The organism is Natrialba hulunbeirensis JCM 10989 (assembly GCF_000337575.1).
GTDB classification, from domain to species: domain Archaea; phylum Halobacteriota; class Halobacteria; order Halobacteriales; family Natrialbaceae; genus Natrialba; species Natrialba hulunbeirensis.
The window spans coordinates 46,874-102,050 of record NZ_AOIM01000033.1 but is presented as its reverse complement, the minus strand read 5'-3'; the positions used below and the strand labels follow the sequence as shown (position 1 = coordinate 102,050).

General features: G+C 62.9%; 62 protein-coding genes and 1 tRNA gene (1 of these 63 only partly in view). 42 read left to right on the top strand and 21 right to left on the bottom strand.

The window, feature by feature from the left end:
* Positions 1-552 carry the 5' portion of an ATP-binding protein gene (locus C483_RS10425; RefSeq protein ID WP_006653321.1) on the bottom strand. It extends 1,869 nt beyond the left edge of the window, so the window shows 552 of its 2,421 coding nt (coding positions 1-552); its start codon is at positions 550-552; the stop codon falls past the left edge of the window.
* Positions 553-815: 263 nt separating this feature from the next.
* Between C483_RS10425 and C483_RS20875 the strand changes: the two genes are divergently transcribed.
* From C483_RS20875 to hjc, 7 genes are all read left to right on the top strand, one after another.
* Positions 816-2,018 carry an eCIS core domain-containing protein gene (locus C483_RS20875; RefSeq protein WP_006653320.1) on the top strand — a complete coding sequence of 401 codons (1,203 nt, stop codon included), beginning with the start codon at positions 816-818 and terminating at the stop codon, positions 2,016-2,018.
* A 44-nt stretch (positions 2,019-2,062) separates the two neighbouring features.
* Complete coding sequence (locus tag C483_RS10415) at positions 2,063-2,983, top strand: hypothetical protein (RefSeq protein ID WP_006653319.1); 921 nt, start codon at positions 2,063-2,065, stop codon at positions 2,981-2,983.
* A 28-nt stretch (positions 2,984-3,011) separates the two neighbouring features.
* Entirely contained in the window at positions 3,012-3,392 is a 381-nt protein-coding gene (locus tag C483_RS21250; protein WP_006653318.1) for an eCIS core domain-containing protein, read from the top strand.
* 217 nt (positions 3,393-3,609) lie between these two features.
* Complete coding sequence (locus C483_RS10405; RefSeq protein WP_006653317.1) at positions 3,610-4,461, top strand: hypothetical protein; 852 nt, start codon at positions 3,610-3,612, stop codon at positions 4,459-4,461.
* Between the two features lie 167 nt (positions 4,462-4,628).
* A complete protein-coding gene (locus C483_RS10400) occupies positions 4,629-5,162 on the top strand; it encodes a DoxX family protein (protein ID WP_006653316.1) in 534 nt (177 codons plus the stop codon).
* A gap of 133 nt (positions 5,163-5,295) precedes the next feature.
* Positions 5,296-6,120 carry a CPBP family intramembrane glutamic endopeptidase gene (locus tag C483_RS10395; RefSeq protein WP_006653315.1) on the top strand — a complete coding sequence of 275 codons (825 nt, stop codon included), beginning with the start codon at positions 5,296-5,298 and terminating at the stop codon, positions 6,118-6,120.
* Positions 6,121-6,206: 86 nt separating this feature from the next.
* A complete protein-coding gene (gene hjc, locus C483_RS10390; RefSeq protein ID WP_006653314.1) occupies positions 6,207-6,731 on the top strand; it encodes a Holliday junction resolvase Hjc in 525 nt (174 codons plus the stop codon).
* 42 nt (positions 6,732-6,773) lie between these two features.
* Here hjc and C483_RS10385 read toward each other — a convergent pair whose 3' ends face one another.
* Both C483_RS10385 and C483_RS10380 read right to left on the bottom strand, forming a co-directional pair.
* Positions 6,774-8,660: an acyl-CoA dehydrogenase family protein gene (locus C483_RS10385; protein WP_006653313.1), complete on the bottom strand. Its 1,887-nt coding sequence runs from the start codon at positions 8,658-8,660 to the stop codon at positions 6,774-6,776.
* Positions 8,661-8,762: 102 nt separating this feature from the next.
* Positions 8,763-9,425: an SWIM zinc finger family protein gene (locus tag C483_RS10380; protein WP_006653312.1), complete on the bottom strand. Its 663-nt coding sequence runs from the start codon at positions 9,423-9,425 to the stop codon at positions 8,763-8,765.
* 303 nt (positions 9,426-9,728) lie between these two features.
* Here C483_RS10380 and pspAB point away from each other — a divergent pair, with 303 nt between their 5' ends.
* From pspAB to C483_RS10340, 8 genes are all read left to right on the top strand, one after another.
* The gene (pspAB, locus tag C483_RS10375; RefSeq protein WP_006653311.1) at positions 9,729-10,334 is read left to right on the top strand and encodes a PspA-associated protein PspAB; all 606 of its coding nucleotides are present in this window, start codon (positions 9,729-9,731) and stop codon (positions 10,332-10,334) included.
* 448 nt (positions 10,335-10,782) lie between these two features.
* Entirely contained in the window at positions 10,783-12,027 is a 1,245-nt protein-coding gene (locus tag C483_RS10370; protein ID WP_006653310.1) for an aminotransferase class V-fold PLP-dependent enzyme, read from the top strand.
* Between the two features lie 237 nt (positions 12,028-12,264).
* On the top strand, positions 12,265-13,428 hold the full coding sequence (locus C483_RS10365; protein WP_049912557.1) for a PGF-CTERM-anchored ABC transporter substrate-binding protein: 1,164 nt from the start codon (positions 12,265-12,267) through the stop codon (positions 13,426-13,428).
* Between the two features lie 13 nt (positions 13,429-13,441).
* Entirely contained in the window at positions 13,442-14,335 is an 894-nt protein-coding gene (locus C483_RS10360) for an ABC transporter substrate-binding protein (protein ID WP_006653308.1), read from the top strand.
* 74 nt (positions 14,336-14,409) lie between these two features.
* On the top strand, positions 14,410-15,048 hold the full coding sequence (locus C483_RS10355; protein WP_006653307.1) for an HD domain-containing protein: 639 nt from the start codon (positions 14,410-14,412) through the stop codon (positions 15,046-15,048).
* A gap of 107 nt (positions 15,049-15,155) precedes the next feature.
* Complete coding sequence (locus C483_RS10350; RefSeq protein WP_006653306.1) at positions 15,156-15,422, top strand: hypothetical protein; 267 nt, start codon at positions 15,156-15,158, stop codon at positions 15,420-15,422.
* A 149-nt stretch (positions 15,423-15,571) separates the two neighbouring features.
* Positions 15,572-16,018 carry an iron-sulfur cluster assembly scaffold protein gene (locus C483_RS10345; RefSeq protein WP_006653305.1) on the top strand — a complete coding sequence of 149 codons (447 nt, stop codon included), beginning with the start codon at positions 15,572-15,574 and terminating at the stop codon, positions 16,016-16,018.
* 183 nt (positions 16,019-16,201) lie between these two features.
* Entirely contained in the window at positions 16,202-16,390 is a 189-nt protein-coding gene (locus C483_RS10340; RefSeq protein ID WP_006653304.1) for a hypothetical protein, read from the top strand.
* An 82-nt stretch (positions 16,391-16,472) separates the two neighbouring features.
* On the opposite strand, the gene radA is transcribed toward C483_RS10340, so the two are convergent.
* The 5 genes from radA to C483_RS10315 form a co-directional block, all read right to left on the bottom strand.
* Positions 16,473-17,504: a DNA repair and recombination protein RadA gene (gene radA / locus C483_RS10335; RefSeq protein ID WP_006653303.1), complete on the bottom strand. Its 1,032-nt coding sequence runs from the start codon at positions 17,502-17,504 to the stop codon at positions 16,473-16,475.
* A gap of 211 nt (positions 17,505-17,715) precedes the next feature.
* Positions 17,716-19,026 carry an outer membrane protein assembly factor BamB family protein gene (locus C483_RS10330; protein WP_006653302.1) on the bottom strand — a complete coding sequence of 437 codons (1,311 nt, stop codon included), beginning with the start codon at positions 19,024-19,026 and terminating at the stop codon, positions 17,716-17,718.
* Between the two features lie 269 nt (positions 19,027-19,295).
* Positions 19,296-20,240 carry a hypothetical protein gene (locus C483_RS10325; RefSeq protein WP_006653301.1) on the bottom strand — a complete coding sequence of 315 codons (945 nt, stop codon included), beginning with the start codon at positions 20,238-20,240 and terminating at the stop codon, positions 19,296-19,298.
* 99 nt (positions 20,241-20,339) lie between these two features.
* Positions 20,340-20,633, bottom strand: coding sequence for a DUF424 domain-containing protein (locus C483_RS10320; protein WP_006653300.1), 294 nt, complete (start codon positions 20,631-20,633; stop codon positions 20,340-20,342).
* A gap of 21 nt (positions 20,634-20,654) precedes the next feature.
* The gene (locus C483_RS10315) at positions 20,655-21,524 is read right to left on the bottom strand and encodes a tetratricopeptide repeat protein (RefSeq protein WP_006653299.1); all 870 of its coding nucleotides are present in this window, start codon (positions 21,522-21,524) and stop codon (positions 20,655-20,657) included.
* A gap of 116 nt (positions 21,525-21,640) precedes the next feature.
* Between C483_RS10315 and thpR the strand changes: the two genes are divergently transcribed.
* From thpR to thiM, 13 genes are all read left to right on the top strand, one after another.
* Positions 21,641-22,201 (top strand): RNA 2',3'-cyclic phosphodiesterase, encoded by a 561-nt coding sequence (thpR, locus tag C483_RS10310; RefSeq protein WP_006653298.1) that lies wholly within the window; start codon positions 21,641-21,643, stop codon positions 22,199-22,201.
* 72 nt (positions 22,202-22,273) lie between these two features.
* Positions 22,274-22,612, top strand: a complete 339-nt coding sequence (locus tag C483_RS10305) for a DsrE family protein (protein WP_006653297.1) — start codon at positions 22,274-22,276, stop codon at positions 22,610-22,612.
* Between the two features lie 158 nt (positions 22,613-22,770).
* Positions 22,771-23,796: a hypothetical protein gene (locus C483_RS10300; protein ID WP_049912556.1), complete on the top strand. Its 1,026-nt coding sequence runs from the start codon at positions 22,771-22,773 to the stop codon at positions 23,794-23,796.
* A gap of 168 nt (positions 23,797-23,964) precedes the next feature.
* The gene (locus C483_RS10295; RefSeq protein ID WP_004267621.1) at positions 23,965-24,117 is read left to right on the top strand and encodes a 50S ribosomal protein L39e; all 153 of its coding nucleotides are present in this window, start codon (positions 23,965-23,967) and stop codon (positions 24,115-24,117) included.
* Positions 24,118-24,128: 11 nt separating this feature from the next.
* Positions 24,129-24,407 (top strand): 50S ribosomal protein L31e, encoded by a 279-nt coding sequence (locus C483_RS10290; RefSeq protein ID WP_006166310.1) that lies wholly within the window; start codon positions 24,129-24,131, stop codon positions 24,405-24,407.
* A gap of 2 nt (positions 24,408-24,409) precedes the next feature.
* Positions 24,410-25,075 carry a translation initiation factor IF-6 gene (locus C483_RS10285; RefSeq protein WP_006653295.1) on the top strand — a complete coding sequence of 222 codons (666 nt, stop codon included), beginning with the start codon at positions 24,410-24,412 and terminating at the stop codon, positions 25,073-25,075.
* A 225-nt stretch (positions 25,076-25,300) separates the two neighbouring features.
* Complete coding sequence (locus tag C483_RS10280) at positions 25,301-26,251, top strand: DUF6159 family protein (protein WP_006653294.1); 951 nt, start codon at positions 25,301-25,303, stop codon at positions 26,249-26,251.
* Between the two features lie 103 nt (positions 26,252-26,354).
* Positions 26,355-26,810, top strand: a complete 456-nt coding sequence (gene pfdA / locus C483_RS10275) for a prefoldin subunit alpha (protein WP_006653293.1) — start codon at positions 26,355-26,357, stop codon at positions 26,808-26,810.
* 123 nt (positions 26,811-26,933) lie between these two features.
* On the top strand, positions 26,934-28,361 hold the full coding sequence (ftsY, locus tag C483_RS10270) for a signal recognition particle-docking protein FtsY (RefSeq protein ID WP_006653292.1): 1,428 nt from the start codon (positions 26,934-26,936) through the stop codon (positions 28,359-28,361).
* A gap of 108 nt (positions 28,362-28,469) precedes the next feature.
* Positions 28,470-29,102: a hypothetical protein gene (locus C483_RS10265; protein WP_049912550.1), complete on the top strand. Its 633-nt coding sequence runs from the start codon at positions 28,470-28,472 to the stop codon at positions 29,100-29,102.
* Between the two features lie 53 nt (positions 29,103-29,155).
* Complete coding sequence (locus C483_RS10260) at positions 29,156-29,815, top strand: GNAT family N-acetyltransferase (RefSeq protein ID WP_006653290.1); 660 nt, start codon at positions 29,156-29,158, stop codon at positions 29,813-29,815.
* Positions 29,816-29,918: 103 nt separating this feature from the next.
* Positions 29,919-30,590, top strand: coding sequence for a thiamine phosphate synthase (gene thiE / locus C483_RS10255; protein ID WP_006653289.1), 672 nt, complete (start codon positions 29,919-29,921; stop codon positions 30,588-30,590).
* Positions 30,587-31,429 (top strand): hydroxyethylthiazole kinase, encoded by an 843-nt coding sequence (thiM, locus tag C483_RS10250; protein WP_006653288.1) that lies wholly within the window; start codon positions 30,587-30,589, stop codon positions 31,427-31,429. The genes thiE and thiM overlap by 4 nt, the downstream gene beginning before the upstream one ends.
* Before the next feature lie 14 nt (positions 31,430-31,443).
* Here thiM and C483_RS10245 read toward each other — a convergent pair whose 3' ends face one another.
* On the bottom strand, positions 31,444-32,151 hold the full coding sequence (locus C483_RS10245; protein ID WP_006653287.1) for a hypothetical protein: 708 nt from the start codon (positions 32,149-32,151) through the stop codon (positions 31,444-31,446).
* A 54-nt stretch (positions 32,152-32,205) separates the two neighbouring features.
* Positions 32,206-33,072 carry a sulfurtransferase gene (locus C483_RS10240; protein ID WP_006653286.1) on the bottom strand — a complete coding sequence of 289 codons (867 nt, stop codon included), beginning with the start codon at positions 33,070-33,072 and terminating at the stop codon, positions 32,206-32,208.
* Between the two features lie 282 nt (positions 33,073-33,354).
* Between C483_RS10240 and C483_RS10235 the strand changes: the two genes are divergently transcribed.
* The 3 genes from C483_RS10235 (at position 33,355) to C483_RS10225 (ending at position 35,528) form a co-directional block, all read left to right on the top strand.
* On the top strand, positions 33,355-34,149 hold the full coding sequence (locus tag C483_RS10235) for a sulfurtransferase (RefSeq protein ID WP_006653285.1): 795 nt from the start codon (positions 33,355-33,357) through the stop codon (positions 34,147-34,149).
* Between the two features lie 262 nt (positions 34,150-34,411).
* Positions 34,412-34,954: a putative phosphothreonine lyase domain-containing protein gene (locus tag C483_RS10230; protein ID WP_006653284.1), complete on the top strand. Its 543-nt coding sequence runs from the start codon at positions 34,412-34,414 to the stop codon at positions 34,952-34,954.
* Between the two features lie 130 nt (positions 34,955-35,084).
* Positions 35,085-35,528, top strand: a complete 444-nt coding sequence (locus tag C483_RS10225; protein ID WP_006653283.1) for a hypothetical protein — start codon at positions 35,085-35,087, stop codon at positions 35,526-35,528.
* Between the two features lie 35 nt (positions 35,529-35,563).
* On the opposite strand, the gene C483_RS10220 is transcribed toward C483_RS10225, so the two are convergent.
* Both C483_RS10220 and C483_RS10215 read right to left on the bottom strand, forming a co-directional pair.
* Positions 35,564-37,162, bottom strand: coding sequence for a dihydrolipoyl dehydrogenase (locus C483_RS10220; RefSeq protein ID WP_006653282.1), 1,599 nt, complete (start codon positions 37,160-37,162; stop codon positions 35,564-35,566).
* Between the two features lie 84 nt (positions 37,163-37,246).
* A complete protein-coding gene (locus tag C483_RS10215; protein ID WP_006653281.1) occupies positions 37,247-37,510 on the bottom strand; it encodes a type II toxin-antitoxin system HicB family antitoxin in 264 nt (87 codons plus the stop codon).
* Positions 37,511-37,732: 222 nt separating this feature from the next.
* On the opposite strand from C483_RS10215, the gene C483_RS10210 reads away from it, so the two are divergent.
* Both C483_RS10210 and C483_RS10205 read left to right on the top strand, forming a co-directional pair.
* Positions 37,733-39,121: a signal recognition particle protein Srp54 gene (locus C483_RS10210; protein WP_049912564.1), complete on the top strand. Its 1,389-nt coding sequence runs from the start codon at positions 37,733-37,735 to the stop codon at positions 39,119-39,121.
* Positions 39,122-39,358: 237 nt separating this feature from the next.
* The gene (locus C483_RS10205; RefSeq protein ID WP_006653279.1) at positions 39,359-40,378 is read left to right on the top strand and encodes a hypothetical protein; all 1,020 of its coding nucleotides are present in this window, start codon (positions 39,359-39,361) and stop codon (positions 40,376-40,378) included.
* Between the two features lie 24 nt (positions 40,379-40,402).
* On the opposite strand, the gene C483_RS10200 is transcribed toward C483_RS10205, so the two are convergent.
* Together C483_RS10200 and C483_RS10195 are read right to left on the bottom strand one after the other, a co-directional pair.
* Positions 40,403-40,816 (bottom strand): RNA-binding domain-containing protein, encoded by a 414-nt coding sequence (locus C483_RS10200; protein WP_006653278.1) that lies wholly within the window; start codon positions 40,814-40,816, stop codon positions 40,403-40,405.
* Between the two features lie 76 nt (positions 40,817-40,892).
* Positions 40,893-41,522 carry an AAA family ATPase gene (locus tag C483_RS10195; RefSeq protein ID WP_006653277.1) on the bottom strand — a complete coding sequence of 210 codons (630 nt, stop codon included), beginning with the start codon at positions 41,520-41,522 and terminating at the stop codon, positions 40,893-40,895.
* 496 nt (positions 41,523-42,018) lie between these two features.
* On the opposite strand from C483_RS10195, the gene C483_RS10190 reads away from it, so the two are divergent.
* The 7 genes from C483_RS10190 to C483_RS10160 all read left to right on the top strand — a co-directional run bounded on the left by C483_RS10190 (position 42,019) and on the right by C483_RS10160 (position 46,846).
* The gene (locus tag C483_RS10190; protein WP_006653276.1) at positions 42,019-42,435 is read left to right on the top strand and encodes a hypothetical protein; all 417 of its coding nucleotides are present in this window, start codon (positions 42,019-42,021) and stop codon (positions 42,433-42,435) included.
* Between the two features lie 126 nt (positions 42,436-42,561).
* Positions 42,562-42,665 (top strand) — tRNA-Arg (locus C483_RS10185).
* 313 nt (positions 42,666-42,978) lie between these two features.
* Positions 42,979-43,497 (top strand): hypothetical protein, encoded by a 519-nt coding sequence (locus tag C483_RS10180; protein WP_006653275.1) that lies wholly within the window; start codon positions 42,979-42,981, stop codon positions 43,495-43,497.
* A gap of 462 nt (positions 43,498-43,959) precedes the next feature.
* Positions 43,960-44,574: a VOC family protein gene (locus C483_RS10175; protein ID WP_006653274.1), complete on the top strand. Its 615-nt coding sequence runs from the start codon at positions 43,960-43,962 to the stop codon at positions 44,572-44,574.
* The gene (locus tag C483_RS10170) at positions 44,574-45,323 is read left to right on the top strand and encodes an alpha/beta hydrolase (RefSeq protein ID WP_006653273.1); all 750 of its coding nucleotides are present in this window, start codon (positions 44,574-44,576) and stop codon (positions 45,321-45,323) included. The genes C483_RS10175 and C483_RS10170 overlap by 1 nt, the downstream gene beginning before the upstream one ends.
* A 79-nt stretch (positions 45,324-45,402) precedes the next feature.
* On the top strand, positions 45,403-45,960 hold the full coding sequence (locus C483_RS10165) for a hypothetical protein (protein ID WP_049912549.1): 558 nt from the start codon (positions 45,403-45,405) through the stop codon (positions 45,958-45,960).
* A gap of 112 nt (positions 45,961-46,072) precedes the next feature.
* Positions 46,073-46,846: an SDR family oxidoreductase gene (locus C483_RS10160; protein WP_006653271.1), complete on the top strand. Its 774-nt coding sequence runs from the start codon at positions 46,073-46,075 to the stop codon at positions 46,844-46,846.
* A 69-nt stretch (positions 46,847-46,915) separates the two neighbouring features.
* Here C483_RS10160 and C483_RS10155 read toward each other — a convergent pair whose 3' ends face one another.
* The 4 genes from C483_RS10155 to C483_RS10140 all read right to left on the bottom strand — a co-directional run bounded on the left by C483_RS10155 (position 46,916) and on the right by C483_RS10140 (position 49,825).
* Complete coding sequence (locus C483_RS10155; RefSeq protein ID WP_006653270.1) at positions 46,916-47,338, bottom strand: universal stress protein; 423 nt, start codon at positions 47,336-47,338, stop codon at positions 46,916-46,918.
* Between the two features lie 83 nt (positions 47,339-47,421).
* Complete coding sequence (locus tag C483_RS10150) at positions 47,422-48,516, bottom strand: aminopeptidase (RefSeq protein ID WP_006653269.1); 1,095 nt, start codon at positions 48,514-48,516, stop codon at positions 47,422-47,424.
* A gap of 138 nt (positions 48,517-48,654) precedes the next feature.
* On the bottom strand, positions 48,655-48,909 hold the full coding sequence (locus C483_RS10145; RefSeq protein ID WP_006653268.1) for a hypothetical protein: 255 nt from the start codon (positions 48,907-48,909) through the stop codon (positions 48,655-48,657).
* On the bottom strand, positions 48,899-49,825 hold the full coding sequence (locus C483_RS10140; RefSeq protein WP_006653267.1) for a hypothetical protein: 927 nt from the start codon (positions 49,823-49,825) through the stop codon (positions 48,899-48,901). The genes C483_RS10145 and C483_RS10140 overlap by 11 nt, the downstream gene beginning before the upstream one ends.
* A gap of 310 nt (positions 49,826-50,135) precedes the next feature.
* Here C483_RS10140 and C483_RS10130 point away from each other — a divergent pair, with 310 nt between their 5' ends.
* Positions 50,136-51,149 carry a threonine aldolase family protein gene (locus C483_RS10130; RefSeq protein WP_049912548.1) on the top strand — a complete coding sequence of 338 codons (1,014 nt, stop codon included), beginning with the start codon at positions 50,136-50,138 and terminating at the stop codon, positions 51,147-51,149.
* Between the two features lie 80 nt (positions 51,150-51,229).
* Here C483_RS10130 and C483_RS21080 read toward each other — a convergent pair whose 3' ends face one another.
* The 3 genes from C483_RS21080 to speB form a co-directional block, all read right to left on the bottom strand.
* Positions 51,230-51,358 carry a DUF7859 family protein gene (locus C483_RS21080; protein WP_004267656.1) on the bottom strand — a complete coding sequence of 43 codons (129 nt, stop codon included), beginning with the start codon at positions 51,356-51,358 and terminating at the stop codon, positions 51,230-51,232.
* 99 nt (positions 51,359-51,457) lie between these two features.
* The gene (locus tag C483_RS10125; protein ID WP_006653264.1) at positions 51,458-52,630 is read right to left on the bottom strand and encodes a pyridoxal phosphate-dependent aminotransferase; all 1,173 of its coding nucleotides are present in this window, start codon (positions 52,628-52,630) and stop codon (positions 51,458-51,460) included.
* A 3-nt stretch (positions 52,631-52,633) separates the two neighbouring features.
* Entirely contained in the window at positions 52,634-53,638 is a 1,005-nt protein-coding gene (speB, locus tag C483_RS10120; RefSeq protein WP_006653263.1) for an agmatinase, read from the bottom strand.
* Positions 53,639-53,960: 322 nt separating this feature from the next.
* Between speB and C483_RS10115 the strand changes: the two genes are divergently transcribed.
* A complete protein-coding gene (locus C483_RS10115; RefSeq protein ID WP_006653262.1) occupies positions 53,961-55,073 on the top strand; it encodes a DUF128 domain-containing protein in 1,113 nt (370 codons plus the stop codon).
* The last annotated feature ends 104 nt before the right edge of the window (positions 55,074-55,177 follow it).

Below are 55,177 nucleotides of genomic sequence, written 5' to 3'. Positions count from 1 at the left end.
AGGATCTCGTGGAGTACGCTCGAGGAGGTCATACTCGAAGAGCGGTGATGAAGGAGAGAGTAACGCGGAGTGTTCAGCCGACGGATCGTCGCATTCGCAGTCGTCACCGAGATAGCAGCGCACCCGTTCGAGAAGATCGATGGACGGATACTGGGCACTGTTCACGCCACAGATTTTCCCATATGTCGTCGTGATCGAGCGATCGAACTCCGGTGCGAGGACGATCAATAACACGTCGAGCTCGGCCCGCGAGAGGTCGAACGCCCGTTTGATCGTCTCCAGTGGAAGATCGACACCGGCTTCGCGGGAAGCCGTCACATCGGCGTCGATCTGTTCGGCGCGAGCCGCGAGTTCGGCCCGGAGATCTCCACCGCTGTCTGTCACGGTTCCGTCCCCGCTCGAGACCGCGCGAATGCGCGACGCAACTGGTACGAATTGACCGGCACTCGTCCGTGTTTCTCCCCGGGAATCGCGTTCGGCCAGTAGTCGCTTGAAAAGCCACTGGAGCCGATCGAACTCGGCTTGCAGGTGGTCTCCAGCGTGATCGTACATACTACCGACTAGCTGCTTTTTTACTAATATATGCTGGTTCGATACTACTCTCCCCTTTCAAACAGTAGCTACAACGTGTCGGGTGCCTTTACTCGAGTTGGCTCTATGCGTAAATTCATCTCTCGAAGCGGAGATTCTGACTGGTGCTTCAGAACGTCCGAGAGTAACTATTAAGCACTATTAGTTTCAATTTTAACAAAATGAGTTGCTGGACTGGTACTTACTGCCGGCAATCCACGACCTCCAACGTGGTGAGTCGGTAGATGGGAGGGAAACGGACACGCAAGCGAGCATCGACATCGACCGACTCCGACAAGTCTCCGAAGTCAGAGTCAGAAGCCAAGCGTCGCTCCTCGAGTTCGACTCGATCGAAGAGTCGACTCGGCCCACTGGACGGAACCGCAGCGTTCGATCAGGGTATCGGTGACGATATCAACGCCCTGACCGGCCGGCCCGAGGGATTCGATGCGATGGTCGAGGCGAATCTACCCGAGTTCGAGCCGCTCCCAACTGGTCCGGACGCGCATATTCAGCGTGCACTCGAGGGAACCGACACCACGCAGGACGAGGTTCCCGGTACAGTCCTCGATGTGCTCGGCCAGGGAGGGAAGCCGTTAGACGGCCCGATCCAGCGGGCGCTCGAAGACCGCATGGACGCGGACTTCTCGAACGTCCGGATTCATACTGGTGGGAGGGCGGCTGAAGCGGCCGACGCGATCGACGCGAAGGCGTTCACCTGTGGGAACGATATCGTGTTCAACTCGGGCGAGTACGATACCGAGAGTCCGGAAGGCCAGCATCTGCTGGCCCACGAGCTGGCGCACGTCAAACAGCAGAACGGCGGTGCGTCCATCTCGATGATGCCCAAGGAGGGCGCTGATCTCGAGATTGATCCAGATCCGCAACTCGAGCGGGAAGCGGATCAGGCGGCTGAACAGGCGCTCTCCGGTGAGGGCCCGCTGGTGGTCAATCGGATGGGGACGGACGTACACGTGCAGCGGACACCTGCTGAGGTCAGCGTCGAGAACAACTACAAGGGAATCAGTGACCTCGTCGACGAGGTCAGCGAACTTCGCGAGCAGGTCAGTGAAAACAGTCAGACCATCGAACAGACCCAGTCCTCGCTGACCTCCCTCGAGGACGAGGTCCACTCCGGGCTGGGACAGAAAGCTGCGGGCCTCGCCGCTGGGGGCATTGGAGCCGGGACCATTGCGCTCGGCCGAGCAGGGATGGAACCCGCCCTTCAGGAGGGGCTTTCCGAGACTGCGATGAATCCGGAACTGGCCGCCCCCGCGATGGCTGCGAGCCTGATGGCCGTCGGTGTCGGTGCCGCCGGTGCCGGTGCAAAAGGCCTCTGGGACCGTGCCAAAGAACGGTTCTTCGGGGACGAGGCTGATGAGGAAGAGCAGTACGATAGCGAAGAAAGTGGTGGAACATTAGATTCGGTCAGAAATATGGTCCGGTGATTTCTGTGGAAGGCTCAATTCACGGAGAAAATGACGACCTAGCTGTGGTAGATATTATTGATAACAACGGCACTGAGCACGCTGTTGCAATCGCCCGAAATGGGACCGTTCAACAGCACGCTCAAGATGGATATCCTGATGATCCATCCCAGCGGACGTTCGCAGAAGACGAAAGCGTCTCCCAGGCCCGCCGCTTCGCCCGCTGGCACGTCTACCGCGAGGAAGGCTACGACACCGTTCCGAATCCCGACAACCCCGACCGGCTCGCTGCCGTCCTGATGGCCGTTCTGGACCTCGAGGACGAGGCCTTCGACGAGTACTTCGGGACGCTGTACGAGCAGATGGCCAGTCACGAGCGATCGGACGTGATGCCGGTACTCGACATTCCCGACGCGGTCTACAACGAGGAGTTCATCGTCTACAAACAGAACGTCTACCTCGAAGAAGATCTCGACACGATTCAAGAGCAACTGCAACGTCCAGCGGTCGAGGTACTGGGCGAGGACACTATTCAGGAACTCGTCGACGCCCAAGGCCAGGGACTCGTCGCCAAAGCTCGGTCACTCATCGGTGGCGGTACCGACCAGACCGACGACGAGTTCGACCCCGACGTTTCGTTCACTGATCTGACGATCGCGGATGTCTCCGGGCTCGACACGATGTACAGCGAGCCCGACGGCTACAAAACTATCGAGGGCGAGGACCCAATCGATCGCGAGCCCGACGCTCGGATCGAAACCCTTCCGATGGGCTTTACCCGGGAGCAGTTCCGTCGCCACGTCGGCCACATCCTCGTTTGCCAGATCCGCGATTGCTTCGTCAGCATGGGGCTGGAGCCGCCGGCTCAGTACCGCGTACTCGGTCACGGGAAGTTCAAGTACTCCGCAAAGTACCGTGATTTCGACTTCTATCCCGACTACTGGGATCACGAAGCGTCCATTTCGGGGTACCTCTCACCTGTGTAAGTAAGGACGCTATAGAGAACCCCAGAATATGATCGATGTCGGCGGCGAGGATCAGCCTCTCGGCGGGACCATCCAGCGCGCCCTCAAGGGCACTGGCACGAGTCAAGACGAGGTGCCTAACACGGTGCTTAACGTGCTCGGTGATGGCGGTCAATCGTTAGACCAGCCGATTCAGCGTGCACTCGAGGAGCGCATGGACGCTGACTTCTTGAACGTCCGTATCCATCCGGGCACAAGGACCGTCGAGGTCGCCGACGTGATTGCCGCGGCCGCACTCGGGGACGCCACTGCCAGCACTGTCATCGACGAGGTGGTGTCGCTCTTTGACGGGCAACTACAGGCGCTGGTTTTTGAGGTTCACCAAGAGCGCTGGATCGATGACCGACGAAGGGCACGACAGTCTGACTGACGAAGTAGCCGAGTTGTGAGATACCGTCTCCGAGGGCCAGCACGTGATCGAGGAAACGCGGATAACCCTCAGTGTCCCTCGAAGACGAAGTCCACAACAAACTTAGTCAAACGGCCGTTGGTATTGCTAACGTGGGGCTTGGTGCCGATACAATCTTCCTTGGCTGTCTGAACGGCCACCACGCTGAAAGTGGCTGGGTGTGACGGTCACGTATCGAATGGCCGAGCCGTCGCCCGAAGCCGCTGATATGAGCACATCGAACGCGGAGGACGTACGCGAGTCTGCAGCGGCTGTAGACAGTGAGCCCACCGGGACCACCACAACTGACGATAGCGACGCTGAACCGACGGCACAGCACTTTCCACCCGAACCGGAGCCTGGCTCGTACTCGATCGGACCGCTACTCACCCACTCGCAAATCGACGCAAACGGCCCACTCGAGATCAGTCTCGCTATCGAGGGCGCTGGCTCGCTCGACGACCCCGACCTCGACGTCTTTCTCAGGCGAGAGCGGATCAATCCGGGCGAGCAGATCGAACTCGGTGTCTTCGTCTCTGGCTGTGGCAGCGTTTCTGCGGACGCGCTCAGCGTCTTTCACGGCCACGACGGCGTTCTCGACCTGGAAGAGCCGGGAACGATTCGCCGCAACGCCGCCGGCCGCGGAGCCACTCACTCTCGCGAAGCGGACGATACGGATTCGAACTCGAGTACCCCTACTCGGTCGGACACGCCAGAGTCGCCTGGCCCGTCTGTGTTCCAGTCGGATGTCGACGCCGCTGGCGGCAGCGAGTACGGGCTCCAACAGAAGCCACTCGACGGCAATCGGCGCGAGGAGCCGGCGTACATACTCGAGTGCAATACGCGAACGGATGCGCCGCCGGGACGGTATTCGGTGCCGGTGGTGCTCACCTATCGCACCGAGGCTGGAATTAAGCAGGTGAAACACGTCCAGACGGTGCGGGTGAACAGCGTGCGAGAGCGCTGGGAGCCGTGGGTGACCCGGAGTGCGCTCGTGCTCGGTGTCGTCGGTGCTATCAGTCTGTTCTATGCGGTTGGCCCGGGGTTTTGAGCGTGGCCTCGGTTTGAGTGTGGCCTCGATTTCTGAGCGGGCGCTGTCTGGATATCTGCCCGCGAAAAAACGGCTTCTCTGGTGGGAGCGGTTTCCTGCCGGCTGGGAACGGTTGTCCCGTTATACGTGTTGTGAGGTCCAACCTGTATCCGTAGAGGTGACCGATAATGGAAGCAACTTCGATGAACCGGTTGGAAAGCCGCCTCGGTGGCGTGACGATTGACGGGCGGCCACACCAGCTGAGTGCGTGGGCGGTCGTCGGACTCCGGCTTCTGATGGGCTGGGTGATGGTAACTGCGGGCTGGGGGAAACTGACCGGTGAGTTCAGTGCGTACGGGTATCTGGCCAACGTCGACCCGGCGAGCCCGGCGAGTGGACTGTACGGACTGATGGCGGCGAGCGAGCCGTTGATGGGCGCTGTCGACGTGATCGTCCCGGTCACGCAGGTGCTCATCGGCGTCGCGCTGATCGCAGGCGCGTTCGTCCGCCTCGCGGCACTCGGAGCAGCATTCCAGATGGTGCTGTTCTACTTCGGTAGCTGGGAGGTCGCCGGCGGCCTGGTCAACGACCAACTCGTCTACGCGGCGGTCTTCCTGGCCCTCGGGGCGTTCGCGGCCGGCCGAATCCTCGGCCTGGACCGCTACATCGAGACGCACCCAATCGTGGAGCGCTATCCGGCGCTTCGCTACCTGCTCGGCTGACGAGGACGGCCAACGCATCGGCCGCTTCACCCCTTCTGTCTCTTTCTGTTGTACTCTCGCTGGCTCCCGACGACACGTCAATCGGAATACGAGAGAGGAACGCCCAAGAGGCCGGCCGCCCAATCGCCACGATATGGAAACGTCCCCACAGCAACGGACGGACGGGCCGCTCCGATCGACCCTCGTCGGCTTCGGCCTCGCGATACTCGGCTTAGTCGCCGCTGAATTCGTCACACTGCCGGCGTTCTTGCTCGATCCGACGCTCCTCGAGTCACCAGGTGACGCCTCGAACGCCGCAATCTTCGTCCTCCTCACCCTGAACTTCGTCGGTTTCTTCCTCGTCGGCGGCCTCTATCTCCGCTATACGGGACGAGGGTGGGACTGGCTCGATCTCGAGTGGCCCTCGCGTCGCGGCTGGATCTACGTCGGCATCGGTATCGTTGGCAGCATCGCATTCGTGATGGTCGTCAATCTCGTCGCGACGGTACTCCAGTTGCCCTCCTCCGAGAATCAGGTGATGACACTGGTAGGTGACGACCCGAACATGATTCTGCTCATGATCGTGATCGTCTTCCTCTTCAACGCGCCCGCAGAGGAGTTCCTCTTCCGAAACGTGATCCAGAAGCGACTGTACGCCGGCTTCTCTCGCATCGGTGCAGTCGTCGTCACGAGCGCGATTTTCGCGCTGGTTCACATCCCTGCCTACGCGCTCGCAGCCGATGGCTCGTTCGCCCCGCTCGGCGCGATTGGCGTCTCGCTCGCCGTCGTCTTCGGCGGCTCGCTGATCTTCGGCTACCTGTATGCGCGGACCGACAACCTGCTCGTTCCGACGGCAGCTCACGCCGCGTTCAACGCGATTCAGTTCGCGATCCTCTATCTCGTGGTTCGGTACGCGCCGGAGGAACTCGAGACGGCGATGGCTCTCGCTGGCGGTCTCGTCGCTGCGCTCCCGCTGTAACGTCACGACAGCTCGCTGATCACTTTTGCAGCGCTCCGGGCTGGCGCTTCGCCCGGTTTATTACCACCCCTCGACGAACTACCCGTATGTCTCAGGCGAAGGGCGACCGCCGCGAACGCGAACTCGTCAACGAACTCGACGAGGCCGGCTTCGCGGTGATGCGCGCGCCCGCAAGCGGTTCGGCGACCGAACGCGAACTCCCCGACGTACTCGCCGGCGACGGCGAACAGTTCTACGCGATCGAAGCCAAATCAAGCGCCGGCGACCCGATCTATCTCACCGGCGAAGAGGTCGAGGCACTCATCTACTTCGCACAGAACTTCGGCGCGAAACCCCGAATCGGCGTCCGCTTCGACCGCGAAGACTGGTACTTCTTCCACCCCGCAGACCTGCACGTCACTGACGGCGGGAACTACCGCGTGAAAAAAGAGACCGCACTCGCCGACGGCACCGACTTCGCGGAGTTCGTCGGTGCCTCGGCAAAGGTCACGCTCGACGAACTCGGTGACGAAGACGGCGACGACGGTCCAGACGAGGACATTCTTCGGGTACTCAACGCAGTCGAACAGGGCGTAATGGATATCGAGGAAGCGGCGCGGGCACTCGAGTAGCGCCGAGTCGCTACAATCCGTCTTCTTGTCCGCTTCTCGCGGCTACTCCGATTCTGCCACGATTTCGCGAGCGCCCTCAGCAGTGACTGACTCGTAGCGGACGATCGACTCGTACGCCTCGAGTGCGAACCGGTCGCCGCTCGTGATCCCGCGCGCCTCCTGGTCCGTGAGTTCTCTCGAGACGAAGTGGTTTGCGACGAGCGCCAGTCGGCCGTTCTCATCCTCGGCCGCCAGGTCGCGCTGTGCACGCTCGAGCAACACCGCAGCGGTAAAGACATCGAAGACGTAGTGTGCGAGGCGCTTTGCGGACAGTTGCGCGTACTCGGAGTCCTCGCCGGCGAGCGTCGCGAGCGCCCCCATCAGGTCGTGGAACTCACCTTCGACCGTCGCGGCGGCATCTGCCAGCGCTGGATGCGAGACGTACTCGAGTCGCTCGCTGATCGCGGCCTGCAGTGGTTCGTGGGCGTTTTCGCGTTCGAGCGCTCGGAGGACGTCAAGCGAGAGGATGTTCTCAGTGCCCTCCCAGATCGGGAGGACCTGTGCGTCTCGGAGCAGGCGGTTGGTGACGAACTCGTTCACGTAGCCGTTGCCGCCGTGGATTTCCATCCCGTAGGAGGCGGTGTCGACGGCTATGCGGGCGGTGCGGGCCTTGGCGATGGGGATCAGCAGTCGCATGAGCCGGTAGGCGTCGTCGGCCGTTTCGCCGGCTCTTGCTGCCCGTTCACGCTTCGAGAGTAGTCGCGCCGCCTCGAAGGTGTACGTCGTCGCGGCCTCGTGGGTGACGGCCATGTCGACCAGATCCGCGCGCATCAGCGGGTACTGGTCGATCGTCTCGCCGAAGGCCTCGCGATTTGCGGCGTAGATCTTGCTCTCGAGGAGGACGCGGCCGATGATGCCACAGGAGGCGGCCGCGTTCGAGAGACGTTCGAGGTTGAGCATCTCGGCCATCTGCCGGAAGCCGTGTTCTTCCTCACCGACGAGATACGCCTTCGCACCGGTAAACTCGACCTCACCGGTGGGGACCGAAATCGTCCCGAGCTTATCTTTGAGTCGGCGGTAGCGCTGGTCGTTGACGTCCTCGGGCGAGAGCGGGCCGTCTTCGCGTCGCTGGCCCTTGGTCAGGGGGTCGTCACGGTCACGGTCACGATCACTGTCATGGTTCGTGCTATCCGGGTCTCCGTGAGGCACGAGGAACATCGAGAGACCCGCGGTTCCCGCCGGTGCGTCCTCGGTCCGGGCGAGTGCGAGGGTCCCTTCGGCGTCGATATTCGAACAGAACCACTTCTCGCCGGTGAGTCGCCAGTAGCCCGCGCTCTCGTCCCACTCCGCGCGGGTCTCGTTCGCGCCGACGTCGCTGCCGCCTTGCTTTTCGGTGAGGAACATCGCGCCCTCGATCAGGTCCTCGTAGTCGCGACTCGTGAGCGCGTCGTAGTACTCACGCAGCACGTCGTCTTCGCCCTCGCGACTGAACTTCTCGAGGACGAGCGCCGCGCCGGCGGTCATCGCAACCGGGCAGTCAAAGCCCGGATCTGCGTAGGAGAGCAGGTACTGCATCGCGAGGTTGTGCGAGAGCGGCATCGGCTCGTCGCGACCTGGCGGCGCTTCGAAGGAATCCGCGACGATGCCCTGTCCGTAGGCCAGGCGTTCGTTCTCGTACTGTTTTTCCGGATACCGAACCCAGTTCTGTACCTCGCCGTACTTGTCGTAGGGCTCGAGTTCGGGGCCATGGTCGTCGATGTCGTCGGCGTTGTCCGCGATGGTGTGGCCGACGGTTTCGCCGAACGCGGAAAGTCGCGATTCGGCCCAGTCGAACTCGTCGCCGGTGTAGACGCGTCGAAGCTCGCGCTGGAGCGTCTGATCGAGTTCCCAGTAATTGACGTGGCGGCCTTCCTCAAAGGTGCCGTAGTCGATCCCGGTGTCCGTGTCCATGCACGCAATTGTTACCGTGTCTCAATAAAACGGGAGTACCGAAACAGTTTCTCAGTTGTGTACTGTTTCCAAGCGATCCCGAACGTGTGCTCGGATGGCGCCTCAGTCGCGCTTCTCGAGTCGCGTCCGCGGGAAGACGTACACCCGCAACGAGTTGGGGACGACGCCGTTCGGTCGTACAGTCGCGTGCGGGTAGACGACGCCGACGACGGGCACGTCGGAGTCGTATTCCGAATTCGTGCCGTACTCCGCGACGGTGCAGTCCGCGGCGTCGATCCGGACCGCGTCCGCTCGGAGGTCCGAGATGTCGACGACGGTGAGCCGGTCGCCCGTCTCGCGGTCGACAACCGTGTCACCCGGCCAGAGCGTGTGTGTCTCGCAGTAGACGGGTTGCCCGGACTCTTCGTCGTTGGTGGCAATGCCGTTGTCATCGTCCTCGGCGACGAAAACCGACTCGTGACAGTCGGCGTTCTGGCACTCCACGGCGAGCTGTCCCGGTGGCGGGGTGCGGCCGTCGGTGATCTCGATGGCGACGCGGCGGATGTGCTTGCAACGAACGCTGCGGAAGATGTGATCTGGGCAGGTACACCGGCCCGCCCCGAGGTCGACGAGGTAGGTGTGATCGCTCGCGGACTCGACCTCGTAGAGGCCGTCGCCGAGCGGGAGGACGGACATCGGTTCGGTCCGGGCGCGGCGCGAGCGCTCCTCGAGTTGGTTCGGTGTCTGTACTGGAAGCGGTGCTTTCGGTGACGCTGTTGTTTTCATGGGTGCGTCGGGTGAGACTGTCGCGGGATTGGTCGGGTGGCTATTCATCAGAGATACGTGCTGGAAGGGTATAACGGCCCTGTCCGTCGGAATCACTGACTGCTGACTGGGGCTGACCGTTGGGTTGTGTGACAGTCTCGGTGTGTTCGGAAAGCGTCATCTTACCGTCGCTGTGGTTCGATCACGGTGTAGTGACGAAGTAGCTCGAGTACGGCGTGATGACAAACCGGTTCGACCATGGTGTGGCGATCACTGCTGGTCACAATAGGTGAGTTCTAAGAGGATGGCTCCGTTCTCCCCGATATGGGACTGCTGGACGGACTCCGTGCCGCGCTCGGACTGCGCGCCGAGACTGACGCCAGACGCGACGCCGACCCCGAGGACCTCTTCGGGATGAGCACCGCCTATCTGACGATGGAGGCGGAGTTAGGGTACCAATCACTCGATATCGGCGCGCTCTGTTTCTCCGGCGTCGACTCCCACAGCTTCCGCGACGCGGTCGACGAGGTCGAGGCGATCCTCGAAGCCGGCCAGGAAGATACCGGCACCGAGTTCACCGTCACCGACGACGACCACGGCTATCACTGGGTCGTCCTCGAGGACAGCGATCCAGAGGACCTGATCACGAGCATGCACTTCGCCGCGGATACGTTCATCGAGCGCGGCTACGGCTCGCGGCTGCTCGCCGCGGTCTTCGCCTACGAGAACCGGGGTGGGACGGCCTACTGGATCTATTCGTTCCGCCGCGGTGCCTACTACCCCTTCGCGCCACGGTCCGGTCGGGAGCGGGACTCGAGTGCGGAGTTCAAACTGGAGGCTGCCCTCGATGGTGAATTGCAAATCGAGCGCGAGAAGGAGTACTGGTATCCGCTGTGGCCGAGTCAGCGGGGGACGCATCCCTGGGAGTGAGTTGAGAGTGAGCCGGGAGTGGGTTGGAAGTGAGCCAGGACTGGATTGGGAGTAAGCCGGGACTGGGCACGAAGTGAGTGATGCGAGCCGAGAATACGTCGAAATTGAGCCGAGAATGAGGCCAGTCTCGTGACTACCAAATATATTTGGCAACACGGCTATGGAGCTACCACCGCTATGAACTGATACGGCAGGCCGCCACATCATCCCCACACCACATCATCCGAACTGCGCCATACACAGTTCGTCGCCTGCCGCATCCCACTTCCTTCCGACTCCCATCCCGTTCGACGCACACGTATCGCCTAGCCGCGACGATGTGCGGACACTGACTCGCGGCTGATCGAGGCAAAATCAGCCCTGTTGTTGCTGCCCTGCGAGATGGGTAACTGGACCCAACCGAACCGGACCGAAGGAGTGTTTTGCATCGAGGACTTCCTAGACGCCAATGAGTCACCAGCAGGCCGACGCGATCGACGTCGGGGCCATCCGCGAGGAGTTCCCGATTCTCCAGCGCGAGTTCGACGGCCAGCAGGTCGTCTACCTCGACAACGCGGCGACGACCCAGACACCGGACCCAGTCGTCGACGCGATGAGCGACTACTATCGGGAGTCGAACGCCAACGTCCACCGCGGGATCCACCACCTGAGCCAGGAGGCCTCGGAGGCCTACGAAGCGGCCCACGATCGGGTTGCCGAGTTTATCAACGCCGACGGCCGCGAGGAGGTCATCTTCACCAAGAACACCACCGAGGGCGAGAACCTGCTCGCCTACTCCTGGGGGCTGGCCGAACTCAGTCCCGAGGACACGGTCGTCCTCACGGAGATGGAACACCACGCCTCACTCGTCACCTGGCAGCAGATCGCCAAACGAACCGGTGCCAGCGTCGAGTACATCCGTGTCGACGAGACCGGCCGACTCGACATGGACCACGCTGCCGAACTCATCGACGACGACACCGCCATCGTCTCGGCGGTCCACGTCTCGAACACACTCGGCACCGTCAACCCCGTCTCCGAACTGACCGACCTCGCCCACGAACACGACGCGCTCTCCTTTATCGACGGGGCACAGGCCGTCCCGAACCGCCCCGTGGACGTGAAGGAGATCGACGCCGACTTCTACGCCTTCTCGGGCCACAAGATGGCCGGCCCGACCGGCATCGGCGTTCTCTATGGGAAACGAGACCTCCTCGAGGACCTGAACCCATACCTCTACGGCGGCGGCATGATCCGCAAGGTCACCTTCGAAGACTCTACCTGGGGCGAACTCCCCTGGAAGTTCGAACCCGGCACGCCACCGATCGCCGAAGCCGTCGGCCTCCACGCGGCAGTGGACTGGCTCGAAGACATCGGCATGGATCGAATCGAGACCCACGAGGAGGAACTCGCAGCCTACGCCTACGACCGACTCGAAGCCGAGGAGGACGTCGAAATCTACGGCCCCGAAGGCGGTCCAGACCGCGGTGGCCTCGTCAGCTTCAACCTCGAGGGCGTCCACGCCCACGACCTGACCTCGATCATGAACGATCACACGATCGCGGTCCGCGCCGGTGACCACTGTACGCAGCCGCTCCACGACAAACTCGGCGTGCCGGCCTCGACGCGTGCCTCGTTCTACGTCTACAACACGCGCGAGGAGATCGACAAGCTGGTTGCCGCCCTCGACGACGCACGGCAACTGTTCGCGTAACGCGTCACGTCTCGTTCTCTGCTACCTGTTTGCGTCCCGATTCTCCGGCCGGAACACGTGTTGCTCGGACTCCTACTCGAGTACGAATCCGAGTCCAAGTACCGAGCACCGAGTCTCCCAATGGGTAGCTGTCGACTGTTGCTGCACTCTCGCGACCAACCGCGGGCGTGTCAACACGGAATGCAACCCTGATTGCAATAGTCACATATATCTTTGATTAGTGGCGACGGTACTGGTATGCACGTTCGACGAATTGGGGTTGTGGGTATCGCAGTGCTCGTCGTGATCGGGTTTGTGAGCCCGCTGGCGGCGGCCGGAACAGTTGGAACGACCGGAACGGCTGGACCGGCCGGAGCGGGACCAGCACCGACAGTCGATGCAACCGAGCCAACCTGTTCGTTCCCGCTGACCGTAACGGACGACACTGACACCGAGATCGAACTCGAGTCCCCACCTGAATCGGTCGTGACGCTCAACCCGAGCGCGGCCCAGACGATGTGGGAGATCGGTGCCGAGGACCAGGTGGTCGGGACGACACAGCACGCCGAGAACCTCGCGGGTGCCGAGGATCGCACGAGCGTCTCGACGGAGTCCGAGACGATCGAACACGAGATTATTGTCGACCTCGATCCCGACCTCGTGCTCGCACCGAGCTCCGACTACGTCTCCGAGGTGGACGTTGAGACGCTCCGTGAGGCCGGCGTGACCGTCTACTACTTCGACTCCGCGGAATCGATCGACGACGTTCGCGACCGCACGCACACCATCGGCTCGCTCGTCGGCGAGTGTGACGGCGCTGCCGAGACCGTCGACTGGATGGACGAGGAACTCGCCATCGTCGAGGACGCACTCGAGGGCGAGGAACGCCCGGACGTGCTCTACACCTTCTTCGGCTTCACGGCCGGCGAGGAGACGTTCATCCACGAACTGATCGAGGCCGGCGGCGGGACGAACGTCGCAGCCGAAGCGGGTATCGCGGAGTACCAGCAGCCAACCGACGAGATGATCGTCGAACAAGATCCCGAGTGGCTGGTCCTGAACACGAACTCGCCCGATGTGCCGGACGCGCCGGCCTACGACTCTACGACCGCCGTCGAGCAGAATCAGACGGTGACGATCGACGTCAACCACCTGAATCGGCCCGGGCCGCGTGTCGTCCACGCGGTGACGGCGATGGCTGAGACGTTCCACCCGGAGGCGTACGCCGAGGCGGTTGCTGACGCCGAAACGGAATCCGAGACGGACGCTGACGACGAGTCCCAAGCTGACTCTGACTCCGAATCCGACACCACCGACGACTCGGACGGTATCCCCGGATTCGGCATCGTTCCTGCTGGCGCTGCACTCCTCGCCCTGCTCGGCTCGCTCGCCGTAATCCGTCACGGTGATAGGAATCCGTGAGAAGATCCCTCGTATGAGTCGCAACGTTATCTCAACGTCGCCGTCGTCGACGGAGATTCTGTACGCCCTCGGCGTCGAACCCGTCGCCGTCTCGCACGCCTGTGACTTTCCACCAGAGGCCGCCGACCTGCCGACGATCGACGTCTCGAAAGTCGACGCCGAAGCCAGCGCCGACCGCCACGAACAGGTCCGCGCCGCAACCGCGAACGGCCACCTCTACCGGATGGACGCCGAACGCATCGATGACGCCGACCCCGACCTGATCGTTACCCAGGGCGTCTGCGGCGTCTGCGCGGTCGACGATGTGCTCGTCGACGAGACCCTCGCCGATCTCGACGCCGACCCCGAGGTCCTCGCACTCGACGCCAGTCGACTCGAGGACGTACTCGAGTGCGTCCACGACGTCGGCGCGGCCACCGGCACCGAAGCCCGCGCGGACGAACTCGTCACCGACCTGCGAGAACGAATCGCAGCACTCGAGGAGCGGGTGCCAGCAGCGCCCCGTCCGCGAACGGCGGTACTCGAGTGGATGGATCCCGCGCGGCCCGCCGGCACCTGGGTACCAGACGTGGTCGACCTCGCGGGCGGCGAGTACGGACTGAGCGAGCCCGGCGAGCGCTCGGCACCGGTCGAGTGGGACGACTTTCTCGAGTACGATCCGGAGGTGCTGGTGGTGGCTCCCTGTGGGTTCGATGCGGCGCGTACGCGCGAGCAATTCGGCGAGCTGTCGGATCGGCCGGGTTGGGAGGAGCTGACGGCGGTTCGCGAGGATCGGGTGTTCATCCTCGACGGCGGCGCGTATCTGACGCGGTGGACGCCGCGGCTGGTCGACGCTGCGGAGCGACTGGCGACGCTCTGTCATCCCGAGGAGTTCGGGGAGCCGCCGGCGGATGTCGTTCGCCCTTGAGTCCGATTGAAGTATATTCGTGAATCCGCCGCGGAACGGAGCACTTATCGCTCACTTCTGAAAACGGATGGGCTATGCTCGAGGAAGTCCGGAGTCGCGCCAGATCGTACTTCGAGGACGCGCCGCCGGCCCACGACTGGCACCACGTCGAGCGCGTCGACGCGCTCGCGGAGACGCTCGTTGACCGCCACCCCGACTCGGCTGGGATCGACGAACAGGTCGTCCACCTCGCGGTCGCCCTCCACGATATCGGCCGCGAGCGCGAGGACCGCGGCGAGATCGACTGTCACGCGATCTGGGGAGCTCGGGAGGGTAGCGAGATCCTTCGTGAACTCGGTGCTGCCGATGAGACAGTTTCGGCGGTCTCTCACTGTATCTGTGCCCATCGGTACTCGAACGACGTCGAACCGGAGACCGTCGAGGCGATGGTCGTCTCTGACGCGGACAACCTCGATGCGCTCGGTGCGGTCGGCGTCGGTCGCGTCTTCGCTCACGGCACCGCCATCGATTCGCCGATGTACGACCCGGCAGTTCCGATCGAGGATGACGAAACCTCGTCGGGTGTGAGCCAGTATAACCACCTCCACAAGAAAATCCTTGACCTTCCCGAGCGGATGTACACCGACGTTGCGAGCGAACTCGCCGACGAACGCGCACAGTACGTTCGCGAGTTCGCCAGCCGGTTCGAGGCCGAGGCTGTCGGCGAGCGCTGACGAGTCGGTCGCTCTGGTCACGCTCGGTGACTGTTCAACACGCTTGCGACAACTGGCACAGCGTTTTTGATTTGGGCGACGCTATGACCGATGCCGAGGTGAGAATAATGTACGAGAAACTCATCGGCAGTCCACAACAGGACCCGTTCGACGCCCTGGTCGACGTTCTCGCCGCGGTAGACCGGTACGACTTCACGCTCGCCGTTATTCCGGTCGCGTTCGCGGTTGCACTGATCGTGGCGACCGTCACGAGCGTTTCGACACCACAGATGTTGGCCGTCGCCGCGCTCGTCGGTGCACTCGTGATCGCCGATGCCTGTTATCTCAACCCGCCGATCCGTGACGGCGGTCGTGACGACCAGGGGTCGACGTAACGGTATCGCCTCCGATCAACAACCGTTTTTCGTACCGCCGGTGTCCTTCGAACAGCGTCTGCTCTCCAGTCCCTGCAGTTCGGCGTCGAGCGTCCGGCTTACCCGCCCCGGAACCCTTTTACAGATAACTGGCATAGCCACACCCACCAATGGGACTGGGCTCGGATATGTACCGACAGCAGATCCTCGACCACTACAAGAACCCGCGCAACTACGGGCAACTCGAGGATCCAACGTTTACCCACATCGGCGAGAACCCGATGTGTGGCGACGAGATTCGGATGGATGTCAAACTCGCCGAGGACGGCGACGACGGCGACGACAGCGCGGAAACGATCGAACGCGTCGCCTTCTCCGGCGACGGCTGTGCGATCAGCCAGGCGTCAGCCAGCATGCTCTCGAGTGAACTCCGCGGAAAGACCGTCGACGAACTCCTGGAGATGGACCGAGACGACGTGATCGACATGCTCGGTGTCGATATCTCCCCGATGCGGGTCAAGTGTGCGGTGCTCGCGGAGAAGGTCGCCCAGGATGGAGCGGAGATTTATCAGGGCGAACTCGACGTGGAGAAGACGACGACTGAGGACGACGAGTAAGTAGGTGAGAGTGACCTCGGGTGGCGGTTGCGGTTGTGGTTGTGGTTGTGACTGTGTCTGAGCAGACGAATTCGACGTTGGTTCCGCCTTCGACTCCTTTCCGACTTGTTCCGCTTGTTGGCGGCTGCCACGGAGCGAAGCTGCATTCGGAATTGGTTTTTCACCTGACGTGAACAACGTCGTATGGCTACTCCCCGTACCAGACAGCAGGATATCCTCCTCTTGCTCGCCTCCATTCAGGTCTCGATATTCGTCCTCGTCATCCCGATGCTCTGGCCGCTGTTCATCGGTTCGGTGCTGATTCTCCTCCACGTTGGGAGGGGTGAGTACCACCGACAACTTGCAGAATACGAGGACGCTGTCGAGCAGTAGTGCTGTCGCTACACAGATGGATGAGATAAGACACGGGCTAAAACGGACTACAACGAGTGTGTCAGTGTGACTGCGACGCTGATTACTCCGGCTTCAGACCCTCGTCCTGAACGCGCATGACTGCCTCGCCGTCGGCCAGGTTCGGCGCGTCGACCAGGCGAACGATCCGCTTGTCGCCTTTGGACTTGCGGAGGTACATCCGGAACGTCGACTTGTGGCCCAGGATGTTGCCACCGATCGGCTGGGTTGGGTCGCCGAAGAACGAGTCCGGGTTCGACGCAACCTGGTTCGTGACGATGACTGCCGTGTTGTAGAGGTTACCGACCTTGTCGATGTCGTGGAGGTGCTTGTTGAGCTTCTGCTGGCGCTCTGCGAGTTCACCACGGCCGACGTACTCGGCGCGGAAGTGGGCAGTCAGTGAGTCGATACAGAGCAGGCGAATCGGGTACTCGGACTCTTCGTATTCGCTCGCCAGTTCCTTTGCCTTCTCGGCGAGCAGCATCTGGTGGTTGGAGTTGAACGCCTTCGCGACGTGGATCTTATCGAGCACATCGTCGATGAGTTCGTCAACTGCGCCCTCGTCGCCAGCCGAGCCCTCGATTTCGCGGTCCTCGAGTGCAGCGTTGATTGCTTCGTCGGGGAGGCCCCGTACCATGTCGTCGATTCGTTCCGGCCGGAAGGTGTCCTCGGAGTCGATGAACATCGCGGCGCCATGGAGACCGCCGACCTCCTTCGGAAGCTGGACGTTGACGGCCATCTGGTGGGTGACCTGGGACTTCCCGGAGCCGAACTCACCGTACACTTCGGTAATCGACTGGGTCTCGATACCGCCGCCGAGGAGCTCGTCAACCTCGTCGATCTGCCAGCTCAGTTTGCCGATCTTGTTTCGTCGCTCGAGTACTGTCGAGCCGGTTTCGAAGCCACCGACGTCGGCGGCGTCACGTGCGGCGTTGACAATATCTGCGGCCGTCGATTCGCCGACGTCCGCGGTGTTCGAGAGTTCAGAGGGAGAAGCGACGGCGAGGCTCTGGAAGGAATCGAAGCCTGCGTCGTGGAGTTTGTCTGCGGTTGCCGGTCCGACGCCGGGGAGTGTCTCAAGGTCTGCGTCTGCCATACGTCTCCGTTATCGTGGACACCCCATAAACCCTCGTTAACAGGGAAGTGAAAGTGAAAGTGGCGGCAGGCGTCGGGGTGAGGAGTCTGGATGCTGAACAGTTATGTATGATGGGGTGGGCAGTCGCGCGTTCAGGCTGGGCTACAGCAGCAACGTATCACGACAACTGCAGCGACAGTACTGACGCCAGAATCAGTGCAGAGGCGACAACTCAGGGTAGCGACGGCTCGTCAGTCCACTCGAGTTGCACCAGTCGATCGCCAGTTCCAACGAACAGTTCCCTGTCGCCGACCGCCGGTGTGTTCGTGATGGGGTCCTCGAAGCCGTGGTGCCAGAGATGGTCACAGTCGTCGGTGAGGTCGAGGCCGTAGAGCGAGCCGGTCGTGTCGCCGACGCAGAGCACGTCGCCGGCGACGACGGGTCCTGCCTGGACCTCGCCGTCGAGGGCGACGCCCTTCTTCGAGAAGAGCCAGCCGCGCAGTTTTCGTCGGCCGAAGGTGGTGTCCGTGACGTGGGCGTAGCCGTCGTTCGCGCCGATGATCGTCGTCCCTTCCTCGGTGAGAACGGTTGCACTTGAGGTGAAGCCGCCGGTGATCGTGTAGGTGAACCAGGTCTGGCCGGTGCCGGCGTTCAACGCGAGGAGTGCGCCACCGGCGTCGGCGACGTAGACGCGGCCGTCGGCGACCGTGAGCTCGTTCGTCGCGACGCCGTTGGTGGGCGCAGCCCAGATTCCCGCTCCGTCGTCGCTCGCGAGACAGAGGACGCGCTCGTCGGCCGTCGCAGCGTAGATTCGCGGTGAGTCCCAGGTGTCGTCGCCTTCGGTGTCGATATCGATGCTGTCGTTCAGTTCCATGCTCCCGTCGAGTTCCTGTCCGAGGGTCTGGTCGGCGTCGTGGTTGCGTTCGGATTCGAACGACGGCGCTGTCGCTTGCTCCTGTAGCGGTGCTGTCCCCCGCTCTGTGTCCGGCGGTCTCGCGATAACCGGCGCTCCCGTCACCGGCGCGTCGGTTTCGACCGTCCAGCGGATGGTTCCTGGCTCTTCGGCCGACTCGCCGTCGCTGTCATCCAACTCGAACACGTCCACGTCGTCGCCAGCGGCCGTCGCAATCGCGGTGAGGCCGTCCTCGTGGCCCGCGTATAGGTCGCCGTCCGCAGAGAGCAGGGCCGTCGTGAGCGGGGCCGGTAACTCGAGTTGCCAGTACTGCTCCCCGGTCGCTGGATCGACGGCGTGAATCGTCCCGTCGGCAGTTCCGAAAAACAGGCGTTCGCCCGCGAGGACGGGCGCGGTGTCGGTCGCGGTCATCGTCTCGACGACCCACCGCCGTCGTCCCGTCTCCTGGTCGAACGCGTAGCAGTTCCCGCGGTCTGTTCCGACGAAGACAGTGTCGCGGTCGAGCACCGGGGGGCCGGTGGTGCCGATAAGGTCGGCTGTCCACCCCTCCTCGACGCGGACGGGGTCGGAGACGACTCGCCGGATGCCCGAGCGTTGCTCGTCGCCCTCGCACTGAGTCCATTCTGTCACTGTGGGTGCGTACTGACTGAATCGGTATAATGGATGCGACCTGCCAGCATCGTGGCCACCGCGGGCGCTCGTCGGTTCGGAGACAACTCAGAACGAACGACGGGGAGCATGCCCCAGTACGTCACTGCTCCCGGCCGCGTCCGCACCGGCAGGCACAACGCTGCTGTATGGCGCAGTCGATGATGGTGGTGTGGCTGCCTGCCGTGGTTCCAACTCACATGCCTGAGCTAATGAGCACACTGCCCAACTAGTACGGGCACCGACTCCGCTTACTGTCTGACTTCGAGCACCCGCGATTCACAGTCGTTGCACGTAATCGCGTACACCTGATAGGACCGGCAGCAGGATTCGACGGTCTCCTCGTCGAGCGAAATCTCGCCCGTACAGCTCGGACACGTCTCGACGAAGGCTCGCAGTCCGTTTGCGAGTTGACTCTGCTGTTCGATCGAAAGCTCCGGCCACTCCGGTACTCGCTCGGCGAGTACGTGTAGACTTCCCAGATCAGCCAACAGCGCCGCGTCGGACTCCCATTGGGCGGCGAGCCGTCCCTCGACGCGTGCTCGAATTGGCTGGTTCGCACCAGTTCCCTGGTCCAGGGTGACCGCCGTCTGCTCGACACCCAGTAGGGTTGCAACCTGTGTGGCTCGGTCACCGTCTCGCCGGTCATCGATTGCATCCTCCCAGGCGTCCTCGAGTTCCGCGGTCAGACAGAGGTCGTCTGCCGCTGTTGTGTCGTCTCCTTCTTCGTCAGCCTCGCCGTCCACATCTGCTCGCGAGCACGGCACGACGAGGTCGTACTCGAGTAACCACTGTTCGGGATCGATGGGCTCGGCGGCGGTGTCGGTGTGACCGGGTTCGACATCGTCGTCGGTGGACGTTGCGGGCGTCGCACCAGCACCGGTGGTCGATCCATCGTCTGCAACGAGCGTCCCCGTCCCCGGTTCGGGTTCCTTGTCGAACTTCGCCAGAAGCCAGTCGGGGAAGTACCGCTTGGTTAGCGTCGGTGTGCCGGGGACGAGGTAGCCACGCAGGGCGATTGCGACAACCGAGAGGGCGAAGACGGCGACCGCAAGGAGCGGTGAGACCACCGCGGCGGCGACGGCGAGTATGCCCGCGATGACGAGGTTGACGATCGTACAGGGGAGACACCGATTCTCACCGGTGTGCTCCGGATTGTGGACGTGTGCGAGAACCGGGACCTGCTGGAGCTTCATATTTCGACCTCAGCGTGATACGACAAAAACATTTTCCCGCCACTGGGTCGGCGTGAATAGATCGACCTGTCGTCCGATTCGCTGCGATCGGGTCTCCGCTCAGTACATCCGCAACAACTGCGCGTGATGGGTTTCGCCGACCTCGAGCACGTTCGCCTCGTCGATGAACCCCTCTTCGATCGCGAGTTCCACCGATCGGGTCCCCACGATATTGGCCACGTCCGCCCGCGCGAGACTGTCGATAACGGCGTCCTCGTCCGCCTCGTCACCGCCGTAGAATTCCTCCGTGACGGTCAGCGAGAGCTCGTCGCCTTCGAACGTCTCACCGAGTGCGTCGCTATCACAGACCGCGACGAGCAGCCCTTCCTGCGTCTGGCGTTCGTTGATGATCATGCGTCGTCTCGTCTCCGTCTGTTACTCGAGTTCCCACTCGCTGTCGCGGTCGGCTTCGCGGCCGGGGTTGGCGATGTCGCCCGCGGGATCGGTTGCACCGCCGCCCGCACCAGTCGGTTGGCCCTCCATCTCCCGTCGGTCCTCCATCATCTGCTGTTCGGCGCGCTCGCGCAGTTCGTTGGCCTCTTCGGCGATCTCCTCGGCCTCGTCGTACTCGCCGAGATCTTCGAGAATTTCGGCCTTCTCCTCGAGGATCTTGGCGTTTCGCAGTCCGAGTCGGATCGCGTTGTCGATACACTGCAGGGCTTCCTCGGAGAGGCCGCGCTCTGAGAGGAAGAAGGCGCGGTTGAACCAGCCCTCGGCGAACCGTTCGTCGATTTCGACGGCTCGCTCGGCGTGTTCGAGCGCCTGTGCGGTCTCGCCGAATTCCCAGAGGGCGTAGGCGAGGTTCGTCTCGGCCGTTGCGGCGTGTTCGCTCTCGGGGTCGATATCCAGGGCCTCTCGATGGGCACCGATCGCCTCGTCCCACTCCTCGAGTTCGGCGTGAGCGACACCTTTGTTGACCCAGGCTTCCTGCTCGAGTCGCTCGTCCTCGGCGTACTGGGCGGTTCGCTCGAAGGCGTCGGTCGCCTGCTCGTAGCGGTTGATCTGCATGTAGCTCAGGCCGACGTCGAGCAGTTCCGTGGCGTCGACGTCGTCGCTTGCGATCTGCTGGCTGTCGAGCGTGTCGGCGACGACGCGGGAGTCGACCGGGTCGACCTTCGAGGGGTCGACGTCCAGTTCCGGCGGATCGAGGTCGAACTCGTCGTAGGAGTCGCTGAATCCCTCCCCTTCGGAGAATCGGTGGTCGCGAGAGCCGTCTCCGGTTTCGTCTCCCTCTCGGTCAGTCATTGGTTGAATGTGGCGACGACGACTGTTAAGGGCTGCGACCCGGAACCCTCCGACTCGCTCGCCATCACGCTGGCACGACCACTATCGTTGAGTGACTCGCCGTCCAAGCGTTCGATATGCGTCTCTTCGTCAGCGTCGACCTGCCGGACGACCTCGCGAACGCAGTCGCCGACCTGCAAGACGAGTTCAGCGACGCCAGCGGCCTCACCTTCACCGACCCCGAGCAGGCCCACGTCACGCTGAAGTTCCTCGGTGATGTGGGCGAGCAACAGCTTTCCCAACTCGAGTCCGAACTCGAGACGGCGGTCGACGAGGCAGCCGTTTCACCCTTCACCGTCCGCTACGGGGGACTCGGCGTCTTCCCCGACCTGGAGTATATCAGCGTGCTCTGGCTCGGGACCGAAACGGGTGGCGACGAGCTGACGGCCCTGCACGAGGCCATCGAGGAGCGAACAACGGCGATGGGGTTCGAGGCGGAGTCCCACGAGTTCACGCCGCACGTCACGCTCGCGCGCATGGAACACGCGGGCGGGAAAGAGTTGGTACAGAAGCTCGTCCGCGAGCGAGCGCCGACGATTGGTGAGACCCGCGTCACAGAGGTGCGGCTGACCGAGAGCACGCTCACGGACGCGGGTCCAGAGTACTCGACGGTTGCACGGTTTTCGCTCGTGGAGTGAGCGGCGGTATCCGATCGCTCTCAACGCTTGCAAGCAGCAAGGTTTCACCAGTCCCTGGCGTCGCTTCCGTGCATGCAAACCGTCGTACACCTCCTGTCGGGAGACGAGAGCGAACAGGACACGTCACTCGCGATCGCCAGCAACCTCGTCGCTGACGAGAGCGGCCGAATCGACGACGTTGCGGTGGTCATCCAGGCGTCCGGAATCGAGGTCGCCAGAGCCGGTGGCAGAGCAGACGACGAAATCCAGGAACTACTCGACGAGGGTGTCGCGTTCAAAGCCTGCAGCAATACACTCGAGACGGTCGACTTCGACGAGGCCGATCTGATCGACGGGATTGAAACTGTCCCGGAAGGAGCCGTCGAGGTAACTCAGTTGCAGACGGACGGCTATGCGTACGTTCGTCCGTAGGTGTGATCAATCGTCGAGACTCCATCACTGGGGCCGCGGTGGTCCGGTATCGGTGTCCTACAGCCCATACTCTGCCCGTGTACCGTCGTCGTACGATGGGGCAACCTGCACATACAGCACCGTGTATGATGAGGGATGACGGGATACTGGCGTAGCCGATGGGATCTCCGTCGTCGTCGCTGTCTCGATTCGGACGGTCCACCCCGATCAGCCGCCGGGAGTTCGTCGCCGCCGTCGGTGGCGCGGGTGGTGCATCCCTGTTCGGGCCGAACGTGGACGCCAGCGAAAGCGATCCTGACCACTTTCGCGTACGCGTTTATCCCGGTCCCGTCCCGCCGACTGCCTGGCCCCGGTACGGCGCTCAAGGTATGAGCGACGACTGGCCGACCCCGTTCCGGGACGCGTTCGCAGCCGTCGAGGATGCGGTGGGGCAGATTCAGGCCTACGCGGCCGACCAGTCGCTGGTCTCGGATTCAACCGCCGTCTCAGAGTCGGAACTCACCGTGCACGTCGAGCGTGGCCCTCCCGTCCGTTTTCCGCTCCTGTCCGTCTCGCAGCCGACTGACCTCGCGTTCCCATCGCTGCCGACCGTTCTCGATGCCTTCCGAGACCAACTTCGCGATCGCGGTGCACTCGATGGGTCGACCTGCCACCTGCTGCTTTGCTGGTCGCCGTTCAACTACCGGGTTGGGTACGGTGGAACCATCTCGCCGAACGACCTGATCGGCTCTGCAGGGAGTGACACGGATGAGGATGGCCCAAACGCAGTCGACGGCGCACAGACCGTCGCCAACATCGGTGCGACGGCGGTCTGGGATTCGCGCGCAGTCAGCCGAAACATCGCGATCCACGAAGTGCTTCATACGTTCCTCTCGCCCGATATCGTCGCAGACGTTGGGGACACACGCTGTGATCACAACCTGGGAACTGCCACCAGAACCGGACCGGAGGGACGAACGCTGCGCGTGAGTCCCATGGCGACCGCCTACGCCGGCCCCGACGAGTTCGGTGGCGGGACCCGATTCCACGGCACCGGCTGCTACGATCACGACGAGTTCGCCCGCCACGACGGCTACGAGGCTGACGGCATCGAGCCGGCAATCGATCGCTTCGAGTACACGACGGAACTGAGCGAGGCGACACTCGAGGCCGCCACCCAGTACCTGACCCGCGTTCGATCTTGAACTCTGGAGCCTGTGTCCTGGACCCTGGATCTGGACCCTGAAGCCTGAACGCTGAACCCCGAGCCAGTCGAAATCGATCCAGGGGACCGGGAACCGCGACCCCCTCACACACCACGGCCCCGAGAGATGGACAAGATTTTAAGCCAGCACGGGCTACGTCCGGCTACTATGGGTAAGAAATCGAAGGGCAAGAAGAAGCGACTTGCCAAACTCGAGAACCAGAACAGCCGCGTCCCGGCCTGGGTTATGATGAAGACAGACATGGAAGTCCAGCGGAACCCGAAGCGACGCAACTGGCGGCGTAACGACACCGACGAGTAATACTAAGACCAATGAGTGCAAGTGATTTCGAAGAACGCGTTGTAACCGTCCCGCTGCGGGACGTCAAGAAGGGCGCAAACCACGAGGCCGCGGACCTCGCCATGCGACTCATCCGTGAACACCTCGCCAAGCACTTCGCCGTCGACGAGGACGCCATCCGACTCGACCCCTCGATCAACGAGGAGGTCTGGTCCCAGGGTCGAGCGAACCCGCCACGCAAACTCCGCGTCCGCGCGGCTCGTTTCGACGAAGAGGGTGAGGCCGTCGTCGAGGCCGAGGTCGCCGACTAAACTTGCAGCGACTCGCCTTCGCCGGGTCGGCCTACGTCGGCGTCTTCGCCCGTGCGACCGACTCGTGCGTGCTCGTTCGCCCGGACGTCGACGACGACATCGTCGCCGACCTGACCGACGAACTCGCGGTCCCCGCGATCCAGACGACCGTCGGCGGTTCCTCAACCGTCGGCGCCCTAGCGACAGGTAACGAAAACGGTCTCCTCGTCAGCTCCCGCGTACTCGAGTACGAGCGCGAGCGACTCGAGGAGGACGTCGACGTCCCCGTCGCGGAGTTGCCCGGCAGTATCAACGCCGCCGGAAACGTCGTCCTCGCGAACGACTACGGGGCCTACGTCCATCCGGACCTGCCTCGTGAGGCGATCCAGATCATCAAGGACACGCTCGACGTGCCGGTCGAACGCGGCGATCTCGCAGGCGTTCGCACCGTCGGCACCGCCGCAGTCGCGACGAATTCGGGCGTGCTCTGTCACCCGAAGGCGACCGACGAGGAACTCGACGTACTCGAGGACGCACTCGACGTTCGCGCGGATGTCGGGACGATCAACTACGGTGCGCCCCTGGTCGGATCGGGACTGCTGGCCAACGAGTCGGGCTACGTCGTCGGCGAGGATACGACGGGTCCGGAACTCGGCCGGATCGAGGACGCGCTCGGCTATCTGGACTAACTGCTGCGAACTGTCGGTCGGTTTTGCGGTCCGTTTTTGTGGTCGACGCTCCGTTCGCGCAGCGCTGGGATTGCGGTTGTCTCTACTGGGAACTGGTCTCCGTAGTCTCGACTACGAAGCGAGGGGCTCAGACGGCGTTTCTCTCCAGTAGACACCTCATACTGAACGGGTCGCTGGTACGAACGGTCCTCAAGACTTATGATATGGTAGCAACATGACACTCGTATGTTCGGGTCCCTGTTCGCCAGATTCAAAACTGGCCTCGCGATTGCAAAAGCCTCGTTTGGCATCCTCCGCCGCGAGAAGTGGCTGCTCGCGTTCCCTGTCATGTACGGCCTCGCCTGGGTCGTCGGACTGATCGGACTGCTCGGTGGTATCGTCGCCGCGCTGTTCGGCGTCGGCTACGGGATGGCGCTGGTCGAGCAGTTCACGACGGTCTCTGACGGCTCGGCCGAGACGGCAGTTACGGCCCTCCTCGTGGCTGCCTCCGCCGGCTTCATGTTCGTCGCCACCTCGATTGCGACGTTCTTCAGCGCGGCGCTCGTCCACGCCGTCGGCACCATGTTCGCCGACGAACCGACCAGTCTCCGTGCCGGCCTCGCCGGTGCCTGGGAATCCCGCCGGACGATCCTCGCGTGGGGTGCCGTCGGCACCGTCGTCGGGCTCATCTTCCAGGCACTCGAGAGCCAGGACGGCTGGGGGGCACGACTCGCCCGCTCGCTGGCCGGCTTCGCCTGGTTCGCGATGACGTTCTTCATCGTTCCCGTGATCGTCTTTCAGGAAGGCGGCGTTCGGAACTCGCTGCGCGAGAGCGCCAGCCTGTTTCGGGAGACGTGGGGGCAGGTCGGTGGGATCAGTCTCGGCGTCGGTATCGTGATGCTGCCGCTGATCGTTCTCACCGCACTCGCCGGCATCGGTGCGCCGATGTTCGCGCTCGCCGATCCGTGGTCGGTGCTCACGTTTACGCTCGTGCCGACGCTGCTGGTGATCGGCATCCTGCTGGCAGTCTATCAGGCTGCGACGGGAATCGCGAAGACCGCCCTCTACAAGTACGCCCGTGACGGCTCGCTGCCGCCGGAGTTCGACGGCATCGACCCCGATGCGCTCACGCGACCTCGGCGTGGCGGAAGCGGTCTGACGGGCCAGCCCTCGAATCGCGAGCCGGGACAGATCTAGCCCGGAGCCGTCCGCTACACCGGGTTTCGGCGAAACGCCCGCGAAACCGCGGCAATAGCTGTGGAAGGGAAGATTCTTCCGACTGCCTGCCGGAGTGAAAGCCATGAGTCAACAACAGCTCCAGCAGCTTTCCCAGGAAATTCAGGAGATTCAGGAACAGATCACCGCACTCGAAGGCGAAGTCGAGGACATTCGTACCGAGCAGGGCGAGGTTGACGAGGCCATCGACGCCCTCGAGACGCTCGAAACTGGTTCGACAGTGCAGGTCCCACTCGGCGGCGGTGCGTACCTGCGCGCGACGATCGAGGACATCGACGAGGCAATCGTCGAACTCGGTTCCGACTACGCTGCGGAGTTCGACCAGGACGACGCCGTCGGCGCACTCGAGCGCAAGAAGGAAACGCTCGACGACCGCATCGACGACCTCGAAGACGAGATTGACGAGTTCGAATCCGAAAGTGACGAACTCGAGTCCCAGGCCCAGCAGCTCCAGCAGCAGGCGATGCAACAGCAGATGCAGCAGATGGGCGGCCAGCCGGGCCAGGAACCGGACGAGTAAGGTAGCTGGGACGGACGGTCAGTTAGACCGGTCTCGCTCCCGCTCAACACTCCGCAGGTACCAGTCAGCAACCAGCAATTAGAAGGTAGCAGCCACTAGTAATTCCCTACAGCCACCGTTACAATGTTCGATAATCTGAAGAAGAAACTCGGAAGCTTCCGGAAGGATGCCGAGGAAGCTGCCGAAGAGAACGTCGAGGAGGTCGACGACCCCGACCCCGGCCCCGACGCGGACGCGGACGAGGACGAGGACGTTGCCGAGAGCGATGTCGAGGCTGACGCCGCTGCGGCTGCGGCAGCCGATGCAGCCGAGACGGCTGACGCGGTCGACCCCGAGCCAGCCGCGGATGTCGGTGTAGATGCGGATGCGGATACCGACGCCGACGCCGACACCGACACCGACGTCGATACTCGCACCGCCGACCCGACCGACCAAACCGACCAGCCAGCCACGGACACATCTCCGTCCACCGAGTCGGACGCAACCACGAGCGACGCCGCACTCGAGTCCCCGGTCGAGACGAGCGCCGAGACCGAGACTGTGCCCGAATCCGAGCCCGAGTCGGCGGGTGAGGTGGATGCTGATCCCGACGTGGCCGACGGCAGCGAAACTGCCGAGGCCGACGACGAGGCTGGCGATGCCGACACAGACAACAACGGCAGCACCGGCTTCGGCCGGAAGGCCAAATCCTTCGTCAAGGGGAAGTTCGTCATCGAGGAGGAAGACCTCGAAGGGCCACTCCACGAACTCGAGATGGCATTGCTCTCGAGTGACGTCGAGATGGGCGTCGCCGAGGAAATCCTCGACAACATCCGCGACGAACTGATCGGCGAGACGCGGACGTTCACGACCTCGACGGGTGCGGTCGTCGAGGAGGCGCTCCGGGATGCGATCTACGACGTGATCAGCGTCGGCCAGTTCGACTTCGACGAGCGCATCGCGGTCGAGGACAAGCCGGTGACGATCATCTTCACCGGCGTCAACGGCGTCGGGAAGACCACTTCGATCGCAAAGCTCAGCCGCTACTTCGAGGAGCGGGGCTACTCCACCGTGATGGCCAACGGCGACACCTACCGCGCCGGGGCCAACGAGCAGATCCAGGAGCACGCCAACGCGCTCGACACGAAAATAATCACCCACGAGCAGGGCGGCGACCCCGCTGCGGTGCTGTACGACGCCGTCGAGTATGCCGAGGCAAACGATGTCGACGTCGTCCTCGGCGATACGGCGGGTCGGCTCCACACCGACGAGGGGCTGATGGATCAACTCGAGAAGATCGACCGCGTCGTCGACCCGGACATGACGCTGTTCGTCGACGAGGCGGTGGCCGGCCAGGACGCGGTCAACCGCGCCCGCGAGTTCAACAACGCGGCCGAAATCGACGGTGCGATCCTGACGAAAGCCGACGCCGACTCGAACGGTGGGGCGGCGATTTCGGTTGCCCACGTCACCGGTCGCCCGATTCTCTTCCTCGGTGTCGGCCAGGGCTACGACCACATCGAGCGCTTCGATCCAGAGGAGATGGTCGACCGACTGCTCGAGGAGGAGTAGTCGCTCGCCGCTGGCATCGAATCAGTCGCCTTTCCTCATCCGACGTTCTCTGCGCTCCGTAGCAGTTAGAGACGAAACAGCTATTGGTGGCCTGACTGACGTGCGTGTATGTGCCCTCCCCGCTCTCGTCGGTCGATTCTCGTGTCTGCCGCCTCCCTCTCCGCTCTCACAGCGGGTTGTTCGACGGACTGGTTCAGCGGTCCAGAGACGGCTGCATCGAACGGTGAATCCACACTTCCAGGAACCGACGTTGACTGTACTGCTGTTTCTCGGCCGACTGCGTTTCCACCCACGTCGGCCGACGAAGACACATCCGGGGTCGAGTTCGAACTACTCGAGTACCCGCCCGACCCAGCCAAGCGTTCACAGAGTGCGCTGGCGTACGTGAGTGCACTCGAGCGGGCGTATCGCCAGCGGGAGTTTCTCGCGGGGCACGGTGACCAGGCGCGCGACTTCGAGTTGTCGATCGGACAGCACCGGCTGTCGGCAGTAGCCGACGAGGATCGGGACCACGACTCCGAGGACAACCGCGACCAGGATGGTGTACTGGTCTCGCTGGTGTACGATCTGGTGACGGAGACGGTGCACACGGAGCACGCCGAGTGGGACGTTCGAGTGACCTACTTCCTCAACGACCGGGTCGCGTTGCGTGCGCAGTACGACGGGATTGGAACGGAGCCGTCGTTCGACCCCGACCCGCGAGCGGACGGGGAACTGGTCGCCTGCTCGGCGGACTCGTAACCGGGGCGGCGAACTTATACGGACCCGCCAGAAAGCAGTGGCTGACACGACACATGGACCCACACATTCGAGTTGCCACAACGGCCGATGCGGCCGCAGTTCGCGACATCTACGCCCCCTTCTGTTCGTCCTCTGCGGTCACGTTCGAGGAGACACCACCGACCGCGGACGAGATGGCAGACCGTATCGAGTCGACACTCGAGCAGTACCCCTGGCTCGTCGCCGAGAGTGAAGACGGAACGGTACTCGGCTACGCCTACGCGGGTCCGCTACGAAAGCGCCAGGCCTACCAGTGGGTCGTCGAACTCTCCGTCTACGTCGCGGCGGACGCACGCCAGTCAGGTGTCGGGCGGACGCTCTACACGTCGCTGCTCGCGGTGCTCGAGGCACAGGGTTTCTATGAGGCCTATGCGGTGACGACGCTGCCGAACCCGGCGACGGTGGCGTTTCACGAGTCGTTCGGCTTCGAACGGATAGTCGACTTCCCTGCCATGGGGTATACGCAAGACGAGTGGCACGACGTCTGCTGGTGGCGCTACCAGCTTTCGGCGAAAGAGACAGAGCCCGAGCCGCCGACGCCGTTTCCCGAGTTCCGCACAACAGCCGGATCGCCGGACGAGGATGCCAACGAGGTAACGGGAAAGAAAGAGGATACGGAAGAGACGGTACTCGAGTCGCTTCTCGATTCGGTCGTCCAGGAGCCGTCGCTGTAGCCGGTAGGATGTGGCGATGGGATTCGGTGTGGGATGGTGTCTGGCGTCTGGTGTTTGGCATTTGACCGAAGTCACTTAGTGACCACCGCGCGCCCGTGTTCGTATGGCACCGGTACCCTCGAACTGGCAGACCTACCTCGTCACTCAGGAGTCCGTCTCGGCGGGACGCTCGACGCTCGAGATCGTCGAGGCGGCGATTGCGGGTGGAGTCGACGTCATCCAGCTCCGCGAGAAGGACACCGACACCCGGTTTCGGTACGAACTCGGTCGGGAACTGCGCGAGTTGACGGCCGAAGCGGATGTGGATCTGATCGTCAACGACCGGGTCGATATCGCACAGGCGATCGACGCCGACGGCGTGCACGTCGGCCAGTCGGACCTCCCCGTCTCGGTCGCTCGCGACCTGCTCGGACCGGACGCGATCGTCGGCTGTTCGACGGCGACGGTCGCAGAGGCCGAGCAGGCCGAAGCTGACGGTGCGGACTACGTCGGCGTCGGGACGATTTACGGCACGACCTCGAAGGACGTCGCGAAACACAAAGACGGCGTCGGTCCGGAGCGTGTCGCTGCTATCACTGATACAGTTTCGATTCCGGCGGTTGGAATTGGCGGAATCACGACCGACAACTCCGGGCCGGTCGTCGAGGCGGGCGCAGTCGGCGTCGCAGTCATCTCTGCGATCACCGCCGCCGACGACCCAGCGGCTGCGACCGCCGCGCTCGCCTCGACCGTCGAAACGGCAAAGCACGTCGAGCACGGAGGGACCACCGAATGAGTGACACTGACTCACCCGACGTTACCGGCGACGAACTGGCGGACTCGCTGCGAGCCATCGCGGAGGCTCCGCCACTCGTTCAGGCACTGACCAACGAGGTGACGATGAACGACGTGGCGAACCTCATCCTCCACTGGGACGCGCTCCCGGTGATGGCCGATTCGCCCGGCGACGCCGGCGAGATGGCCCAGGGTGCAGACGCCGTGCTGTTCAACACGGGCCAGGTTCCGGAGCCGAAAGTCGAAGCGATGCGCGAGGCCGCACAAACGGCAGCCGACCGGGACATTCCGGTCGTGCTCGACCCTGTCGGCGTCGGTTCCACGCCGACACGGAAGTCCGTCGCACAGACGCTGCTCGACGAAGTCTCGTTCACCGTCATCAAGGGCAACTACGGCGAGATCAGCGCGCTCGCGGGCGTCGAAGCCGACGTGAAAGGCGTCGAGTCCGTCGGCGACTACGACGATATCGAGGAGACCGCCCGCTCGCTCGCCGACTCAACCGGTTCGATCGTCGTCGCCAGCGGCGTCGAGGACATCGTCGCCGATGCAGACAGCGCCTACCGACTCACTGCGGGCCACGAGATGCTCGGCGAGGTCGTCGGCACTGGCTGCATGCTCGGTGCGACCCTCGCCGCGTTCAACGGTGCACTCGAGGACGCCCACGCCGCGGCGCTTCACGGGACACTCGCGTTCGGCGTTGCGGGCGAGCGCGCGGCCGAGATGGAGTACCAGGGACCGGCGAGCTACCGGACGAACTTCCACGATACGGTCGCCGGATTCGACGAGGCGATCGAGACGGCATCGCTCGACCTTGCTGATCGTGTCAAGCGGGTTGTCTGAGCCTGCAGCGGACGTCAGCAGACGGGCTTCGGGTTCGCGCCCAGCGCTTCCAGGTTTTGGACGTACGCCGCGTAGACAGTCTCGATTGCACCCGTTGCCGCCTCGATCGCTCGCTCTCGGTCGGCGTCGCTCGAACAGTACTCGGCGACGAGCGCCTCTGCGCGCTCGAGTTGGGTGTCCAGGTCGTCGCCGAATTCCCGGAAGACGGCCGCCGTCTGCGGGTCCGCGTCGCCGACGAAGTAGCCGACGACCTGTTCCTTCGAGCGCTTGCTCGCCAGGATGCGACCGAGGAATCCGCCGACGCGCTCGGGGGTGGACTCGAGTGCTCGGAGGTAGTCGTGGAGGGCGGGCGTTGCGGTTTGGTCGTAGGATTCGACAGCGAACTCGCTGTCGCCGCAACTCTCTTGCATTTCGAGCACGGTTTCGAGGTGCTCGCGTTCTTCCGCGGCGGTCGTCTCGAAGGTCTCACGTGCGTTGCCAGACTCGTCGGCCGCCCAGGCGTTGAACGTCCGCCAGGCGGCGTACTCGGCGTCCGCCGTGGCCTCGAGGACTGGTTCGGTCTCGATCTCGCCACCCGTGTCGGCGTAGAGGGACTTCGAGGACCCGAGTCGCGAGAGTTCTGTCTGTGCGTTCTCGCGGACCGTCTCGAGGACGGCCTTGGCGGTGGGCGGGTTGTCGGCGTCGGTATCGGTGTCGGCGTCGGTATCAGGGTCGTCGGTCATCAGTTCAGGGCTGCATGATGGATTGTCGTCGTTGTCTCGTCCCGTTCAGTCCGCTCAGCTTCCATCGCCGGTCTCGACCGGCGCGTTGACCAGGTTGCCCCACTCGGTCCAGGAGCCGTCGTAGTTGACTGCGTCCTCGTAGCCGAGCAGTTCGTGTAGCGCGAACCATGCGACGGACGAGCGCTCGCCGATACGGCAGTAGGCGACCGTCGTTTCACCGCCCGTGATGCCCTCCTCAGCGTAGAGGGACTCGAGTTCCTCGCGGCTCTTGAACGTGCCGTCGTCGGTGGTGACGGCCGCCCAGGAGATGTTCTTCGCACCTGGGATGTGGCCGCCGCGCTGGGCCGTTTCCTGCAGGCCTGGTGGGGCGAGAATCTCGCCGCTGAACTCTTCGGGAGAGCGAACGTCGACGAGCGGGACGCCGCGTTCGATCGCCTTCTCGACGTCCTCGCGGTAGGCACGAATGTTCTCGCGCGGGCCGGCGGCGTCGTACTCGACGGCCGAGAAGTCTGGCTCCTCGTCGGTCGTCGGGTAGTCGTTCTCGAGCCAGTACTCGCGGCCGCCGTCTAACAGGTAGACCTCGTCGTGGCCGTAGTACTTCAGCTGCCAGTAGGTGTAGGCGGCGAACCAGTTCGCGTTGTCGCCGTAGAGGACGATGGTCGAGCCCTCGTTGATCCCGTGGGTGCCGAGGAGGTCCTCGAGATCCTCCTGCTCGAGCACGTCGCGGCGGGTCTGGTCCTGTAGTTGCGTCTCCCAGTTGAATCCGACCGCGCCGGGGGCGTGCTTCTCGTCGTAGGCCTCCGTGTCTACGTCGACTTCGACCAGTCGGTGTGTGGGGTCGTCGCTTTCGAACTCGTCGAGCCGATCGGCGACCCAGTCGGCCGTGACCAATACGTCGTTGGCGTACTCGGTTGCTGCCATACCTATTCCCTGGTTCTCCGGGGTCATAGGGCCTCTCGAACCGGACAATGGAGTCGGCGATCTGTCCTGGAGGTGAGTGTTACCGCTATCGCGGACGCCCGGAATCGGCTCACATTTCCTCCCCTTGCAGGGTGTCTGCCCCCCGATACTCGGCGGGTCGGCTGACTCACGACTGTCACCATGTTCGGTCACGAACCGGAACCGATTGCCACCATATCGGTACCGCGGGGAGACGTGCCGGTACCGGTTCGTTATCGGCCACGGAGCGAGTTCGCTCAGCCGATGGACGAATCCGTCGTCGTCTCGCCCGACTGGCTGGCAGCGAACCGCGACCGCCCCGACGTCCGCCCCGTCGACGTCAGAGACGCCTGGGAGTTCGACGCCATCGGTCACGTTCCCGGTGCCGCCAGCATCCCCTTCGACAGCTACCGCGACGACTCCGACGTCGATCGCGGTACCCTCCCAGGTGCTGACGCCTTCGGCTCTCTGCTCGCCGCCGTCGGCATCGACCCCGACGACACCATCGTCGTCTACGACGACACCCACGGCGTCTTCGCCGCCCGGTTTTGTGTGACCGCACTCGAGTACGGCCACGACGACGTGCGACTGCTGAACGGGGATTACAGCGTCTGGAGCCGAGCGTACGAGACAACGACGGCCGCTACCGAGTTCGAGGCGACGAACTACGATCCCCACCCGCTCGACCGGGAGGAGAGCCCACTGGTCGGCCGCGAAGCGGTCGAGGCCGCACGCGAGCGAGACGCACTCTTGGTCGACATACGCGAGCGCGATGAGTTCGCGGAGGCTCACCTCCCCGGTGCCGTCCGGTTCGACTGGCGCGAGGCCGTGGACGACGAAACGCGACGGTTGCTTTCCGAGGTGGAACTGGAGGGGGTACTCGAGTCCCACGGCATCACGCGGGATCGCGAGATCGTGCTCTACTGTAACACGGCGCGGCGGATCAGCCACACCTACGTCGTTCTGCGGGCGCTTGGCTACGAGGACGTGGCGGTCTACGAGGGAAGTCTCACGGAGTGGATCGCGATGGACGGCGAAATTGAGACGGGTGTGCCGTAGGCAAGTGGCTTATCGGCAGTTATCACACGTGTACGGTGCGAATCGCAATTGGAGCGACGGATGTGACGTAGATGCCGGCGCAGCAATTGGGTAACCCAATAGCTGTCACGCGCTGCATGCTGAATACAGAGGGGGGAGATTCTGCAAATCTGCTGGGCGCTAGTCATTTGGCGACCCCTAAACCAGATAATTTACTTCCACTTTCACACTGCATGGCGAGCATTGGTATTCTGTCCAGCCCTCCTATGAGGATGTCTTACCGATGAAGTCACCGATCACAATCACCGACGAAGAGCAGTATTGGCTACGGAGCAGAGACGTCAGTGACTCTCCGAAGGTCGGGGGTGACGATTACTTTTCAGAGCACGGCGTTGCGCGACCGGAGAACGTGCAGTCCGACGATTTACCACCAGCGGAAAACGAAGCCGTTCGAGAAATCGACCGCGATGCACTCGAGGAGCAGAAAACGATCGGGAAGTGGCAGATTACGGGGTCAGCAGAGCGGATTGACGAGTTATGGCCTGAACTCGTCGCTGACGCAGAAGCAGGGCATCTCTGGGCAGTCAAGGCGATGACGACATTTGGTTACGAGGAGCTAGCCATGTACGACGACTATCTCCTCACGGTCTATACGCCGAATTATTTCGAGCGGCATGATGTTCTCCGGGTCAGGGACCACCTCCGTGACGCACACGACGTTACCCACGAACTGTACTACAAGCCAGACATCTATACGGCAAAGGGAATCGTCGCGGACACAGCCGAGGAATTTGGTCTCTCAGCCCCTGCACGATACATCCAGTAAAACCTGGACCTCTCGTGAAGCCGTTTGTGGCGCCCTCGATGGTGGCAGTGGCGACTGTTCGCAGCGATTCGAACCACACCCATTCTCGAAAACATTTAGGGACAACACTTCTTCGCTCGGAACGATAGCAATGGTCTCCCGCCGTCACCTCCTGAGCAGTCTCGGCTGTGCCGCTCTCGCGGGTTGCACCGCGGTCCTCCCGGACGACAGCACACAACTGGGTTCGGTCGTCGCGGTGAACTCCACTGACGACGAACGGACGATCGAGATCCGAATCGCCGCGGACGACGAAACGGTGTCGACGACGACGCACCGGTTGGACGCGATTTCTGAGCAGGTACCATCGGACGAGCAACTTCCCTGTGAATGGGGTGACGACCCGGACGAGTTCGTCATCGAAGCCAGACGAGAGGATTCCGAGTGGCGAACGCTCGATGTCTCCGAGCGAGCGACGAGCGACTGCGCTGCGGTGGGCGTCCACGCACGCGATCGAGGGTATTTACCACCGATCGAGTTCACCGTCCACGAGTGTTCCGAACTCGCGGACGACTACGGGTGTGGGTTTCTCGAGTGACGTCTCTGTCGCCGCTGTCGTTCTATTTTCGCAACTCAGACACCGCTGACGTCCCGCCAATTCGGTGCCGTTGAATACTGTCGTGAGGATAGCTCGTCGAACGCCGCGTAGACCCCCTCCGACAGCGCCGGGTGCACGTGCACCGGTTCCGCCACGTCCTCGACCATCCCCGATCCGCTGTCCATCGCGGTAACGACCTCCTGAATCAGCGTCGATGCATGCGGGCCGACGATATGACAGCCCAGTATCTCGCCCTCGGGTGCGGCCAGCACCTTGACGAAGCCGTCGGCGTCGAGGATCATCCCCAGCGGCGCGGTCCCGAACGGGATGTTTGCTGACTGGTACTCGAGTCCCCCCGCTGTCAGCTCCTGCTCAGTTTGCCCCACGCTTGCAACCTGCGGCGACGTGAAAATCGCGTGCGGCATCGCGTGGTAGTCGACCTCCTCGCCGGCATCGTCGAGCACGTTTGCGGTGACGATCCGTGTCTCGTAGTCCGCCGCGTGCTTGTAGGGTTCGTCGGCGAGCACGTCGCCCAGCGCCCAGATGTCGTCTGCGGTTGTCTCCAGAGACTCGTCCACCTCGACATGGCCCGAGTCGTCCGTCTGGACACTGGTCTCCTCCAGATCGAGGCTGTCGGTGTTCGGCCGCCGGCCGGTGGCGAACAGGAGTCGTTCGGCTTCGAGTTCGACCGATTCGTCGCTGTTCTCTTCGTTGTCGTCTCCTCCGTCGCCGTTCCCTCCGTCACCGCTCGGCTCGGCCGTCACGACGACTCCATCGGCCGTTTCCGCGACCGCCGCCGCCTCGTACCCCGTGTAGATCTCACAGTGGGACTCGAGTGCGTTCGTCACAACCTCGCTCACGTCGTCGTCCTCGCGGGGGACCAACTGCTCGCTGCGGCCGACGAGTGAGACTTCGGTGCCGAGCGCACCGAAGAAGTAGCCCAGTTCCGCGCCGATGTAGCCGCCGCCGACGATGACGAGGGAGTCTGGCTGTTCGTCCAGAAAGAGCGCGCCCTCGCTCGTGAGGTAGTCGACGTCCTCAACGCCGTCGATCGGCGGCACGACGGGACGGCCGCCGACGGCGATGACGATCGTTTCGCCGCGGATGCGCGACGGTGTACTCGAGTCCGACCCTGACGCCGAGTCCGATTCCGACGTGTGCTCGTCGTTGGATTCGACAACAATCGTTCGGTCGTCGACGAACCGTCCCGTCCCGTGGTAGCGGGTGAGGCCGTCGGTGTCGTCGAACGACGATTCCTGGTTGTCGGCCTTCTCGTAGACGGTGTCGTGAATCGCCGCGGTGAATTCGCCGAACTCGATCTCCTGTACGTCGGCGTGAACGCCGAACTCGGCCGCGCGGCGTAGTTCGTCGACGATGTCGGCGCGGTGGATGAGCGCCTTCGAGGGGATGCAGCCGCGGGTGACACAGGCACCGCCGAGTGGGCCGGGTTCGACGACGGCGGCGGTGAGTCCCTCGTTGACGGCGGCGCTCGCGACCTGGCTGCCGGAGCCGCCACCGAGGACGACGATGTCGTATTCGTCGGTGCCGCCGTCTGTGACTGCGGTGGTAGCAGTGGGAACAGTGGTACGTTCGCTGGAACCGTCAGTGCGCTCGTCAGCGTCGGATCCGGTCATCGGAGGATCGACAACGACTGCCGGCGTAAAACGAGGGGATGCGCTGGCTGGTTTGCTATGCACACGTGTCGGTGGCGGTGGCACTCACAGCCAGTCGTCGCCAGTATCGTCCGACTGGCCGTCTCTGTACGTACTGACCGCTTCCTGTAGGTTTTCGATCGCGATCTCTTCGGACTGGCCCTGACTCGAGACGCCGGTCTCCTCGTGGTCGACAATATAGAGGCCGTTCTCGTTGACACGGAGGGTGACGGTCTCGTCGCGGAGTTCGTCGTACGCCGAGAGGTCGACGGTGAGTTCGCGTTCGGTATCAGTGTCGGCGTCGGCGTCGGAATCTGCATCCGAAGGCATACCTCCGACTTGTCGCCGCGCGGGTGAAATACTCACCGACGCGCTGCGACGCGCTTCGACACGCTACTGTGGCGTCGTCGTTACGGTTCCCTACTGGGCCTCTGACCTGATACGGAAACTCGACAACCGATGCTCACGAGCCGGAACCGGTCGCCGTCCGAGTTCTGGCCGCCGAGTCCACGAGAAAAAGGCTTTAACGACCACGCCCCGTACATCCTGCAAATGGTACTCGACGATCTCGGGAGTTCTCTGCGGGGCAGTCTCGATAAGCTCCGCGGGAAGTCACGAATTAGCGAGGAGGACGTCGAGGAGATCGTCAAGGAGATCCAGCGCTCCTTGCTCTCCGCCGACGTCGACGTCTCGCTCGTGATGGAGCTGTCGGACAACATCAAAGCGCGTGCACTCGAGGAGGAACCCCCAGCCGGGACCCCGGCGCGGGACTTCGTCCTCCGTATCGTCTACGAGGAACTCGTCGGCCTCATCGGCGACTCGACGGAACTGCCACTCGAGGAGCAGACGATTCTGCTGGCTGGGCTGCAGGGGTCGGGGAAGACGACCTCCTCGGCCAAGATGGCCTGGTGGTTCTCGACGAAGGGGCTTCGGCCGGCGATCATCCAGACGGACACGTTCCGACCCGGTGCGTACGATCAGGCCAAGGAGATGGCCGGTCGTGCCGAGGTCGACTTCTACGGCAACCCGGACAACGACGACCCGGTCGACATCGCCCGGAAGGGACTCGAGGCGACGAGCGAAGCTGACGTCCACATCGTGGACACCGCGGGTCGCCACGCACTCGAGGACGACCTCATCGATGAGATCGAGGAGATCGAAGGTGTCGCCCAGCCCGATACGTCACTGCTCGTTCTCGACGCAGCGATCGGACAGGGTGCAAAGGAGCAGGCCCAGCAGTTCGACGAGTCGATCGGTATCGATGGCGTCGTCATCACGAAGCTCGACGGTACCGCGAAGGGTGGTGGTGCCCTTACTGCGGTCGACCAGACCGATAGTTCCATCGCGTTCCTCGGGACCGGTGAGGAGGTCCAGGACGTCGAGCGCTTCGAGCCGGACAGCTTCATCTCCCGGCTGCTCGGCATGGGTGACCTCGGACAGCTCGCAGAGCGCGTCGAGCGCGCGATGGAGCAGACCCAGATCGAGGACGACGACTGGGACCCCGAGGACATGCTTCAGGGGCAGTTCACTCTGAACGACATGCAAAAGCAGATGGAGGCGATGAACAATATGGGGCCGCTCGATCAGGTGATGGACATGATCCCTGGCTTCGGTGGCGGGATCAAAGACCAGCTTCCCGACGACGCGATGGACGTCACGCAGGAGCGGATGCACAGCTTCAGCGTCATCATGGACTCGATGACCGACGCCGAGAAGGAGTACCCGAAGGCCATCGGTGCGAGCCAAATCGAGCGCATCGCTCGGGGCTCCGGGACGAGCGAGGAACAGGTCCGCGAACTGCTCCAGCAGTACAAGATGATGGAGAAGACCATCAAGCAGTTCCAGGGCATGGGCTCCGAGCAGGAGATGCAGCGTATGATGAAACAGATGCAACAGGGCGGCGGCGGTGGCGGCGGGATGGGCGGCCTCGGCCCGTTCTGATCACCGCTACGTTGATTTGCCCTACCCGCTTTTGCCGCATTCTTGTTTCCGTTTCACTGGTATCTCCCGTCACAGACTCGGGACTCACTACATCTCTTGAGTGAGACACCTCCTCAGACCAACCGTATCCATCTTTAATTAGCGAGGGAACCCCGGCCTTTGTTGTCCTTCCTGAACTCGTCGTGACTGACATATCTACCAGCACGTTAATACAGCCACACTCACATTCTCGACGTAATGAATCGACGCCAGCACCTCGCTCAGCTCGGTGGTGTCGGCCTCGTCGCGCTCTCGGGTTGTCTCGATACTATCTCCGGCGACGAGACCGACGTGGTCGTCGCGGACCGAACCGGACACCGCGCGCTCGACCGCGCGATTGGCCGGCTGAACGAGATTGCGATCGAACTCAGCGCACAGACCGATGCCGACTCCTCCCCTCCCACGTCCGACGCGCCAGACTCCGCATTCGATCCCGACCCACACCACGACCGGCTCGAGTCCGCTCGCTCGTTGCTCGACACTGCGGCCAGTGAACTCGAGTCCGATCGCCAGGCAGACGTCGATCTCGTTCGTGACTACGCCGACGTTCTCGAGGGGCTCGTCTCGGTCACTGCAACCGTGACTGACGACGAACTCGAGAACGAGATTGAGGAGGTGAGTGCCGCGTTCGAGGCGGATGCAGACGATGAGACGACAGCCGACGGCACGGCTTCCGACGACGTAGACGACGCCCGCAACACCCTCGAGAAACGATCCGATCTCATCGGCGATGCACAGACCCTCCTCGAAACCGCTACCCAGACGCTCGACGGCTTCGACGAGTCGCGCTACGACTCCCTGCCGACCGTCGACCGCACACAGTTGGGCGATGGGATCGAGGCACTCGAGTCCGTCCTCGATTCCCAGGCGGTGCTGGTCGCCGGCTACGACGAGTTGCTCGCGGGCCACGCCGAACTCGAGACGGGACGCGACTACTTCGCGGACGACGAGTACGGTGCGGCCGAAACGGCGTTTCTCGACGCGAAGTCGTCGTTCGAAGCGGGGACGGAGACGATCGAAGCCGGTAGCGACTCCGCACCGACCGAACTCGTGGATGCGTTCGAGACGGCCCACTGCCAGGGAGAACACCTGCAAACGGCTGCAGCGGAGTTTGCAGCGAGCGCAGCGGCGGCTGACGACCGAGATATTGCTGGGGCCCAGCAACACCAGGATGCGGCAGAAGACGCGCTCGCGGCGGCTGGCGAGTGTGGTGAGTGAGCAGTCGGATCCGGTGGGCGGCAATTAGCTATCGACTGGCTTGCCGTCTTCCGTCGGCGGCGCAATCTGGTCGATGTACTCCTCGACTGTTGGTTCTTCGACGCGCACGCGGACGCTGATCTCGCCGAGTTCGTCCGGTTCCCCGACGGAGAAGTTGATTCGATCCTCGAAAGCTGCCTGCTTCTTGAGCGCAAACGAGAACGTGTCGCCCTCGCGCGTCGAGAAGAACTCGCCGCGGGCGGTGTCGAGAATCTCTTGTCTGTGCAGCAACTCTGAGAAGTGATCCATCGAGTGTGTCTCGGCGTGGATTTCGCCGAAGGACTCCTCGAGGTCAGCGTTCGGGAAGATGTTGGCGACGGCGTCGGCAACCCGACTCGTCACCTCGGTGTCGTAGACCGGTGCGGTTGCTTCGACGTCGACGCGGTAGATTTCGGTCATAGCTCTTGACGTTTGCTTCGGTGGGTGCGACTTAGGGTCTAACGGTGTGGTTCGTCTCGGGACTGGACACAGCCAGCTACGGCTGTGGCTCCTCGGGCTCTGCCCCGCTCTCGCTCGCGGTGGTCGCTCGTTCGGACTCCGCGTCCGTGGACTCGGTACTCACTCCGTCGCGAATGATCGACCGAATCTGCTCGTGGAACGACTCGAGTGACTCGGTGTTCTCGACGACGATGTCGGCACGCTCCATCGCGTCGTCCATGCCGAAACCACGCTCGCGTTCGTCGCGGGCGGCGAGCCCTTCGCCGCCATCCGCTTCGCTCGCATCACGGCCGCGGGCGTCGATTCGGTCGGCGCGAACGTCGAAGGGAGCCTCGATACTGACCAGGGTGAACGCCTCGCCGAATCGTTCTTCGAAGGCGTCGACTTCGACATCCGAACGGATTCCGTCGACGAGCACCGTTTCGTGATCCGCAAGTCGGTCCTCGATCATCGGGAGCGAGCGCTCGGCGATGGCCGCCGGCCCGTTCTCCTCGCGTAGCGCCTGTGCGACGGTCCCGTGGTCTTTCGTCGGGTCGAGCCCGCGGTCTGTGGTTTCCTGGCGGACGACATCGCCCATCGTCACGACCGGAATCCCGTCCTCGCGTGCGACGGTGGCGGCCTCTCCCTTGCCGCTCCCGGGGAGTCCCACCGTTCCGATGACGTGCATCGAGAACTCCTACCGCCGAGACGTGCATAAGGGCTGTGTTCGCCGTCGCGGGCCACTGGTCGGTGGTCGTGGATTGGATTCGTGGCTCGCGACTCGCGGCTCGTCGCCCCAACTCACAACCAGCGCACCCTGGTCCTGACTCGTGGGGGCATTCATTCCGAGGGGACTCGAGTACCAGCCGTTTCACGCGTCGAAACTGTGTTAGGGCCGGCGTAGCTGCCAGAACAACTCTTTCAGCTATCGTGTGTTTTCAACGGTGAGTGTAGTGGGCTGCTAGTAGCTGTCTGACCGGTCCGTTTGTGACTGCGTTGGAGGAACTGAGGCGGTTTGCGTCCACTGAGGGCGTCTGACAGCCGTTGCAGCGCTGAAACCGTCGGTATGGTTGCAACAGATCTATTCGGAATTTGAAACTCTGATAAGTCGCCTGAATTCTGCACGACGATTCGAACGAACTCGATCCATTATCTGGCACCCTCTCATCGGGCCAGATGCCGATATGACAGCACCGACCCTCGACCGACGCCGCTTTACGAAGCTTGCCGGTGTCGGTATGATCGCGGCCGTTGCGGGCTGTATGGACGATGAAGAGGACGACGATCTCGGCGACGACGACGGCGATATCGGAGCCGACGACGACGGGCCGGGTGACGACGGTGACCCAGGCGACGACGGTGACGATGATATGGGCGACGAAGACGAAGGCGAGGACGAGGACGATGTCGGTAACGGAGACGAAGACGGTGTCGAGAACGGCGACGAAGACGACGAGATGGAAAACGGTGATGCCGACGATGAAGATGGAGTTGGTGATGATGATGCGGGCGAAGATGATCAGGATGCGGACGAAGACGAAGTCGACGACGATGCGGAAGATGGAGTCGGTGACGACGATGAAGACGATGCAGACCCCTGAGGCAGAAACGGTGCGTAATCACGCCTGACGAACATGCGGCACATCGCTTTTTCTGGCAGCGGAGACAGTCCCAGTCAGTCAAAGGGTATAAATTGGCCTGACGAATACCCACCAGATGGCGACCGTGGGCACGTAGCTCAGTCTGGACAGAGCGTCGGACTTCTATCCTCGTTGCGGTTGCGACGGGGGAAGACATCCGATGGTCGTGGGTTCGAATCCCATCGTGCCCGCTTGCTGTTGCGAACACGTCGTGAGCAACAGCAGTACAATGAGATGGATTCGAATCAGGGAGGAGCTTTGCTCCGACAGTGGTTCGAATCCCATCGTGCCCGTGCGAAAACTATCGTTTCTGAACCTTCCGTCCGAGGTTCGCCTACAGATCTTGCGACCAGTCCGATAGCCACAGTCGCAACTCTTCAAATGGCCGGAGACTTACAAAAGTAAAATCATCTGAAGTGTATGGTGCTGATATTGTCTCCAAACGCACTTCTATGGCTGTCTCTCGAACACAAAGGATTTACCACCCAGACAGAATTTCCCGACATGCAGCGCCGTACCTATCTGACTCTCGCTGGCTCAATTGGGCTGCTCACTACCGCTGGTTGTCTCTCCGAAGAACAGGGTGACCACGAGGAGAACCCAGATCCCGACTCTGGCTCTGGCTCTGACTCGAGTACCAGTTCTACTCCCGACGCCGAGCAGGACCAAGACGATGACTGTCGGATCGAAACAGAAATCGAATCGGATCACCGCTACGACGAGTGGCAGACCGTCAGCGCCGGCCAGTCGATAACACTCAGAACGGAGCTCGAAACAGACGACGAACTCGAGATACAGGCCGTTCAGACGGACGATGGGGCACGCCCACGTGTCCGGGTCGAGGACCCAAACGGCGACCTCGTACTCGAGACGGATGTCTCCGAGCGTATCGAACGACGCAGTACCGCCCGGCAGGCAGGACGGTACTACATCCAGTTCGAAAATACCGCTACCATGACTACCGGTGAGTGGGATCTCGATCTCATCGTGCATCAGGAAGTCGAGACTGAGGTCTGTTCGTGATATCCACTCACGACTGAAGCCGTGGACTTTCTCCGTGACTCGATGTGATTTGTGGTCGACTCGAGTACCGGACACTCTGTTCGGCCACGATGCAGGGTGAGTGCAGGGGAAGTCCCTGCACTGCAACGAAATCTGGGTGAGCAGATTCTGGTGGAGTTGGTCTCGCGGTGGACTGCAGGGTGCGTTGGAGACCAGTTCAACCACTAGCGTAAACGACTATAAACTAGCCGCCTGTTCCTAACATTTGCCACCTGTAGCACGCCATGAAGACGCTGACAATGGGTGTAGTAGCTACTGTAAGTCAGTGCACACCTGCTCGTGCGACAACTGTCCAATCCGTGTGTAACTAGTTGCAGTTGGTACTATCGGAGCCAAGACCACCGCAGCCAGTAACACGAGTGTTACGTGGTTGGCCCAGTGTCTCTGTAGGCTTCATATGTGCAGGTAACATAGTGAAACTACATGAGCGACGAGTCAATTCCAGTAACGCCGGAACTGCCGGACAGCCCCGTCCATATGCAGGGCACCGACCACATCACCATCTGGGGGAGTAACGCCGAGGATACGATCGAGTTCTACCGTGATCTGCTCGGAATGCCGCTGGTGCTTCGCCAGCCGAACCTCGACGATCCGTCCCAGACGCACCTGTTCTTCGATACGGGCGACGGGCGCATCCTGACGTTCTTTGTCAGCGACGACCGCCCCTCGGCCCGCGGCCAGCGCGGCGGTGTCGGCGCGGTTCACCACCTCTGTTTCAGCGTCGATCCGGACGAGTACGAGGAGACGATGCAGGCACTCGAGGACGCCGGCTACCAGTACAACATCTTCGACCGGGGCATCTTCCACTCCATCTACACGCGAGACAACAACGGACTCGTCATCGAGCTCTCGGCGGACAAGTACGAGATTCCGAACGACCGCCGCGGTGAGATCCTGGCGAAAGCACAGGAGTTGCGCGAGGCTGACGGCGCGGAGTACGCCAAGGACGAGCATCTCCGCGGTGCGATCGAGGAGTTGGGACTCGAGGTTGTCGAGCACGACTTGCCCGACGCGAGCGCTGGCACCGGTGGGCTGTAATGACGGCACCGACAGAGCGCGGGAGTGGCGGCGATGGCGGAGGTGGTAGCAACGGCGGCAACAGTGCCAGCAACGACAGAATCGACGGTCCACACCAGGGCCAACCGCTCGTGACAGCCGGGACGGAACTCGAGTCTGCCGACGCGGCGATGGTCCTCGTCCACGGTCGCGGGGCGACCGCGCGGAGTATTATCCAGATGGGAAGCGAGGTCCACCGGGACGGACTCGCGCTCCTCGCGCCGCAGGCCCAGCGCAACGAGTGGTATCCGAACTCGTTCCTCGCGCCGGTGGAGTCGAACGAGCCGGGTCGAACGTCGGGGTTGCAGGCGATTTCGGATGCGATTGAGGCGGCGAACGAAGCCGACGTCCCGACCGATCGAATCCTGGTGCTTGGCTTCTCGCAGGGTGCCTGTCTCGCGAGCGAGTACGTCGCGCGCAACCCACAGCGCTACGGCGGGCTGGCTGCACTGAGTGGTGGCCTGATCGGCGACGAGATCGAGGCGGCGGACTATCTCGACACGGAGACGGACACGAACACAGACGCCACTCTCGACGGCACCTCCGCTTTCCTCGGCTGCAGCGACGTCGATCCTCACATTCCCGAAGAGCGCGTCCACGAAACCGCGAGTGTGCTCGAGGAACTCGACGCTGACGTGGACACCCGTATCTACGAAGGGATGGGCCACGGCGTCAACGAGGACGAACTCGAGGCGGTAGCCTCGATGATCGCCACGCTGGTCGGCGAGTAAGCCCCATACGTATCACAGGTGGTGACTCTCTGACTCGGTACAGCCGCTGCTTATGGCGCTCTCGGTCCTATCGCTGGGTATGGGAACGGACCGTTGGCCCGTGACCCGCCGGCGAGCACTCGCCGGTATCGGTGGCGCGGCAGCGATTACTTCAAGCGCCGGCTGTCTGGGGCTGGGAACGGAGCCTGAGAGCGAGGGTGACAGTCCAGACACGGATGCTAACGGAACTGAGTCCACGGACGACGACTCGGACCCAGTCACAGATGCAGCCGAAACGACCGTCACCGATACCGATCCCGATACCTGGGCTGGTGTCTCGACGATTCGACTCGACGCCTACGTCGGCGGCTGGGTCGGCGTCGAGCCCCCTCACATCGACCGCGTGGAAAACCCGACACTCGTCCTCGTCGACGGCCGCGAGTACGAACTCACTGGCGAGAATCAGGACAGCGTCAAACACAACCTCGCGATCCACGACGAATCGGGGACCGTTGTCGACGACCTTTCGTCTCCGATCATCGCGACACCTGGTGAAACCGAGACCCTCCGGTTCGAGGCCAGCCACGAGATGGTGACCTACATCTGCGAGCATCAGCCGGTGATCCAACTCGGCGATATCCGCGTTGTCGACGGCTGAGCGGCTGTGTCTTCGTTCCGCACAGACTCTCTCCCACCACAACCAGCACAACCAGTCTGCTTTCTGACGACTGGCTAGCACTTCCTCTCTTGGTGGTGTAGGAATCCGGGCAATGACACAGGTACTCGAAGACGAGGTTGCAGTGATCACTGGCGGCGCAAGCGGAATCGGCCGCGCAATCGCCCGACGGTTTGCCGCGGACGGGGCGGATATCGTCATCGCCGACATCCAGGACACCCCGCGAGAGGGCGGGAAGCCGACCCACGAACTGATCGACGAGGAAACTGAGGCCGAGACGGCGTACGTCGAGTGTGACGTGTCGTCTGTCGACGACCTCGAGAGCGCTGTCGCAGCGGCCGACGAGTTCGGCGGTGTGACGGTGATGGTGAACAACGCCGGTATCTTCCACGGCGAGGAGTTTCTCGAGACCGAGGAGGAAGCGTTCGACCGGATGATGAATATCAACGTCAAGGGTGTCTACTTCGGTGCGCAGGCGGCCGCGAGACGCATGGTCGAGGCCGACGGTGGGAGCATCATCAACCTCTCGTCGGTCGCCGGACTCGAGGGCGCGGGCGAGTTCGTCACCTACTGTGGAACGAAGGGTGCGGTTCGGCTCTTGACCTACGCTATGGCGTCGGTACTCGGTCCCGAGGACGTTCGCGTGAACACAATCCATCCGGGATTGATCGAGACGACGATGACGACCGACGACGTCTCGATCATCGGTTCGGAGGACGAGGACGCCTTTCTCGAGTCGATTCCGTCCAGGCGCGCCGGCCAGCCCGACGAGATTGCGGACGCGGCGGTGTACCTCGCGAGTGAGCAGTCGTCGTACGTCACCGGTGAGTCGCTGGTCGTCGATGGCGGAATGACCAACACGCAGTGAGGTCGTCGTTCGCAGTTCGTGGTTCGCGGTTCGTCGGTCACGATGGACACTCACAGAACGCTGGTCGTGCTACCGGACGACCGTCACCGGAACCGGCGCTCGACGAACGATTTTTTCTGCGATACTGCCGAGGAGAACCCGGGAAACGCCCGAGCGGCCGTGGCTGCCGACGACGATATGGTCGATGCCGTTCGACTCGTCTTCGGCGAACGCGACCACTTCGTTGTCCGGCCGACCGATCGCTGTCTCCGTTCTGAACGCGACGTCCGGATTGCTCGCGAGTTCGGCGATCTCCTCTCGGAGCGTGTCTGAGACCTCATCCTGCTTGTCCTTGAGTGTGTCCTGAACGTAATTGACGCTCGCGCCGGTGTAGCCCTCGGCGGCTTCGACGACGCGAAGGAGGACGATTTCGTCGTCAGCGTGGGTGGTAAACGCGTATTCGACCGCCTGCTGTGCGGACTCCGAGCCGTCGTATGCGACGAGAACTGCCATACGCCGTCGTTCTCCCCGCAGGTGTATAAGCGCGGCTGCTGGTTCTACCCCAGCAAAAACGGCTGGCCGCCGTGTTTGTTCGACTACTCTTCGAAGCCGTCTTCGAATCGGAAGATGCCGTCTCGCTGCACAACCTCACCGTCAACTTCGATGTACGAATCCTCGCTCATATCGACGATCATGTCGACGTGGGTCGCGCTCTCGTTTTGCTCGTTGCCCTCGCCGACGGTGTTGTCGTAGGCGCGGCCGACTGCCATGTGGACGGTGTCGCCCATCTTCTCGTCGAAGAGCATATTGTACGTGAATCGGTCGATATCGCGGTTCATTCCGATCCCGAGTTCACCGAGCCGGCGCGCGCCGTCGTCGGTGTTGAGGACTTCCGTCAGAATCTCCTCGTTCTTCGCCGCCGAGTGGGAGACGACCTCGCCGCCCTCGAACTCGAGATAGACGTCCGTAATCTCTCGACCCTGGTGATACAGCGGCATGTCGAACAGGACCTCGCCCTCGACGCTGTCTGGCTGTGGTGCGGTGAAGACCTCGCCGCCGGGGAGGTTGTGCTCGCCGTGGTCGTTGATCGTCGGGTTGCCCGCGACGGACATGGTCACGTCGGTGGTGTCGCCGCTGACGATGCGGACCTCCTCGGCGGGGTCGAGGATTTCGACCATGTTCGCCTGGAGCTCGCGCTGCTCGTCCCAGTCTTTGTTAACGGCGTCCCAGACGAAGTTCTCGTAGCCCTCGGTGCTCATTTCGGCGAGCTGGGCGTTCGCGGGCGCAGGGTACTGGGTCAGACACCAGCGCGTCGAGAGGCGCTCGTTCAGGATCGGTCGGTGGGCCTTCCCGTAGGCGGCGCTGACTTCTGGGTCGATATCGCTGGTCTGGGTGACGTTGTCGCCGGCGCGGATGGCGATGTAGACGTCCGTGTTCTCGATGAGCGCGAGTTCGTGTTCCGGCGTCTCGAACTCGCCGTCGCTCGCGCGGAGGAACGCACGCTGCTCGCGCTTACCGGTGCGCTGACTCGTCGTGACCGGATTTGCCCCCTTCTCCCCGATGATCTCGTGAAGGGCGACGACGAGGTCCTCAGCGACGGGATGAGCGTCGATGACGACGTTGTCGCCTTCCTGCAGATCGACCGAGTGATTCGCGATAATCTCGGCGTGGTTGCGGATTCGCGGATCCATACTGGACGAGTATTCGCAGTACTGGGATACAGTTTTCGAATCGAAACTACCGGTCAGCAGGGCGTCACCCCCTGTTCGTTCATCAGTCAGCCCAGCATCGTCCTCTTTCAGTTCCTTCCGTTGCTCACACCTGCCGGCTCACCGTCCCGCCCCACCGTCCGCCAGAAAAATCCCCAGATAGATCGATGCGAACGCACAGACAATCCCCGCGGCGAACGCGATGACGAACGGGGACTCGAGTACGACCTCGCCCCCGTCCTCGAGTACCCACCCGCTGAAGCCGACGGTGAGCAGGGCGATGGCGAGCAGTCGGAGAATGGAGACGAGTTGGCGGCCGCGTTTGGTGTTGGTCTTGTCTTTGCCCTCGTCCCTGACTTCGTTCTCAGTTGGCACGGTCAGTCACCCAATTCGTGTCACCGCTCCCACTAACGCTTTGCTGAGTGCTGGGTGGAACGCCACTAGCCCCGTTCGCTCCTGCGTTCTGTCCGTCCAGTTCGTCCAGTTCCTGGCAGAACGAGACGGTCGCAGCCGTCAGCACGAACGAGAGCGGGACCGCCACGGCGAGGGCAGTGACGAAGCCGATCACGGGGACTGTACTCACGAACAGCGAGAGCGGGATGGAGGCGATGATACCAACCGCAACGTGTCCGAGTGCAAACTGAAAGTAGGCACCGCCCGAAAGAGCGTATCCGGCGGATCGGCGTAGTGCCTCGATAACCGGTTCATCGGCGACCACGAACAGGAACGGCGCGGCGTAGAAGAGGTACATCAGAACGAACGCGACGGGTATCGCGAGAAGAATGAACGCAGGACTGACCAGCATCAGTGGGATCGCGAGCAGAAACGCAGCGAAGACGAGCAGGTGATAGACAAAGAATGGCGGCGTATACTGCCTCACGAGCGCTGCTATCGCGACTGGTTCGCCGCGAAGTCGTCGGTCCAGTCCGCCGATGTAGCCCGCGGCGATCACCGCTGCGATGAGGGCGTAGACGACGAGGAATCCACCAATGACCCCGAGCAGCGAGGGTCCGCCGATTTCGGGCGGAACGACGACCGTTTCGAACGGCGTTTCGATCGTTACGTCGGCTCCGGCGGGTCCGTGGCCAGTGGCGGTGCCTGTTCCAGCACCGGGATGTACCGCACTCGACGCCCCGGTCGTCTCGGCGTCGGGAGCGTCGATAAACGCCCAGAGGTCGAGCAGCGGGTTCGGTAACGGGAATTTCGCAGAGATAGTGAACCCACTCTGTGGTGCCATCGTTCGGGCGACTTTTCCGGGGTCGGCGAGCGAGAGAGCGAGCGGCACGAGCATGAATGGGAGCAGGGAACTGAATCGGCCGACGATCCGCGAGACGTGCGCATTGAAAGATCTGGGTGTTGCTGTCGCCGACCTGGGAGAGGAAGGGGACGAAGAGGACGAGGGAGGGGAGTCGGACGGGGGCGAATCAGGGGCCATACGACCACAACAGATGGCTGACACTTCAACGTACTGTTTGGTGGGTACTGAGAGCCAGACACAGCACTGTGATCACTGATACGGCGTATGGGTGTCCGTGTGAGACTCTCTCGCTGACCGTCCGCACATGCCAGCGTTCTTTGCCGGCGGCCGGCAACTGCATCGCATGATGGACTTTCGCTCGGATACTGTTACGACACCCGACGATCGAATGCGCGAGGCCGCACGCGACGCCGAGGTCGGCGACGATGTCTACCGTGAGGACCCGACTGTGGCCGAACTCGAGTCCCGCGTCGCTGAACGACTTGGCACCGAGGCCGCGCTGTACTGCCCGACGGGGACGATGGCGAACCAGATCGCCGGTCGCGTCCACACCGAGCGCGGGCAGGAAGTGCTCGCGGATCGCAAGAGCCACGTCGTGAAGTACGAACTCGGCGGCTTCGCGGACCTCGCCGGCTTGCAGGTGCGGATGCTCGACACCGACCGGGGCGTTCCAACGCCCGAGCAGGTCGAAGCCGGCCTTGTCGAGGAGGAACTCCACCGACCCGGCACCGGCCTGCTCTGTCTCGAGAACACCCACAACGCCCGCGGCGGCCTCGCGATCGATCCCGAGAAGATCGCCGCGGCGGCCGAGGCGGCCCACGAGAACGACGTGCCGGTCCACCTCGACGGCGCGCGCGTGTTCAACGCCGCGACGGCGCTCGACGTTCCCGTAACCGAGATCGTCGACCCGGTCGACACGGTCATGGTCTCGCTCTCGAAGGGCCTCGGCGCGCCGGTCGGCTCGATGCTCGCCGGCTCCGAGGCGTTCATCGAGGATGCCCGCCGCACCCGCAAGCTCCTCGGCGGCGGCATGCGCCAGGCCGGCATCATTGCTGGCCCAGCACTCTGTGCACTCGAGAACGTCGAGTCACTCGCAACGGATCACGAGAACGCCCGCGCGCTCGCGGATGGATTGGACGAGATCGACGGCTTCGACGTGCAAACGCCGGAGACGAACATCGTCCTCGCGGACGTTGCTGGTACCGGACTCGACACGGAGGCGGTACTCGAGCGCTTAGAAGAACAGGACGTGCTGGCGACGGTGTTCGGCCCGACGACGGTTCGGTTCTGTACGCACCGCGACGTGTCGGCGGCCGACGTCGAGACGGCGCTCGGGCGGATCGCGGACGTGTTCTAACTCGCACCGACGCGTCGTCACTGTCGGCACTCGTTGCGTTGTGATTCGTGGCTACTCGCTTGAGCGACGCGTAGCGCTTGTTACCGGCCCATACCATCGCGGAACTCGAGTACCGTCCGCCGGAGCAGCAGGTAGGTAAAGAAGATGAGCGAAAGCAGGATTACGACGATGGCGATGATGACGGGGTCGTCAGGGATGAAGCCGAGCATACGCGCGGGGTACAGCCCGGGTGTGCAAAGTCGTTTCGACGTTCGCCGGCTTCGAGCGGTCGACGGTCGGTGACAGTGTGGCGATTCAATCGCTGGCGCCTACCACCAGCGATTCTCGACGAGCCGGTCGACTGCCTCGCGAATCGTCTCCTCGTTGCGCGAGAAGGTGAACCGGACCCAGTCGGAGTCGGCGTCGGGATCCGTGTAGAAGCTACTGCCTGGGACGGCGGCGACGCCGGCTTCGCGGATCAGCCGGTAGCAGAACTCGATGTCGTCCTCGTCCGTCGGATACCGCGTCAGAATGTAGTACGCGCCGTCGGGTTTGACCGGGTCGAGGCCGGCTTCCTGTAGCCCGTCGTAGAGGATGTCCCGTCGCTCCTCGTAGGAGTCGGAGAGCTCCTGGTAGTACGATTCGGGCAGTTCGAGCGCTTCGACGCCGGCCTTCTGGAACGGCGTCGGCGCACAGATGCTCGTGTAGTCGTGGATCTTCCGGAGTTCCTTCGAGAGGTACTCGGGTGCGAGACAGAAGCCGACGCGCCAGCCGGTGACGCTGAACGTCTTCGACATGCCCGTACAGACGATGGTCCGGTCAGCGAGGTCGCCGACTTCGACCGGGCTGACGTAGTCGTCGGTGTAGACGATGTGTTCGTAAATTTCGTCGGTGAGGACGATCAGGTCGTGCTCGAAGACGATGTCCTCGATGCGCTCGAGTTCCTCGCGCGTGAACACCTTCCCCGTCGGATTCATCGGCGTGTTGAGGACGATGATCCGGGCGTTTTCGGCAGCCGACTCGAGTGCCTCGAAGTCGATGCCGAGGCCGTCGGTAATGTCGATAGGAACGGCGCTCGCGCCCGCGAACTGGCTCGCGGGGATGTAGCTCTCGTAGACGGGTTCGAAGTAGATGACCTCGTCACCAGGGCCGGCAAGCGAGAGCATCGTCGACATGATGGCCTCGCTGGTGCCGCTGGTGATCGTGACCTCGGTTTCAGGGTCGTACTCGACGCCTTTCCACTCGGCGTAGCGCTCGGCGACGGCGTCGCGCAGTTCGGGTAGCCCCCAGGTGATGGTGTACTGGCTGTCGGTCTCGATAGCCTCCTGGGCGGCAGCCTTGATCTCGGGTGGCGTCTCGTCCTCGTCGGGAATCCCCTGTGAGAGGTTGATCGCGCCGCGGTCGATCGCCTCGCGGGTCATCTCGCGGATGACGGACTCAGCGACGCCCGACGTTCGGGAACTGCCGATCGCACCGTCGTCGAACTCTGGTGTTCGTGTCATTGTTCACTCTGCGAACTTGCGCTCGAGTAGCGTCACGAGCAGGTACGAGGCGAGTCGCTGGGTGCCCTCATCGGAGTCGTACCGAGGTGCGACCTCCATCATGTCGACCGCGCCGACATCGTCGGTCTCGCCGAGCACTTCCATCGTTTTGAGCGCCTGGTGTGGGGTCAGTCCGCCTGGCACAGGAGTGCCGGTTCCCGGCGCGACGCTCGGATCGACGGCATCGATATCGAAGGAGACGTAGACCGCGTCGGTTCCCTCGGCCGCGGCGGCGACCGCGTCGGCCACAACCGACGTAATCCCCTGGTCTTCGACGTCGCGCATCGTATAGAGGTTGAGTCCGGTTTCCTCGGCGAACTCGAAGAACTCGGGAGATTCGTAGCCGCGGATGCCAACCTGACTGACGTGCTCGTAGTCGGTGTACTCGGAGTCTGCGATCAGCGCCGTACTCGAGCCGTGGAAGTCCGTGCCGAAAACGGGGCTCTCGGAGGTGGTGTCGGTGTGGGCATCGATCTGAACGAAGCCGACATCGTCGTGTTCGGCACCTTCCGCGAACCCGCGGAGGGCTGGGAACGTACAGTAGTGGTCGCCGCCGAGCATGACGGGGAAGGTCTGTGACGCGACCGTCGCCATGTGCGCGGCGATGCTCTCGGCGGTCGTCTCGCTGTCCATCGGGAAGATTGGTGCGTCACCACAGTCAGCGACGGTGAGATCGTCGAAGTTCACCTGCTTCCCGGTCTGCATATTCGTGAGCCCGCCCTTGTAGTCGGAGAGATACGCCCACCAACCGCTTGCACGCCGGATGGCCTGGGGGCCGTAGCGTGCACCTGGTCGGTTCGAGACCGCACCGTCGTAGGGGACGCCAAACGTTGCCGCGTCGACGTCGGAGACGTCACCGACATCCCGCATCTCCCCCTTCAGGAACGTCTTCGGACCAGCATACGCGAGTTCCACGTTCGCCCCCTCGACCGACTCTCGGAACGCCGCTGCAGGGTGCTGATCGCTCATTGGGTGCCCACCTTGGCTTGCTGGCTACCGGCCAGCGCGGTCGATTGCGAAGCGTCCCCTGTCACTGTTCCGACTGCTCGCACCTGCGAGAGATCGAGTGTCATTCTAATACATCCCGGCAACTAGTTGCCACCCTATTCGTTTCGCGACAGCACTAATAAGGTTACGCACCGCGTGCGGACATCACCCAAACACAACCTCTATTCCCGAACACATACGGGGTGACCCAGGCTCGAACTGACTCCTGTTCGATGCCAGTGTCTCCCCCCAAAACCAACCCGAACCCAAAGCTTGGTGGTCTCCCTCATCCACTATCCTCTGAATGGCTCCGGAGCTCGATAGACGGACGTACGACCTCCTTCGACTCGTCGACCGCCACAGCCCGATCGGCAGCATCCAACTCGTCGAACTCATGCAGCTCCACGGCTACGAGATCAAAGACCGGACAATCCGGCTCACACTCTCTGAACTCGACGACCTCGGGCTCACGGAGAAAGTCCCCGGTCAGGGCCGCCGCCTCACACAGCGCGGCCGCGACGAACTCGAACAGGGCGACGTCAGTAGTCGCCTCGAACAGATCCGCGCCCGCATCGCCGCCCTCACCAGCCGCGTCAGCTACGACCCGCTCGAGGACACCGGCGCACTCGTCACCTCCGCTGCCTACCTCGACGAGGACGACGTCGACAGGGCGCTCGACCTCGCCGCCTCACTCGAGTCCCTCCCGCTCGGCCCGATCCCGATCGCACTCGAGGACAGCGCCGAGAGCGAGCCCGGCGACCTGCGTCTGCTCATCCCCTCGAGTATCACTCTCGATGGCGTCCTGCTCGCCCACGGGGTCAACGCTGATCTTGCGACGGCAGGGTTACTCGAGTACGAGCCGGTGGCGATGGCAGAGCGGTTCGATGGGGAGGGGCGTGGTGCTGGCGGGAGTGAGAGTGAGAAGCAGCCCGAAAGCGCAGGCAAAAACGAAACCGATGATCCCGACCTCGACATCCAGAGCGGCGGCCGAATCGTCCGCTACGTGGATGTTATCAACGGAGAGGGGTCGTCGATTGACGTCATTTCGCTGTTGATCGAGTCGGGCCGTACCGACGTTCGGAGCGTTCTCGAGGGCGATGGACCCGGGCTGCTGGTCGGCGACGGTCGGCAGTTCCCGATCAACCGATACGAGGAGGCGCGTGATCTGGCAGTTGCGAGCCGCGACGCGATCGGCGGCGTGCTCGACTTCCGGCGGCCTCGCGAACAAGATAAGCTTCCGAACGGCAGTTCGGCGTGGGCGTTTGGCTCACTGACCTACGTCGGTCCCGGCGAACTCCTGCTCTCGGCGCTCAGCGAATACGACGTGACGAACGAGTGGGATACGCTGTACGGAACGGCCGAACGGAGCACGTTCGAACCGGTCGAAACAGTGGTTCCAGCACCGCTCGACGATTGAGGCGGCACTGTTTTTTCACATTCAACCAGTTCAGCGCTGCTCGAATCCGTTCACTGTCCCGTCTCTCGCTGTGTGTACTCACACTCACACTCCTGTCTCTTATA

Excerpts from the sequence above, each read along its gene's own strand:
- C483_RS20875 (WP_006653320.1), top strand. The coding sequence starts at position 816 with ATGGGAGGGAAACGGACACGCAAGCGAGCATCGACATCGACCGACTCC.
- C483_RS21250 (WP_006653318.1), top strand. The coding sequence starts at position 3,012 with ATGATCGATGTCGGCGGCGAGGATCAGCCTCTCGGCGGGACCATCCAG.
- C483_RS10405 (WP_006653317.1), top strand. The coding sequence starts at position 3,610 with ATGGCCGAGCCGTCGCCCGAAGCCGCTGATATGAGCACATCGAACGCG.
- C483_RS10400 (WP_006653316.1), top strand. The coding sequence starts at position 4,629 with ATGGAAGCAACTTCGATGAACCGGTTGGAAAGCCGCCTCGGTGGCGTG.
- C483_RS10395 (WP_006653315.1), top strand. The coding sequence starts at position 5,296 with ATGGAAACGTCCCCACAGCAACGGACGGACGGGCCGCTCCGATCGACC.
- hjc (WP_006653314.1), top strand. The coding sequence starts at position 6,207 with ATGTCTCAGGCGAAGGGCGACCGCCGCGAACGCGAACTCGTCAACGAA.
- C483_RS10385 (WP_006653313.1), bottom strand. The coding sequence starts at position 8,660 with ATGGACACGGACACCGGGATCGACTACGGCACCTTTGAGGAAGGCCGC.
- C483_RS10380 (WP_006653312.1), bottom strand. The coding sequence starts at position 9,425 with ATGAAAACAACAGCGTCACCGAAAGCACCGCTTCCAGTACAGACACCG.
- pspAB (WP_006653311.1), top strand. The coding sequence starts at position 9,729 with ATGGGACTGCTGGACGGACTCCGTGCCGCGCTCGGACTGCGCGCCGAG.
- C483_RS10370 (WP_006653310.1), top strand. The coding sequence starts at position 10,783 with ATGAGTCACCAGCAGGCCGACGCGATCGACGTCGGGGCCATCCGCGAG.
- C483_RS10365 (WP_049912557.1), top strand. The coding sequence starts at position 12,265 with ATGCACGTTCGACGAATTGGGGTTGTGGGTATCGCAGTGCTCGTCGTG.
- C483_RS10360 (WP_006653308.1), top strand. The coding sequence starts at position 13,442 with ATGAGTCGCAACGTTATCTCAACGTCGCCGTCGTCGACGGAGATTCTG.
- C483_RS10355 (WP_006653307.1), top strand. The coding sequence starts at position 14,410 with ATGCTCGAGGAAGTCCGGAGTCGCGCCAGATCGTACTTCGAGGACGCG.
- C483_RS10350 (WP_006653306.1), top strand. The coding sequence starts at position 15,156 with ATGTACGAGAAACTCATCGGCAGTCCACAACAGGACCCGTTCGACGCC.
- C483_RS10345 (WP_006653305.1), top strand. The coding sequence starts at position 15,572 with ATGGGACTGGGCTCGGATATGTACCGACAGCAGATCCTCGACCACTAC.
- C483_RS10340 (WP_006653304.1), top strand. The coding sequence starts at position 16,202 with ATGGCTACTCCCCGTACCAGACAGCAGGATATCCTCCTCTTGCTCGCC.
- radA (WP_006653303.1), bottom strand. The coding sequence starts at position 17,504 with ATGGCAGACGCAGACCTTGAGACACTCCCCGGCGTCGGACCGGCAACC.
- C483_RS10325 (WP_006653301.1), bottom strand. The coding sequence starts at position 20,240 with ATGAAGCTCCAGCAGGTCCCGGTTCTCGCACACGTCCACAATCCGGAG.
- C483_RS10320 (WP_006653300.1), bottom strand. The coding sequence starts at position 20,633 with ATGATCATCAACGAACGCCAGACGCAGGAAGGGCTGCTCGTCGCGGTC.
- C483_RS10315 (WP_006653299.1), bottom strand. The coding sequence starts at position 21,524 with ATGACTGACCGAGAGGGAGACGAAACCGGAGACGGCTCTCGCGACCAC.
- thpR (WP_006653298.1), top strand. The coding sequence starts at position 21,641 with ATGCGTCTCTTCGTCAGCGTCGACCTGCCGGACGACCTCGCGAACGCA.
- C483_RS10305 (WP_006653297.1), top strand. The coding sequence starts at position 22,274 with ATGCAAACCGTCGTACACCTCCTGTCGGGAGACGAGAGCGAACAGGAC.
- C483_RS10300 (WP_049912556.1), top strand. The coding sequence starts at position 22,771 with ATGGGATCTCCGTCGTCGTCGCTGTCTCGATTCGGACGGTCCACCCCG.
- C483_RS10295 (WP_004267621.1), top strand. The coding sequence starts at position 23,965 with ATGGGTAAGAAATCGAAGGGCAAGAAGAAGCGACTTGCCAAACTCGAG.
- C483_RS10290 (WP_006166310.1), top strand. The coding sequence starts at position 24,129 with ATGAGTGCAAGTGATTTCGAAGAACGCGTTGTAACCGTCCCGCTGCGG.
- C483_RS10280 (WP_006653294.1), top strand. The coding sequence starts at position 25,301 with ATGTTCGGGTCCCTGTTCGCCAGATTCAAAACTGGCCTCGCGATTGCA.
- pfdA (WP_006653293.1), top strand. The coding sequence starts at position 26,355 with ATGAGTCAACAACAGCTCCAGCAGCTTTCCCAGGAAATTCAGGAGATT.
- ftsY (WP_006653292.1), top strand. The coding sequence starts at position 26,934 with ATGTTCGATAATCTGAAGAAGAAACTCGGAAGCTTCCGGAAGGATGCC.
- C483_RS10265 (WP_049912550.1), top strand. The coding sequence starts at position 28,470 with ATGTGCCCTCCCCGCTCTCGTCGGTCGATTCTCGTGTCTGCCGCCTCC.
- C483_RS10260 (WP_006653290.1), top strand. The coding sequence starts at position 29,156 with ATGGACCCACACATTCGAGTTGCCACAACGGCCGATGCGGCCGCAGTT.
- thiE (WP_006653289.1), top strand. The coding sequence starts at position 29,919 with ATGGCACCGGTACCCTCGAACTGGCAGACCTACCTCGTCACTCAGGAG.
- thiM (WP_006653288.1), top strand. The coding sequence starts at position 30,587 with ATGAGTGACACTGACTCACCCGACGTTACCGGCGACGAACTGGCGGAC.
- C483_RS10245 (WP_006653287.1), bottom strand. The coding sequence starts at position 32,151 with ATGACCGACGACCCTGATACCGACGCCGACACCGATACCGACGCCGAC.
- C483_RS10240 (WP_006653286.1), bottom strand. The coding sequence starts at position 33,072 with ATGGCAGCAACCGAGTACGCCAACGACGTATTGGTCACGGCCGACTGG.
- C483_RS10235 (WP_006653285.1), top strand. The coding sequence starts at position 33,355 with ATGGACGAATCCGTCGTCGTCTCGCCCGACTGGCTGGCAGCGAACCGC.
- C483_RS10230 (WP_006653284.1), top strand. The coding sequence starts at position 34,412 with ATGAAGTCACCGATCACAATCACCGACGAAGAGCAGTATTGGCTACGG.
- C483_RS10225 (WP_006653283.1), top strand. The coding sequence starts at position 35,085 with ATGGTCTCCCGCCGTCACCTCCTGAGCAGTCTCGGCTGTGCCGCTCTC.
- C483_RS10220 (WP_006653282.1), bottom strand. The coding sequence starts at position 37,162 with ATGACCGGATCCGACGCTGACGAGCGCACTGACGGTTCCAGCGAACGT.
- C483_RS10215 (WP_006653281.1), bottom strand. The coding sequence starts at position 37,510 with ATGCCTTCGGATGCAGATTCCGACGCCGACGCCGACACTGATACCGAA.
- C483_RS10210 (WP_049912564.1), top strand. The coding sequence starts at position 37,733 with ATGGTACTCGACGATCTCGGGAGTTCTCTGCGGGGCAGTCTCGATAAG.
- C483_RS10205 (WP_006653279.1), top strand. The coding sequence starts at position 39,359 with ATGAATCGACGCCAGCACCTCGCTCAGCTCGGTGGTGTCGGCCTCGTC.
- C483_RS10200 (WP_006653278.1), bottom strand. The coding sequence starts at position 40,816 with ATGACCGAAATCTACCGCGTCGACGTCGAAGCAACCGCACCGGTCTAC.
- C483_RS10195 (WP_006653277.1), bottom strand. The coding sequence starts at position 41,522 with ATGCACGTCATCGGAACGGTGGGACTCCCCGGGAGCGGCAAGGGAGAG.
- C483_RS10190 (WP_006653276.1), top strand. The coding sequence starts at position 42,019 with ATGACAGCACCGACCCTCGACCGACGCCGCTTTACGAAGCTTGCCGGT.
- C483_RS10180 (WP_006653275.1), top strand. The coding sequence starts at position 42,979 with ATGCAGCGCCGTACCTATCTGACTCTCGCTGGCTCAATTGGGCTGCTC.
- C483_RS10175 (WP_006653274.1), top strand. The coding sequence starts at position 43,960 with ATGAGCGACGAGTCAATTCCAGTAACGCCGGAACTGCCGGACAGCCCC.
- C483_RS10170 (WP_006653273.1), top strand. The coding sequence starts at position 44,574 with ATGACGGCACCGACAGAGCGCGGGAGTGGCGGCGATGGCGGAGGTGGT.
- C483_RS10165 (WP_049912549.1), top strand. The coding sequence starts at position 45,403 with ATGGGAACGGACCGTTGGCCCGTGACCCGCCGGCGAGCACTCGCCGGT.
- C483_RS10160 (WP_006653271.1), top strand. The coding sequence starts at position 46,073 with ATGACACAGGTACTCGAAGACGAGGTTGCAGTGATCACTGGCGGCGCA.
- C483_RS10155 (WP_006653270.1), bottom strand. The coding sequence starts at position 47,338 with ATGGCAGTTCTCGTCGCATACGACGGCTCGGAGTCCGCACAGCAGGCG.
- C483_RS10150 (WP_006653269.1), bottom strand. The coding sequence starts at position 48,516 with ATGGATCCGCGAATCCGCAACCACGCCGAGATTATCGCGAATCACTCG.
- C483_RS10140 (WP_006653267.1), bottom strand. The coding sequence starts at position 49,825 with ATGCTCGTGCCGCTCGCTCTCTCGCTCGCCGACCCCGGAAAAGTCGCC.
- C483_RS10130 (WP_049912548.1), top strand. The coding sequence starts at position 50,136 with ATGATGGACTTTCGCTCGGATACTGTTACGACACCCGACGATCGAATG.
- C483_RS21080 (WP_004267656.1), bottom strand. The coding sequence starts at position 51,358 with ATGCTCGGCTTCATCCCTGACGACCCCGTCATCATCGCCATCGTCGTA.
- C483_RS10125 (WP_006653264.1), bottom strand. The coding sequence starts at position 52,630 with ATGACACGAACACCAGAGTTCGACGACGGTGCGATCGGCAGTTCCCGA.
- speB (WP_006653263.1), bottom strand. The coding sequence starts at position 53,638 with ATGAGCGATCAGCACCCTGCAGCGGCGTTCCGAGAGTCGGTCGAGGGG.
- C483_RS10115 (WP_006653262.1), top strand. The coding sequence starts at position 53,961 with ATGGCTCCGGAGCTCGATAGACGGACGTACGACCTCCTTCGACTCGTC.